The following is a 54,610-nucleotide window of genomic DNA, read 5'->3' on the forward strand; positions in this document are numbered from 1 at the left end:
TTTTGAGTGCTGGCCTGCTACAGCCCCCATGCTCCGCATCATCGGGCTCCTCCTGCTCATCCCGCTGCTGGACATCGTCCTGCTGGTGGCCATCGCGGGCTGGATCGGCCCGCTCTACACCGTGGCGCTGGTCGTCCTCACCGCGCTCATCGGGATGCTCCTGGTCCGCGCCGAGGGCCGCCACACCCTCCAGAAGATCCAGGGCAAACTCGCCCAGGGTGAGCCACCGACCGACGAACTCATCGACGGCGGCCTGCTGCTGATCTCGGGCGCGATGTTGCTGACGCCTGGGATCGTCACCGACCTCGTCGGCCTGGTGCTGGTGATCCCGTTCACGCGGTACCCCGTCCGCCTGGCGACCAAGAAGTGGGTCGTCACACCCTACGTCGACGCCAAGACCAGCGGCTTCGCCAGCGGCAACGTCTACGTCGGCGGCTTCCCCGGCGGCGAGGACCAGGGCCAGTCCGGCCCGGGCCGGCCGGGACAGGGTGGGCCCGGCCCGGAGTCCGAGGACACCTACGACGTGGACAGCGAATCCTACGACGTGGACGACGACTCGAAATAGCGGGTGTGAACGCCCGTCACCCTCTCGGTGAAAAGAAACGCTTAACATAGGCAGGGCGGAACACCCTGATGCGCTCACCTGGGCCAATAGCTCAGTCAGGTTGAGCGCTCGGCTGATAACCGGGAGGTCTCCGGTTCAAATCCGGATTGGCCCACGTTTCACGCGGGCCGCAATTCCACAGCCACCTCGTTTCCTGCGACCCCACATAGACCAGCGGCGTCACCGTTCGCGCACGTCACCGCGCATCGAGGAGTGGACCGTACAGATGTAGTACTCCATATCGGCGGCCAGCGCCTCGGTCAGGGTGAACGCGAACTCGTTCCCGTCGTCGACCCAGTCAACGTCCCGGTCGTCCTCGTACTGTCCTTCGACGTCCTGGGAGAGCAAGGCGGTGTCGTCGCTCGCCCGGAGCGCGAACGGGTGAAACGACCACCCATCGTTCTCGACGGTGTACCGGACTCCCGTCTCGAAGGTCATGGTGGGGTTTTCGGTTTCGGTTTCGGCTACCTCCCCGCTCTCGTCCTCGGTGACTTCCCAGGCGCTGAACCCCTCGTTGTCGATAGTCAACGCCACCGTCTCCGTCGGCGTCAGCGGTTCGTCCGCCGTCGCCGTCGCCGTCTCGGTTTCAGTCGGCGTGTCGGTTTCCGTCTCGGTCGGCGTGTCTCCGGGCGTCTCTGTCTCCGTCTCCGTGGCCGTCTCCGTCGGTGTCTCTCTCTCCGTTTCGGTCGCCGCCGTTCGATCCGTCGTCGAGGGAGCCGCCGTTGTACCCGGTGTGTCGCCTTCGGTCGGCGATCCGTCCTCGGTTCCCTGCTGGTCCGTCTCTGCACAGCCTGCGAGGGCACCCGCGATGGCGAGCCCAACCGTTTCGAGGAGTCGCCGTCGACTCTGGTCCATGTCCGTGACACGGGCCGGCGACACATAATTGCGTCCCGCGAGTAAACTACCCCACCCTACTCGCTCACGGCTTCTGCTCACGGGCCGCCGGCCCGTTCGCACGGCCCGCGGAGCGTCGCTCCACGCTGTCCTCTCCGGCCTACTCGCGTCGTCCTTCCGACTGTCGTCGGAAGTCCTCGCTCCTTGAGGCCGGAGGCTCCGCCTCGAAACTGCTGATCGGGTGGTTCGACCGTCGACTCGTTCTATCGGAGAGATAGCTTTTCCTACCTGCCCCCCATCCACCGAGTGCGATGATCGCCGTACACGCGAGTTTCCCCATCGACCCGGAGTACCGCGACGAAGCACTGGCACACATCGAAGACCTGGCCGAACAGTCCCGCGCCGAGGACGGCATGCTCGATTACCGGGCGACGACCGACGTGGAGGACGAGAACGTCGTCCGCTTCGTCGAGCGCTACGAGGACGAGGACGCCTTCGCGGCCCACTCCCAGACCGACCACTTCACCGAGTTCCTCACGGCACTGAGCGACTGGCTCGCCGGCGACCCCGAGATCCTCCGGTTCGAGGTCGACTCGATGAGCGAAGTCGAACTCTAAACACCCGGGCAGTTCGCCGTCTGATCGACGGACCTTCATATCCGTACGAATCTACTTGCCGGAGAGTACGGTAGGGAGTGGCACGATGCGTGATTCGGGTGGTTCGGAGTCGGGGGCCCCGGGCCGACGGGGAGCGGCGAGTACAGGGGAACTGAACCGGCGGCGGTTCGTCCAGGCGGCGGCGCTGTCCGGTTTCACGGCCGGCGTGACCAGCGGCGCGGCAGCCGGCGAGCCTACAGCGGACGCGGGCGGGCCGCTGTCGTTCGAGGTCGGTGGCGAAGCCGCCGAGGCCCAGTGGGGCCCCGACGCAGAAGGCTGGGTCGCGACCGTCCCGGGGGTCGTTGCGGGGGACACCGTGACTGTCCCCGAGAACGGGCCGGTCGACGGCCTCGGCAACCGGAGCGGCGCAGCGGTGGCCCTGACGGTGGGGTCGGTCGCGACGCTGGACTGGCCCGAGACGATGGGCACCGGCGGTGGCGATCCACCCGGGCTGTTCGGGATCGGGACGTTCCCGACCTGAGCCTCACAACCGACCCGCAACCATTCTAACCCCGGGCGTCCTCACACAGGCCATGACCGACATCGAGGTCACACGCGAAGACGACTACGCGACGGTGACGATCAGTAACCCCGACCGGAAAAACGCCATCAGCGCCGAGGCCTGCGCGGAGATGGCCGACGAACTCCGCTCGCTGGAACACGACGCCGGGGTTCGTGCGGTGGTCGTCCAGGGCGAGGGCGACGCCTTCTGCTCGGGGATCGACCTCTCCGGCGGGATGGACGGCAAGGGCGTCGTCGAGGAGCTCGAAACCGGGCTGAACGCCATCGCAGCCGCCCTCTTGCGGATGGAGAAACCGACCATCGCCGTCGTCCGCGGCGTCGCGGTCGGCGCGGGGGCCTCGCTGGCGACCGCCTGTGACTTCGTGTACGCCCGCGACGACGCCGTCTTCGGCTGGGGCTTTACCGACATCGGCCTCGCGCCCGACACCGGCGCGACCTACGTCCTGCCGCGACTCGTCGGCGTCCGCCGGGCGCTGGACCTGCTCATCACCGCACGCCGCGTCGACGCCGAGGCGGCCGTCGACATGGGCATCGCCACCGAGACCTTCGACGCCGACGAGTTCGAGGACATGGTGGCCGAACGCATCGCCACGCTGGCCTCGCGCCCGACGCTCGCGGTCGGCGAGACCAAGCGCCTGGTCCAGCGCAACACGCACCGCTCGATGGAGGAGGCGCTCCGCGCGGAGGCCCGCGCGCAGGACCGGATCTTCGAGACCGAGGACTTCGCCGAGGGCGTCGGCGCGTTCTTCGAGGGCCGCGAACCCGAGTTCGAGGGGCGCTGAGGCGCTACTCGGCCGCTACTCCGGCTCACCCGTGCCGGTCGTGCGCCCCGCGGGCGGCCGCCACGAGTTCGTCCCGGTCGGCGTGGTGGTGCAGGTGCGCCGGGCAGTCACAGTCGGCGGCACCGAACCCCTCGACCACGACCGCTGCCGTCTCGGCGATCTCGCGGGCGACGGCACACTCGATCTCGGCCTCGGGCGACCGGGCCACCGTTTCGATTCGAGCGGCGGTGTCGCCCAGCAGGTAGTCGATATGCCAGTGACGCGTCTCGCGCTCGCCGACGGCCAGCTCGTGGTGGCGGTCGACCCGTTTGAAACCGCCGGGACCGAACGCGCTGCCGGTGTAGGCGTAGTATCCGGGGGGCAACTCCTGTCGGCCGAGCGAACCGACCGTAAGCGTCTCCGGTTCCGGAAGGTTGACCACGATAGTGTACGTTCCTCTGACCACGCCGGGACTTCACCTCGCGCCCAAATCGACCTTCCGACTGTGGCTCCCTTCGGTGACGGTGTCACTTGCTACCATAAATGGGTTTAAATACGGGAGGCACTAACCCAAGGTGAAGGCCACCCCCGGCTTTCGATGCAAACTATGCAGGGACAATCACAACAGCAGGCCTACGACCGGGGCATCACGATCTTCTCCCCGGACGGACGCCTCTATCAGGTCGAGTACGCCCGCGAGGCCGTCAAACGCGGCACCGCGAGTGTCGGTGTCCGAACCGAGGACGGCGTCGTCCTCGCGGCCGACACGCGGGTCCGCTCTCCGCTCCTCGAGCGTGAGAGCGTCGAGAAGTTGCACAAGATCGACGACCACATCGGTATCGCCAGCGCCGGCCACGTCGCCGACGCCCGGCAGCTGATCGACTTCGCGCGCCGTGACGCGCAGGTCAATCAGCTCCGGTACGGCGAGTCCATCGGCGTGGAGTCGCTGACGAAGGACATCACCGACCAGATTCAGCAGTACACCCAGACGGGCGGTGCGCGCCCGTTCGGCGTGGCGCTGATCGTCGGCGGGATCGAGAACGGCGAGCCGCGCCTGTTCGAGACCGACCCGTCGGGAACGCCCTACGAGTGGCAGGCACTCGCCGTGGGGAGCGATCGCGAGGACCTCATCAGCTTCTTCGAGGACGAGTACCGCGAGGACCTCGATCTCGACGGCGGGATCGACCTCGCGCTGCGCGGCCTCGACACGGTCGGCGACGAGGGTATCGACGCCGAAGGCGTCGCCCTCGGGACTATCGACGTCGAGACCGAGCAGTTCCGCCGCCACGAGACCGACGAGGTCGCATCGTACGTCGAGGAGATCGACACTGGAGGTGACGAAGAATGACCGACATGGACATGAACCCAGCGGGCGGGCCGCCGAGCCTGGAGGAGGGACTGCAGAACCCCTACGAGCCCGAGCTCGGCCAGCTGCCCAACACGACGGACAAGGACAACGAGAAAGTCAACGAGACCGGGACGACCACCATCGGCATCGCGACCGAGAACGGCGTCGTCGTGGCGACCGACCGCCGTGCGTCGCTGGGCGGCCGGTTCGTCTCGAACAAGAACGTACAGAAGGTCGAGCAGATCCACCCCACCGCGGCGCTGACGCTCGTCGGCTCCGTGGGCGGTGCCCAGTCGTTCATCCGCTCGCTGCGCGCCGAGGTCAACCTCTACGAGACCCGCCGCGGCGAGGACATCAGCATGTCCGCGCTGGCGACGCTCGCGGGGAACTTCGCCCGTGGCGGCCCCTTCTTCGCGATCAACCCGATCCTCGGGGGCGTCGACGACGAGGGCAGCCACGTGTTCAGCATCGACCCCGCCGGGGGCGTGATGGAAGACGATTACACCGTCACCGGCTCCGGGCTCACTGTCGCGTACGGGACCCTGGAGAGCCAGTACGAGGACGACCTCTCGATGGAGGAGGCGACGACGGTCGCCGCCGACGCGGTCAGCGCGGCCGCCGAGCGTGACACCGGCTCCGGCAACGGCCTCGTCATCGCCGAAGTAACCGAAGAGGGCGTCGAGATCGACACTCACGAGTACGACGACCTCCTGTAACAGCCTTCCTTTTTCAGTAACACTATAGTTCGTGGCGGGCGAATCGACAGCGTACTGACAGTGTCTGCCTTCGGCTTCGCGGGTGGGGTGTTCGATGGCTGAGGGCGGGACGCCCGCCCGCCAGCGACAGCTCGCCCTCCTCGCGCTGTGCGCGCTTGGTCTGCTCGTGGCGGCGTTCGCCGCACCACAGGTCGACGCGGGGCTAGGTCTCGGGCCGGGCGGCCCCGGAGAGAGTCCGGACGCCCCGTCGGGCGGGGGTGGCGGCTCCGGGGGCGGTGGCGATGGCATCGGCTTCGGCGATGCCATTCAGGAACTGCTGGAGTGGCTGAGCGACGACGAACCCGGCGACCGTGAGAGTGGCGACGCCACTGCCTGTGCCGTGCGGTTCGTCGGCGAGCCGACGCCCGGGGCCAGGCTCACGGTGGTCGTCTCCGACGACAGCGGCCGCGTCGAGGGCGCACGCGTCTCGCTCGGCGGCGAGGTGGTCGGGACGACCGACGAACGGGGCACGGTCACGGTCGAGGTGCCCTACGAGCGCGAACTCACGCTCGACGCCACGCTCCCGGCTGGCTCGTCGTGCTCGAACACCCGAGCGACCGCCGGGGTCGAGGCGGCCGCCGCGAGCGCCGCCGTCGTCCCGGTCGCGACGAGTACCGGGTCCGCGGGGTCGCTCCGGAAGTCCGTCGCGGCGCAGGATTGGCCGGGTGCGGACGACGACGGCGCGGACGCCGACGGCCCGCGTGTCACGCAGGCGGTCACCGTCGACGGCGAGGTGACGATTAGGGTCGTGGGCGAGCCGATCCCCGGCGAACGGGTGGCCATCGCGGCAGCTATCGACGGCGAACCGATGCGTGAAGCGACGGTCTCGGTCGACGGCCAGCGGGTCGGGCGGACCGACGACGAGGGGCGATACGGACTCGACGTTCCGACCGACGGCCGTGACTCGCTGACCGTTCGTGTCGAACGCGGCGAGTTCGCCGGCCGGAAAACGGTCGACGTGACCGACCTCCGGGCCGTCGTGCGACCGGCGACGATTCTTGCGATCCCCGGCGGCGACGCGGTGGTGGTCGCCCGCCTGGGCAACCGGACGGTTCAGAACGCCACGGTGACACTCGGCGGCGAGCGACTCGGGACGACCGACGCGCAGGGACGACTGGCGTTCTCGATGCCGACCGATCCGACCGCGGTGATCGCGCTCCAGTCGGGCGAGTTGACCGCGCGCCAGTCGCTGTTGCCGCTGTACGCGGTGACCGCGCTCGTCGTCGTGCTGGTCGTCCTCGGACTGGCGCTCGTCGTCGCGAAACTGCGCGGCAGGACCGACGGCGTCCGGCGGACCGCCACCTCGCTGACCGACCGATTGCGTCGTCTCGCGCGATGGCTCGTCGGGCTTGCGTTCCGAATCACCGCCGCGCTCGAAGGCCTGCTCGACTGGCTGGCCGCCCGACTGGGCGCGCTCCGTGCCGCGCTGGCGTCGCTGGCGGGCCTGGGAATCCTCGGGGCCGTTCGTGAGTCGGTCACGGGCGCACTCGCGTGGCTGCTGTCGCTGCCCGGCCGGCTCTGGGCTGCGCTCGTGGCGGCGCTAGTGTGGCTCCGCGGACTGCCCGGCCGACTCCGTGCGAGTGGGGCCGACGACACCACGCCGACTGCCGACGAGACGGTGACGGCGACCGCCGGCGACGAAGGTGGGGCCCCCTCGGGACTGCGCGAGCGCTGGCGGGCGTTCGCACGGTGGGTCGCGCCCGAGCGCTGGCCCCAGCGCACGCCCGGCGAGGTGGCACGCGAGGCCGCCGAGACGGGCTTTCCCCGCGAGCCGGTGCGTGACCTCACCCGGCTCTTCCGGGACGTGGAGTACGGCGGGCGACCGGAGACGCCCGAGCGCGAGGACCGCTCTCGGGCGGCGTTCGACGCCCTGCGGGACCACCGCGAGGCCGACGGCGACGACCGACCGGACGACGACAGGGAGGTGACCGACCGTGGGTAAGTGGCTCTCGCGGCTCCGGATCGGCTTCGGTGTGGTCGCGATCCTGACGAGTCTCGGGATCGCCGTCCGGGCGGCGGTCTCCGGTGCCGTACCCGAGTCGGGCTCGGCGTTGCGTGGGGTGGCCATCCTGCTCGTGCTGATCGCCGTCGGCTGGGCGCTGTGGCGCGTCGGTACGTCCGAGTCCGCCGAGTCCGCGACGGGACCGCTCGTTTCGCCGGCACCCGAGCGGACGCCCGCGGACACGGCGCTGTCCGGGCGGGCGCTCGCCGACGCGATGACCGAGGCCGGTGAACGGGCCCGTGCGGAGCGGTCGGTCGCGGCCGGCGTCGACACGATACGGCCGTTGCTATCGCGCTCGCTCGAAGACGCGCTGGTCGCGGGCGGTGCCGACCGGATGGACGCTCGCGAGTCGATCCGGGCTGGCACCTGGACCGACGACCCCGTCGCCGGGTCGGTCTGCTCCTCGACGGTCTCGATGCCCGAGCGGTCGGTCCGCGCGCGGCTCGCGGGCTGGCTCTACCCCGAACGCGAGCTCAGGCGGCGCGTCCGGCGAGCGGTCGCGGCTATCGACGAAGCGGCCACCGAGACGCTCCCGCGTGTCCCCGGACAGGACGCCCCCAAGCGCGTCCGGATCGTCCGGCCGCGGCTGGAGACGCTGCAGCGGGACGTGGACGGGCGTCTCCAGCCCGCCGCGGACAGCCCGGTACCGCCGGGGGAGGACGAGCGATGAACCCGACCGCGCGCTGGACGGCCGGGCTGGCCGCGGCGGCGGTCCTCGCGACGGTCGGCGCGGCGGCGGGCTACGCTACCCTCCTGCTCGCCGCCGTCGTCCCGCTCCTGTATCTCGCCTACGGCGTCCTCTCGACGGCCGACGCCGACGTGGCACTGCGAGCTCACCGCGAGATCGAGCCGGCGACCGCGCCGCCGGGACAGGAGGTCACCGTCACGCTGACCGTCGAGAACGCCGGCCCGGATCCGTTGCCGGACGTGCGCGTCGCCGACGCCGTCCCCGAGGCACTCGGCGTGATCGACGGCTCGCCCCGGGGCGGGACGGCGCTGGAACCCGGCGATACCCTGCGGGCCGAGTACAGCGTCGTGGCCAAACGCGGCGACCACGAGTTCGGCGAGCCACGGACTCGCGTCCGGAGTTTCGGTGCCGGCGCGGCCGCCGACCGGTCGGTCGCGGCCAGCGGCGAGCGGCGACTGCATTGCCGACTCGACGCCAGCGCGCCCCCAATCGAACAGGAGGGCGACCGCTTCGCCGGCGGGATGCCCACCGACTCGCCCGGCCAGGGCCTGGAGTTCCACTCGACGCGGCCCTACCGGCGCGACGACCCGGCCTCGCGGATCGACTGGCGACACTACGCCAAACGCGACGAGTTGACGACAGTCAACTACCGGGAGCGGCGCGCGTCGAGCGTCGTGCTGGTCGTGGATGCGCGCCCGATCAGTCGCGTCGTGGCCGGGCCGGCTCGCCCGACCGCGGTCGAGCTGGCCGCCTACGCGGCGACCCACGCGCTGGAGGACCTGCTCGGGGCCGGCCACGAGGTCGGCGTCGCCGTCGTCGGTGCCGACGGCCCGGACGCGGCTGGCCTCCACTGGCTCGCGCCCGGAACCGGCCGTGACCGCCGGTCGCGGGCACGCGACCTGTTGGCGGCGGCGACCGAGGCGACCGCCGACGTGCGCGCGGTCGACCCCGACGCGCAGGCCCGCCGGATCGCCACGCTCGCGCCCCCTCGCGCGCAACTCGTCCTCTTCTCGCCGTTGCTGGACGACTGGCCGGTCGAAACCGTCGAGGCGTGGGGCGTTCGGGACTACTCGCGGGTCGTCCTCTCGCCGGACGTGCTGACCCACAACACCGTCACCGGGCAGTTCGAGTCGGTCCGGCGACACACCCGGTTGGCGAACTGTCAGGCGGCGGGTGTGCGGGCCGTCGACTGGAGTCGAGCCACGCCGCTGTACGCCGTCCTCGAAGCGGCCTTCGCCGCCGACGCCCGGGGCGCGCTCACGGGGGGATCGTCGTGATCCTGCTGTTCGGGCCGCGGCTGGATCGACCGTCGGCCATCGGGGACGAGGGGCGGGCGCGGGCCGCCAGCCTCGGCGTCGCGGCGGTCGTCGCGGTCCTGGTCACTCTCGCCGCCGGACTCACGAGCGGTCTGCTCGACGCGGTGCAACTCGCGGTGCTCGGTGGCGGGCTGGTCGCCGTCGGGACGGCACTGCTCGACCGGGAGCGTCTCGACGGGCTGGCGGTCGGGCAGCTCTGTTTCATGCCGGGTGGCCTGCTCTGGCTCGGGGGCGTGGCCGCCGCGACGCTCGTCGGCGGGCCCGGCGGGTTCCTGCTCGCATTCGGGTGTGGTCTCGCCGCGATGGGGCTGGCCAGCGCCTGGGCGAACGTCACCCACGACACGACCGTTCGTGCGATGCGGCAGGGCTGGGCGGGTGTCCTCGTCCCGTTCGTCGCTGGTGTCGTCCTCTCAATCGTCGCGGCCGTCGCGCTCTTGCTCTGGGAGTTCGGCGTCGCGCCGGGCGTCCCGTCGCTGGCGACGCTCCTCTTCTTGTTCGCGTTCACCGCTGGCTCGGTCTGGCTGGCGGTGACTCGCCTCCCGCTCGCGCACCTGCTTGCAGTCTCTCGTGAGGAGATGGACCGACGGCGCGACCGCTGGCGCGAGACGACGAAGTGGGTCGTCGCCGCCTGTCTGTCCGGCTGGTTCCTGCTCGGCGTGCTGGAACTCGTCGGTGCGCTGACGGGCCTCTACCGGACACCGGGGCTGGCACTCGTCGTCGGCGTGCTGTCGACGGTCTGGGTGCGCCTGCCGGTGTTTCTCGTCGGCGTCGGCGCGTTGCTGGTCGCACTGCTGGCCGTGCTCGCCCGGCGCGCGACGACCGGGAACGCCGACTGGCTCGCCGGCCCGACCTTCGGGATGCTCGCGCTGTTTGCGATTCCGTTCCCGGTTCTGGGACTGTTGCTCTCCGGCCGGGGCGGCGCGGCCGGACTGGCCGGCGCGGCGTTTCTGGCCGCGTTGATCCTGGTCGCCGGCATGCTGTTCATGCTGTGTTACTCGATGGGGCCGCTCGCGGTCGAACTCGGTATCCTCCCCGACCGGGCCGGGTCGCTCTCGCTGGCCAGCGCGGGCCTGCTGGTCGCGGGCATCGGCGCGGCCGCCCTCCGGGTCCCCGGGGCCGTGGTGTTCGCCTGCGTCGCGGGGTCGATGGTCGTCTGGGACGTGGGCGAGTTCGGCCTCGGGCTGACGGTGGAACTGGGCCACCGACCGGACACGCGCCGGCTGGAACTGCTCCACGGCGTCGCCGCCGTCGGCCTCGCCGCCGGTGCCGTCGTCCTCGCGACGGGGCTGGCGATCCTGTTCGACCGCCTCGGCCCGCAGGGGCCGGTCCTCTCGGCGGTGGTGCTGGCCGTCGCGGGCGTCCTCGCACTGCTCGGCCCCATCCGCGGCTGAACCCCGGGCGTTCATGTCGGTGCGCTGTGACGTGCCGCGTATGACCGACGCACTGGGGCTTCAGGAGGCGGCCGAGCGCAGCGACGCCGTCATCGACCGCATCGGATCGGCGGCCGTCGTCGACCGCGAGGTGCTGGAGACGACCCTCACTGCCGTCCTCGCCAGGGGCCACGTCCTGCTGGAGGACGTGCCCGGCACTGGCAAGACCGTGACTGCCCGCCTGCTCGCGGAGGCGCTCGGGCTGGAGTTCGCCCGCATCCAGTTCACGCCCGACCTGTTGCCCTCCGACATCACCGGCTCGAACGTCTACAACGAACACGAGGGCCGCTTCGAGTTCGCGGCGGGACCGGTCTTCACCAACGTAGTGCTGGCCGACGAGATCAACCGCGCGCCGCCCAAGACCCAGGCCGCCCTGCTGGAGACCATGGAGGAGCGCCAGGTCAGCGTCGACGGCGAGACCCACCAGTTGCCCGACCCCTTCGTCGTCGTCGCCACCCAGAACCCCATCGAACAGGAGGGGACCTTCCGCCTGCCCGAGGCCCAGCGCGACCGCTTCAGCGTCAAGACCTCCATCGGGTACAACGACCTCGAAGGCGAGATGGAGTTGCTGGCCCGCCGGGCCGACCGGCGCACGCTGGCCCCGAACGTCGATCCGGCGGCCGACGCCGCGACCGTCCGCGCGATGCGCGAGACCGCCGAGGACGTCCGCGTCGACGAGGACGTGCGCCGGTACATCGTACAACTGGCCCGGGCCACCCGCGACGACGACCGCGCCGCCGTCGGTGTCTCACCCCGGGGCATCCAGCGCACGTTCGAGGCAGCCCGCGCCCGCGCCGTCCTCTCCGGGCGCGACTACGTGACGCCCGACGACGTGAAACGGATCGCCGAACCCGCGATGGCCCACCGGATCGTCCTCACGACCGACGCCGGCGTTGAGGGCGTCGACGCCCGCGAGATCGTCCGCGACGCGATGGCGGCAGTCGACGTGCCCGGCGTGGCTCCCGATGCGGACACGACGGACGGGTCCGCCGCTGCGACGGCCACCGACCGCCCTCGGACGAGCAACAGCGAACCCGGGGCCGGTGACGACACCATCGGCCGTCCGAACGAGGACGAGGCTGGCGACTTCGGCACGGACGAGGACCTCGACACTGACGGCGAGGGTGCGTTCGGCCCGGACGACGATTCGCGCTAATCGCGTGGCTCACAGTTCCACGGCCGCGGAAAACCCCTCTCGTTCCGAGGGTAGGCCGCAACCACCGGACGGTCAGACGCCCGGCGGCCCGCCCTCACCGATCCGGATCTCGTGGGCCTCCACGTCCTCGACGGCGGCGACCTGGCCGCCGACCTCGACGGGGCCATCGTCGGTCTCGACGACCAGCGTCGCGGTCTGGCGGCCGGCACCGAACGCGGCCTGATCGACAGAGCCCTCGACCTCCCGGTGGTCGCCGGTCAGCACGTCCCGGCCCTCGATGGCGGCGTAGAAGTCTCCCTCGGCGTGTCGGAGGTCGGAGATACACCGTCGAATCGTCGCGTACCGGCGCGGGAACGGCCGGTCGTCGACGCCCTCGGTGACCGTCTCGGCGGTCGTCCAGAGGACGGTGTTGAGAAAGCCAGAGACCAGAAAGCCCAGTTCCGAGCGGTTGAAGATGACGCCGTAGCGGTCCCGGCCCCCCTGCAGGGCGTCCTGGGTGGCGTAGATGGAGTAGTCACCGTCGGCGACGGCGACGACCGGGGTGGTGATACCCCGGCGCGCGCGGACCGTCGTCGCCACGTCGAGGTAGTCGAACTCGTCGGCGTCGGGGACGTCGGCGGCCGGGGACAGCAGGAGTTCGATGGCGACGCCGGCCTCGTGCTGGGCGCGCAGGTCGTCGGCGAACCGGTCCAGCAGTTCGGGATCGAGCGAGAGGACGAGTTCGTACTCGGCGGCGTCGATGATCTCTTCGAGATAGCGCAGAATCGTCGAGCGTGACTTGATCAGCGAGACGGCCTCGGTGTCGCGGGCGGGGGCGGTGTACCGCCGGGAGAGGCCGTCGACGAGGTCGTCGAGCGAGGCCTGGAAGTCCGCGAAGGCCTCCTCCGGGTCGATGGCGAGGACGCGCATCGGGCGGGATTCCTGGAGTTCGACGAGGCCCAGATCGGCCAGGTCGCGCACGGTGTCGTACACCCGTGGCTGTGGGATCTCCGTCCGGTCTGCAATCTCGGAGGCCGTCAACTGGCCGTGCTCAAGGATCGTGAGGTACGCCGCCGACTCGTACTCGCCGAAGTCGAACCGCTGAGCGACCCGCTCCAGCGTCGCGTGCAGATCCTCCTCGCTCATTGTCCCCTCACAGGCCGACGACTCAAATCAGTGTGTCCCTTCACTCGTCGTTGCCCACGCGGATGACCTGCACCAGCGAGTACACGGGGACACCCTCGATGTCCGAGACGCCCTGCTTGTCGACGAGGACGACGCAGGCCACCGGTTCGCCGCCCTGGTCGCGGATGGCCTGCACCGTCTCGGTCATCGTCGTGCCGCTGGTGATGGTGTCGTCGACGACGTAGCAGTCCCGGTCGCGGATCTGGGCGAAGTTCCGGGAGAACGTGCCGCCGAGCTCGTCCATGTCGTCGTCGTCCCACTGGTGTTTCCGGGGTGCGTAGGTCCCCAGGTCCGTATCGAGTTCGCGGGCGACCGTCGTCGCCAGCGGCGCGCCCGCCTTCTCGATCCCGATGGTGAGGTCGACTGCCTCGCCCTGTTTCGAGAGGAGGTCGGCCATCGCCGAGCCGACGTGGCCCAGTCGGTTCGAGTCGCGACCGATGGCGTTCCAGTCGACGTGGATGTCCTCGGGGCCGCCGCCGGTCGGTTCCTGCGTGCCCTTGGTCTGTGGGCCGTCGCTGCGCTCGACCAGCCAGCTCGCGGTCTCGCGGGAGACGTTCAGCTCGTCGGCGATTTCGCCCTTCGAGAGGCCCCGCTCGGCCAGCTCCGCCGCGCTGGTCATGAGGTCGTCGATGTTCTTCATACCAACGTGGTTGACCGCCGCCGGTAATGTCCTTTTCCCGTCTCCGACCTGCCGCCCGCTGCCCCGAGTCTTTTGTCCGTCGCCGGCCCAGAGTGGACATGGAGCGTTACGATCAGCTGTATCGGCTGTTCGACGAGTTCGACACCGGGCAGTTGCGGGCCTACCAGGACTTCGTCGACCTGTTCCCGCCCGTGGACTCGCGGGTGGCCCTGGAACACTGGCAGAACGCCAGCGAGGAACTCGCCGACGGCAAAGACGAGATCCGCGAGGCCTTCCCCGCGACCGGCGAGACCCTCGCCGACATCGCCGCGACCGCGACCCGCGAACAGGCCTTCACGGCGCTTGACCTGCTCACCAAGTACGACCGCGCGGTCAACGCCCTCGTGCTGGACGTGGACGAGACCCTCCGGTCGGCCGGGCGGACCGACAACGAGATCCCCCGGGACACCCTGCACCTCCTGACCGAGTTCCACGAGACCGGCATGCCAATCGTCGTCTGTACCGGCCAGACCCTGGAGAACGTCAAGGGCTTCCTGATCCAGGGGCTGGGCAACGAACTCGTCCACTCCGGGGACGTGAGCGTCGTCTACGAGGCCGGCACCGGCGTGTTCACGCCCGGCCACGGCGGCGACACCAAGCAACTGCTCTACGAGGACCTCGACCCGGAGATTCAGGCGGTCTTCGACGCCGTTCGCTCGCGGGTCCTCTCGGCCGCCCCCGAGGACCTCCGGCGAGGCTGTCACCTCCAGGGCAACGAGTTCAACGTCACGCTGAAACCCAACTTCGAGACGGGGAGTCCCCGCGCTCGCGAGGTGATCGACGACGCGCTGATCTACATGCTCGATCTGCTCGGTGACGCAGTCCTGGAGGAGGTTGCCGAGGACGCCGAGAACGCCGGTGCCTGGGCACGGGCCTACTACGCCGCCCAGGACCCCGAGATCCGCACGGTGCTGGAACAGGCGGGGGCGACGGTCGACACCGACCCCGAGGCCGTGCCGGAGGCCGTCGCTGCCGTGTTCGACCGAATCGACGTGGCCTACTACGAGGCCGACGCCGCCGAGATCGGCAGTCTCGAACTCAACAAGGTCGCCGGCGTCGAGGCCGCCGTCGACGTGCTGGGGATCGACGACCCCTTCTGCGTCGTCATGGGCGACTCGAAGAGCGATCTTCGAGTGATGGAGTGGGTCGCCGAGAACGAGTACGGCCTCGCGGCCGCGCCCGAACACGCCTCCCGGGACGTGCTGGAGCACGTGATGAACACCGACGAACTCGTCTTCGATCCCGGCGACGCGACCGACGTGCTGGCGACGATCTACGCGCTGAACCGGCTGGCGCGGCTGGAGTCCTGACTGCCGTAATACTTTAACGGTAATACTGGTTAGGTACTACCATGACGCGGGTCACCGAGAAGGGACAGGTCACGATTCCGAAGTCGATCCGGGAAGAACTCGGAATCAGACCGGGCGACGAAATCACTTTCGTCGAAACCGAGGAGGGCTACGTCGTGCGGAAGGACGTCGACGAGTCCCGCTTCGAGAAGTGGCGGGGTGTGGCAGACACGGACGACACCGTCACCGACCGCATGGACGAACTTCGAGAGACGCGATGACGACCGTCGTAGATACGAGTGCTCTGCTTGCACTCCTCTATCCCGACGATGCGCACAACCAGCGAGCGAAACGCGCTCTCGTGGCGGCCGACGAAGCCGGGAAAATCACGATCAATCCGATCGTGTACGCCGAACTCGCCGCCGACGACACGTTCGAGGACCGAGATGGGCTCGAGTACTTCCTCGACGATACCGGTATCGCGGTCGAACCCATTACCCGCGACACCGCGGCACGCGCTGGCGAGTGTTTTCAGACGTACGTGTCCCGTCGAGGTGAGAAACTACAGTGTTCGACCTGCGGACGCGAGACAACCTTCGAGTGTCCCGACTGCGAGTCGTCGATCACCGCACGCCAGCACGTCGCAGCGGACTTCCTGATCGGCGCACACGCCGAAACCGCCGGTACCCTGCTCACTTTCGACGGCGGTTTCTTCCGGGATTACTTCGACGTCGAGATGCTGCAGATAGAAGAGTAGGCGAATCAGGCCGAGCCGCTCACTTTCTCGTGTTCGGAGGTCAGGTGAAACTCCAGACTATCGCCGGGCTGGAGGGCCGTGTCAGCGGTGACCGATTCGTGCCCCGTGTCGGGGTTTCGGACGGCGATCACGTCGGAGCGCAGGCGATTCCCGTCGAGCATGCCGCTGGCGACCTGGGAGCCGTACTCGGCCGCGAGCCGGTCGATCACGTCCCGTACCGTATCGCCCTCGCGCACACCGATGTGTGCCTCCTGGGCCCCAACCCGTGCCGCGAGCGAACGGCTGATGTCGATGTCGCACATGGATACTCACCCATACTGGCTCCAGCGTCAAAAAGTTAACTCACACTCGAAAAAGAGAATTGGCGTGGTGGCGTCGGGTGCGGGAAAGGGCTTACCCGCCCGGGCGTGGAGGTCGACACGATGGCAGATTCGACCGCCGGGAGCGACGATCCGCTCTCCCTGCACGGTGTGGTGCCGCCGACCGTCACGGCCTTCGACGACGAGGAGTCGGTCGATCTCGACGCGACCGCGGCCCACGCCCGCTTCGTCGTCGAAGCGGGCTGTCACGGCGTCTTCCCGCTCGGAACCAACGGCGAGTTCGCGCTCCTGACGCCCGCGGAACGCCGCCGGGTCGTCGAGACCGTCGTGGACGTGATCGAGTCCGTCCCCGTGGTCCCCGGCGTCGGCGCGCCGAGCACGCGACAAACGGTCGCCAACGCCGAACACGCGGCCGACGCCGGTGCCGACGGCGTCATCGTCGTCACGCCGTACTACTACCCACTGGACCACGAGGCGGCCGTGGATCACTACCGCCGGGTCGCGGCGGCCGTGGACGTACCGGTGTACGTCTACCACATCCCCTCCCGGACCGGGAACGAACTCTCGCTGGCCGCGCTCGACGAAATCGCCGCCATCGACGGGGTCGCGGGGCTGAAGGATTCGAGCAAGGACGTGCCCTGGCTCGCACAGGCCATCGACCGCCACCCCGAGTTGAGTTTCCTGGCGGGGTCTGACTCGCTGCTGTTCCCCGGGCTGGAAGTCGGCTGTGCCGGGCTGGTCAGCGCCGTCGCCAACGCCTTCCCCGAACTCGTCGTCGACCTCTACGCGGCCTACGCCGACGGCGACGAGGCCCGCGCTCGCGAGTTGCAGAGCCGAGTCTACGAGGTCCGGGACGCGATGCAACGCGGCCCGTACATGGCCGGAGTCAAGACCGCGCTCTCACTGCGCGACCTCGACTTCGACGTGGGGCCGCTTCGCCGCCCACTCCGGCGGATGGACGACGACGACCGCGTTGCCCTGCGGGCGGACCTCGACGACCTCGGACTGCTGGGAGAGCCCAAACGTTGATGCTGTTGCCGGGGCGAGTCGGTGACATGTTGCGGTCACTCAGCCGCCTCGTCGGCCTGCCCGCGGTCGCCGTCCTGCTGGTGGCCGGAATCGCGATCATGATCTTGGCTGCGATCCAGAACAGCCAGACAGCACAGGTCTTCGCCGGTTTCGTCGCCGTGCTGGTGGTCGCCGCCAGCCTCGTCATGCTGTTCGCCGTCTACCTCAAGCGACTCAACGCCGACATCGACTCCGACCGCCACGAACTCCGCCGGGAACTCGACGAGATGGTCGAGGACGACGACGCCGAGTGACCGCACTCGCGCCCCCGTGTTTTAGGGCTCGCGCGTGAAATGGGCGCCATGGGCATCGACTACGAACGGCTTCGCGACCCCAACGCCGAGTACACGATGCGGGACCTCTCGGCGGAGTCCATGGGCGTCCGGGCGAAACGCGGCGGCGGCCGCGACGTGGCGATTACGGACGTGCAGACGACGATGGTCGACGGCAACTTCCCGTGGACGCTCGTCCGCGTGTATACCGACGCGGGAATCGTCGGCACCGGCGAAGCCTACTGGGGCGCGGGTGTCCCCGAGTTGATCGCGCGGATGAAACCGTTCCTCGTCGGCGAGAACCCCCTCGACGTCGACCGCCTCTACGAACACCTCGTCCAGAAGACCTCCGGTGAGGGATCGGTCGAAGGTGTCACCGTCACCGCCATCGCCGGGATCGAGGTCGCGCTCCACGACCTCGCGGGGAAGATCCTTGACCTGCCCGCCTACCAGCTCCTGGGCGGGAAGTACCGCGACTCGGTGCGTGTCTACTGTGACTGTCACACCGAAGCAGAGGCAGACCCCGAGGCCTGCGCCGACGAGGCCGAACGCGTCGTCGACGAGTTGGGCTACGACGCGCTGAAGTTCGATCTGGACGTGCCCAGTGGCCTCGAAAAGGACCGCGCCAACCGTCACCTCCGGCCCGGCGAGATCCGGCACAAGGCCGAGATCGTCGAGCGGGTCACCGAGCGCGTCCGGGACCGGGCGGACGTGGCCTTCGACTGTCACTGGACGTTCTCGGGCAACTCCGCCGAACGGCTGGCCGCCGCCATCGAGGAGTACGACGTGTGGTGGCTCGAAGACCCCGTCCCGCCGGAGAATCTCGACGTGCAAGAGCGCGTGACGCGCTCGACGACGACCCCGATCACCGTCGGCGAGAACCGGTATCGCGTGACCGAACTCCGTCGGCTGATCGAACGCGGGGCCGTCGACATCGTGGCCCCGGACATGCCCAAGGTCGGCGGGATGCGCGAGACCCGGAAGATCGCCGACGTGGCGAACCAGCACTACGTCCCCGTGGCGATGCACAACGTCTCCTCGCCGGTGGCGACGGTCGCCGCTGCCCACGTGGGCACGTCGATCCCGAACGCGCTGGCAGTCGAGTTCCACTCCTACGAACTGGGCTGGTGGGACGAACTGGTCGAGGAATCGGTCATCGAAGACGGCCGGATCGAGGTCCCCGAAGAGCCGGGGCTCGGGATCACGCTCGACATGGACGCCGTGGCCGAGCACGTGGTCGACGGTGAAGAACTGTTCGATGCGGCGTAGTCAGAGTTCGACCCGCTCGCCGCCCTCGCCGGCCTCGTAGATGGCCTCGATGGCCCGCATGTCGGTCAACCCGTGTGCGCCGTCGGCTTCGGGATCGCGACCGGTGAGCACGCAGTCCGCGAAGTAGTCGAACTCCTCGCGCATCTCGTCGACCTGCTCGAAGTCCACGTCGACGGTCGTTCTACCCCGCGTGATGGTCACCTGCCGGGGTTCGCTGGGGAAGAAGGCCGGGTCGATCCGGACGCGGCCCTCGGTACCGATCACTTCGATGTGACTCGACTGTGTGGCGTGCTGGCTGGCCGTGCAGGTCGCGAACACCCCCGCTGGAAATTCGAGGCTGAACGCGGCCCGCTCGTCCGGTACGTCGGCGAACGCTTCCCCGGAGGAGTCCATCGACGCCTGCACCGCAACGGGATCGGATTCCAGCAGGAAGCGGGCGGTGTTGAGCGGGTAGAGACCGATGTCGGTGACGGAGGCTCCGGGACCGGCCAGGTCGGGGTCCAGCCGCCACTGGTCGGGGTTCGGGTGCATCTCCATGAGGCGCTGGGACATGTGGCCGTGGACGGCGACGGGATCGCCGAGCAGTCCCGCCCGGAGGAGGTCCCTGACCCGCCGCACGGCGGGTTCGGTGTGCATCCGGTAGGCGACCATCAGTGTGATCTCGGCGCGGTCGGCGGCCGCGACCATCCGTTCGGCCCGCTCGACGCCTGCTTCCATCGGCTTCTCACAGAGGACGGCCTTCCCGAACTCCGCGGCGGACTCGACGTATTCGAGGTGGGTGGCGTTGGGCGTGGCGACGTAGACGGCGTCGTAGGCGTCGGTCGCCGCGCCGTCGTGGAACGCGTCGGCCGAGAGCCCGCGTTCGATCCCGTCGAACTCGGCCGCGACCTCGCGGGCCTTCTCGCGGGTCCGGCTGACGGCGACGGTCGTCTCACACAGTTGTGAGTCCGCGATGGCGGGGATCGCCTCCTCGCGGGTCCACCAGCCCAGTCCGACCACGGCGACGCGGAGCGGGCCGGCGTCGTCGGCCGCGACCTGCCAGTCCCGCGCCGTGAACTCGTCGAGGACGGTGGCGAGATCCATATCTCCGATTTGCCCCCGCACGCGAAAAGGCGTGTGGGTCGACCGGTCGACAGGTCGCCGCGACGGGTCCACGCCCCATGCTGTTATCAGCACTGATACCCTCGTGCGTACAGTTAAACCGGAGTGCGACGAGGTCCCTCTATGTCAAACGGCATCCCTGTTCTCGCGGGGTTGCTCGTTATCTCCGGTGCGCTCTCGACGGCGGTCGCGGCGCTGCTCTGGAACGAGCGTCCCAAGTCGGGAACGACCCCGCTGCTGTTCGTCGAGGTCAGTCTGGCGCTATGGGCGTTCGGCCAGGTGCTGGTCGTCGTCGGTGGACCGGTGAGCGAGGCCGCCGGGGCCGCCCTCTCGCTGTTCGCCATGTCGTTCATCGGGCCGGCGCTGTTCCTCTTTGCCTGCCAGTACACGGGTCACACGGGTGCTGTGTCCACGCGACTCGTCGCGGGACTGGCCATCGTCCCGCTCGCCGTCTTCGCCGTCGGCGTCCTGAGCGTCGCCGGGGCCGCCGGACTCGGGCCCGTCCGTCTCGGGTACGCCAGCCAGCCGACGCTCGCGGCCGGGTACGGCCCGGTGTTCTGGGGCGTCGTCGCTTACACCTACACGCTGTTGTTCGTCGGCGACTACTACCTGTTCGGGAAGTTCGTCGGCTCGCGGAACGTCTACCGGAAGCGGACGTTCTTCTTTCTGGCCTACAGCCTCCTGCTGACAGCCTGTCACGCGCTGAGTAGTGTCGGACTGAGCCCGACGCCGCACTACACGCTAGCGCCGCTGGCGAATCTCGTGTTCGGCTCGCTCTCCCTGCTGGTGTTCGTGGGCTACCGATCCTACGGGTTCCTCCCGCTCAAGCCGATTCTCGAACTGTTCGGCTCCCAGTCCAAGAGCCTCGCGCCGGTCGCCCGGACCGCCATGATCGAGGAGATGGGCGGGGGGATGCTCGTGACGGACCACCGCAACCGCGTCGTCGACATCAACCCGATGGGGCGGAAGATCCTCGGTGATCCCGATGCCCGCGTCGTCGGCCGTCCACTCAAGGAAGTCCTCCCACCGGATATCTTCGTCGACGAGGACGACACGCGACTGCTCGATTCGGGCGTCGCCGGGAACTTCTCCGGCGTCTGGGTCCGGACGCCGACCGGCGAGCAACGCTGTTTCGACGTGCTGATCACCGAACTCGACGGCGAGGGCGCGACCGGGCGCGTCTCGCTGATCCACGACGTGACCGAGCGCGAACGCCGCAAACAGACTCTCGAAGAGCGAACTGCCGAACTCAGACGCCAGAACGAGCAACTCGAGGATTTCGCCGGAATCGTCTCCCACGACCTCCGGAACCCGCTGAACGTCGCCGACGGGGCCATCGAACTGGCCCGGCGAAACGAACAGTTCGAGTACCTCGACCGCGCGGAGAACGCCCACGAGCGGATGGAGACGATCATCGAAGACGTGCTGACGCTGGCCCGGCAGGGTCAGACCGTCGACGAGACCGAGCGCGTCTCGCTCTGTGGCATCGCCGAAGCGGCCTGGGCAAACGTCGAGACCGGTGCGGCGACCCTGACCTGCCGCGACGACGCCGAGTTCGAGGCCGACCGGAACCGCCTCCTGCAACTGTTCGAGAACCTGTTCCGAAACAGTGTGGAACACGGCTCCACGCACCCCGACTCGCGAGGGGACGCGACCGACGCCGACGACGGGGTGACGGTGACAGTCGGCATGATCGACGACGAACCGGACGCGGACGACCGGTCCGCGGCCGGCCCCCGCGGATTCTACGTGGCCGACGACGGCCCCGGAATCCCCGAAGACCAGCGCGATGCCGTCCTGGAGCAGGGATACACCACCAGCGAAAACGGAACTGGACTCGGCCTGTCTATCGTCAGTACGATCGTCGACGCTCACGGCTGGGAAATCGACGTGGCCGAAAGTGTCGACGGCGGGGCGGAGTTCCGGATCACCGGGCTCGTCGGCGGGGAACCCGCACTGGAGGACGAACCGGTTCCCTGACTCACTCGACGTGCCGGACGACGGTGTGGCGACACTGCTCGTGGGGGACGAGGTCGTCGGCCCGCTCGGGCGTGCCCGAGGGATGCTCGGCGGCGGCCTCGCGGATGATCGACCGCAACTCGCCGAGACTGACCGGTCCGCGCTCGTCGATGGCGGCCCGAACGTCCGCACAGACCGGCGAGTCGTCCTGTCCGACCGAGTCGATCCAGCGGAACCGGACCTCTTCGCCGGCCTGCTCGGTGAACGTCCGGACCCGGGCCAGGTTCCGGATCGACGCCACCTCCGTGTCGACGATGGTCCGGGCGCGGTCGTCGTCCATGTCGAGTTCCCGGGCCACCCGGTCGGCGATCATCGACCGGGCGTACCCCTCCTCGCGAGCCAATTCCGCGGCCAGGATCTCGGCGATCTGGCGGGCGTCCTCGCCCGAGAGCCCGTAGTGTTCCAGCATCGACCCGGCCCGGCGCTCCACGTCGACGGTGAGTTCGAGCTGTCCGTCGTCACCGTCGTCGGCAGTGCTGGCCGCGCTCCCCTCGTCGCCGAGCAACCCGGTGACCCAGCTACGCAAACCCATGTTCTCCGCTATTCTGCGTCTCCGATATAAAGTTCCGGCGCGTTTCACGTCGGAAGCTGTGCGGGGCCAGTCGAGCGCCCGACCGAACAGCCGCCAATCGTGATCAACCCTCGACCAGCGCGGCTTCCAGAACCTCCAGCGGGTGGCGGATCTCGTAGCCCGACCCGTGTTCCATCTGCATCGCACAGGTCGGACACTCCGTCATGCCCGTCTGCCCCTCGGCCTCCTCCATCTCCTCGAACATCTCCTCGCCGATGGCCATCGATTTCTCGTACTTCTCGGCCTTCCAGCCGTAGGTCCCCGAGATGCCCGAACAGGAGTCGCCCACGTCCTCGACCCCGACGCCGTCCAGGTCCCGGAACAACTCGACGGCCTGCCGGTCCAGCCCCTGGTTCCGGGCGTGACACGGTGCGTGGTAGGCCAGGTCCTCGCCGTCCCCGTCGATCTCGGCGTCGCCGAGTGCCCCACGGAGGTCCTCGTGAATCCGCAGGTACTCCAGAGCCTCGTAGGTGTGGGCGGCCACGTCGGCAGTGCCCTCGATGGTAAAGAGCTCGGGGTACTCCTGGCGGAGCGCCATCGAACAGGAGGTGCAGGAACAGATCACGTCGTAGCCCTCGTCGATCAACTCCGAGAAGGACGAGATATTGGTCTCTGCGTCCCGGCGGGCGTCGTCGAGCATCCCGTTGGCGAACATGGGCGTCCCCGAACAGCCCTGCTCGGGGACGACGATCTCGTAGCCGAAGTGTTCGAAAGTCCGGACCATCGCCTTGGCCACTTCCGGGGTGTTGTAGTTGGCGTAACAGCCGTGGAAGTACGCGACGCGTTTGTCTTCACTCTGGACCTGCGCGCCACCTCGCTCCGCCCACCACTCCCTGAACGTCTGCGTGGCGAAGGCAGGGAACTCGCGTTCGGCAGTGAGGCCGAACAGTTTCTCGCCGAGTTTGCGGAGTGGCCCGTTGTTCGCGAGGGTGTTTGTCAGGCGCGGGAATTTGCTCCCGAGCCACGCCCCTTTGCGGTAGTTGGCGAGGATGCGGTTGCGCCAGTACTCGACGGAGAGCTTGCTCATCCCCTCCTCGACGTACTCGGCGCGGGCCTCGTTGTGCATCTGGCTGAGGGGCACGTCCGAGGGGCAGGCGTCGTCACAGCGCATACAGTTCGAGCAGTCCATGATCGACGGGTCGATGTCGGCGTCGTCCTTGCGCTTGAGCCGCCACTGCTCGGGCCCCTGGAACTTCGGGCCGGGGAACTCGTCGTCGACCTCGGCGACGGGACAGTTCGTGTCGCAGGTCGAGCACTTGTAGCAGTCGTCGGCCCCGGACCGCAGGTCCAGCTCCGACTCGGGGAACACGTCGACAGGCTCGAACTCGTCGTCGGGAATCTCGTCGTTCGGTACACCTGGGTCGTGGGGAGAGTCTGCGTCGCTCACGTGGTCTCACCTGCCAGCCTGCCCGCCAGAGTTCCGGTCGCCAGCGAGACGCCGCTGCCGGATTTCTCGGCCGCGAAGTCGTAGTTGCCCAGTACCGCGCCCGCCGCCCGGAGGTTGTCGAACTCGACCGCGCCCCGAGCACCACGGGGCCGCAACTCACGGTCGGGGTCGACGCCAAACCGGGCGAAGCGGTGGTCGCCGAAGGCGTCGTCGTCGAACCAGTCGTAGCGGTCCGGCGGGTGGGCGACGTGGCAGTCGAAGATGGGCTCCTCGACGCCCGCGCGGTCGGAGTCGATGCCCTTCCCGACCAGTCCGCCGGTCGCCAGCACGAACTGCTCGGCCGCGTAGGGGACCGTCGCACCGTTGCGGTCGACGGTCACGGCCGCGACCCAGTCGCCGTCCGCACCCGCCTCGTAGCCGACCACGGGGTTCCCGGTCTCGATGCGGACGCCTTCGCGGTCCAGCGCGTCGTAGAGCCGCTCTTCCAGTCGAAGGCCGGGGAGGCTCGGCGGCCCCATCGGAACCTCGAAGACGTCGACGCCGAGGTGGGACTCGAGGTCGGCCCGCACTGCCTCCGGGTGGTCGTCGCCCAGCACGGCCGGGAATCCCACCCGCGTCTCGCCATCGAGGTGGGTGGCGACGCGCTGGGCCAGTGCCCGGCGGATGCTCCCGTCCTGACTCTCCTCGCCGCCCTCGTCCCGGTCGAGCAGGTGCGCGAAGCGGGTCACCTTCGGGTCCGCACTCAACTCGACGGGAAACTCGACGGTGGCGCCGCGGGCCCGGAAGGGCGCGCCGGCCGCGTTCAGCCGGTCGGCCGACAGCGGCGCGTCGAATTCCACCAGCCGTTCGAACCCGACCAGCAGGGCGTCGCGCTCGTCGCTGGCCAGCCCCGCGGCCGCGCTGGCGGGATAGCGCGCCGTCGGCTTGACGCGCCCCCCCTGCGTCGGGACCAGCGCGTTGCGTTCCGTGTGGTTGCCCTCGTAGGTATCGTCGGCGAAGTCGTCGAACAACGCCAGTCCGGACCGAACTGCGTCCTCGCCGACGCGCTCGTAGGGGTGGCCCTCTGGGAGGTCGGAAAGCGCCGCGAAGGGGTCGACCAGCGGGCCCTCGCCGTCAGGCGTGTAGCCCAGCACGTCGATCAGGCCGCTAGCGTGCCGGAGCGTAGGCTGTTTGTACGAGACCAGGCGCACGTCCGCGCCGGCCCGGGCGGCCGAGACGGCGGCGGTGATGCCGGCCAGTCCGCCGCCGATCACCAGCACCTCCTGCTCAATCGCCATCGGAGGCACCTCCGTCGAAGGCGGCGAAGTCGACAGCGTGATCGGCGTCCCCGGTCCCCGTCGGATCGAGCGCCCCACCGTCTCGATTCATCGTCGTTGCGTGGAGCGCGTAGCTGAGCATCGCCTGGGAGAGCTGTTCGCCCCACAGCGCGTGGCGCTGGCCCTTCCAGCGCTCCTGATACAGTTCGTCGAGTGCCGCGGTCGCCTGTTCGGCGTCGTACTCGGGGTGCAGTTCCCCCGCCATCGCGTGGGCGCAGAAGCCGCCCTGGCAGTTGCCCATCGACGCACGCGTCCGGATGCGAACTGCGTTGAGGTCCGTCCCCGACCCCTCGATGGCGTCCTGTAGTTCCGCACGGGTGACGCCCTCACACGAACAGATCACGGGGTTCGGGCCCTCGGTGTCGAGCACGTCGGACGCGCGGTCGCCGAGTCGCTGTTTGCTCCGGCGCGCGACCGGCGAGGTCAGCCCGAACTCGCCCATCGCGTCGTCGAGGACACGTTCGTCGCGGCTCCCCGGCAGGGGGACTTCGGCGGTCCGACAGGTGGCCGAGACCCCCAGTCGGTCACAGACGTGATCGCTGATGTCCTCGGCCATCATCCGGTAGGTGGTGAACTTCCCGCCGACGATGGTGGTGAGCCCCGGCAGGCCGTCCCGGTCGGCGTGGTCGAGCAGGAAGAAATCCCGCGTGATGTCCTCCGAGTCGGCCGTGCCGGAGTCCGGCGGTTCGTACAGCGGACGCACGCCCCAGTAGGATCGGATCGTCCGGGCCTCCTGCAGGACCGGGAGGAGCTTCGAGAGCTCCTCGATCATGAGGTCGACCTCCCACTGTTCCTCGGGGTAGTCCTCGGGGTCCGCGACCTCCTCGTCGGTAGTCCCGAGGATGCAGGTGGTCTCGTGCGGGACGACGATGTCGGCGTTGCCCTTCGGCTTGCACCGATTGATTACGGTGTCGACCTGCCGGACGTTCATGACGGTCATCACGCCCTTCGAGGGCCGGACCGCCACGTCGACGCCGGCCATCTTGCCGATCCGGCCGGCCCACGCGCCCGTCGCGTTGATCACGTGGTCGGCCTCGATCCGCTCGGTCGTGCCCGCCGTCTCGTGGGTCCGTTTGCCGGGACCGCTCCCGTGTCGGACCGCCGCCCCGACGACCTCGCCGGCCTCGACGAGCAGGTCGGTCACCTCGGTGTGGGTCTCGATCCGCGCGCCGTGGTTCTGTGCGCTCGCGGCGTTGGCAACGCAGAGCCGGAAGGGATCGACCGCCCCGTCGGGCACCGCGATCGCCCTGTCCACGTCCTCGGCGAGGTAGGGCTCGCGCTCGCGTGCCTCCCGGCCCGAGAGGACCTCGGTCGGAATGTCACACTCCGCACAGCCCCGGAGTTTCCGCTCGAAGTACGCCTCGCTGTCCTCGGGGCGTTTGACGAACAGGCCGCCGGTCTCCTCGACGCAGTGGCTCGCGATGTCTTCGAGGACGTGGGTCTCCTGGATGCACTCCCGGGCGCTGGCCTGGTCGGCCACGGCGTAGCGCCCGCCGCTGTGGAGCAGGCCGTGCATTCGCCCGGTCGTCCCGTGGGTCAGGTTGCCCTGCTCGACGAGCGTCACGTCGACACCGCGCATTGCAAGGTCACGGGCGATACCACAGCCTGTCGACCCACCGCCGATCACCAGAACGCTCGGTGTGTCCGCCATCGCACTGTCGGTCACTTGGGCCGCTCGCACATATTTTTACCGCAGGCTTCCCACCGCCGATAAATCACAGAGAACACCTCTCAAAAACTGAAATCCGGGCGAAACGATTATCGTCTGTTCCGGTGTCCGGCCCGAACACGCATCGATGTACGACCGGACCCGTTGCACGGAGGATCGCCGAGTCCCGTCGCCGCCGGCGAGCGACCGGCGCAGTTCGGCCGACCGGGGGCGGTGACAGTGGCAGGCTCGAACCGATCCACCCCGGAGGAACACTCCCCGGAGCGGATCCGGGAGTTCGTGGCCGTGATCGAGGACAACGCCGGGGGCGATCTCGGGCGACGAATGAACGAGGACGTCGACGACGAGGCGCTGGCCGCCCTCGCACGGGCATACAACGACATGCTCGACGACTGGGCCGACCGGTTCGAGTCGGTCGACGAGTTCGGCGGCTGGCTCGCCCAGCCCGATCAGCAGGTCCGCTGGCACGAGGCGACCGGCTACTTCCCGGTCCACGAACGGGCGGTCTCGCAACTGGACCGCGAGGGGTAGTTCGACGAGAACCCCCACTACGCGACCGCGTTCGACCAGCTCCGGGAGACCCGCCAGTCCGTCGCCACCAGCGGCGCACGCATCGGCCCGTTCGACACCGTCCGCACCATGATCGCCGAGGCCTACGAGGAGATGAGCGAGGGCCGGCCGGTCGACGAGGCGCTCGAACGGCTCACCGACAAGGCCGAACGCCAGCTCCGCGCCTACGAGTCAGACCGGAGCTAACCCGTGGCTCCGGCGACCGGGCAGGTCCGATACCGCACGACTGCAGGTCGGCGATCCGCGACCGGGATCTCTGCGTAAGGTTTATTTTGGTACACCCTGCCTCTTACCGGCATGACCGCAGTGGCAGTAAAGAAAACAGTCTCCGGTGCCAGCGAGTGACACCATGACACGGGACAACTACGTGGGTGCGATCGACCAGGGGACCACAGGGACCCGATTCATGGTCTTCGACCACGGGGGGCAGGTCGTCGCCAACGCCTACGAGAAACACGAACAGATCTACCCGGAACCCGGCTGGGTCGAACACGACGCCGTCGAGATCTGGGAGAACGCCAAGACGGTCATCGAGCGGGCGCTGGACGAGGCGGGCATCGAGGCCACCCGACTGGCGGCGCTGGGCATCACCAACCAGCGCGAGACGACGGTCGTCTGGGACGCCGAGACGGGCGACCCGATCCACAACGCCATCGTCTGGCAGGATCGGCGGACCACGGACCGCGTCGAGCAACTCGAACGCGAGGGGAAAGTCGACTGGATTCGCGAGAAGACGGGATTGGAGGCCGACGCCTACTTCTCGGCGACGAAAGCCGAGTGGTTGCTGGACAACGCCGACCCGATCAAGATGGAGCGGACCCGTACCGAGGACGCCCGGGACCGCGCCGAGGCTGGCGAACTCCTGCTGGGCACTATCGACGCCTGGCTGATCTACAACCTCACGGGGACCCACGTCACCGACGTGACCAACGCCTCGCGGACGATGCTGTTCGACATCCACGAGATGGCGTGGTGTGAGGACCTGCTCGCGGAGTTCTCGGTCCCCCGGGCGATGCTGCCCGAGGTGCGCCCCTCCTCGGACGAGGGGTACTACGGGTACACCGACCCCGACGGCTTCCTCGATGCGTCGATCCCGGTCGCGGGCGCGCTGGGCGACCAGCAGGCCGCCCTGTTCGGCCAGACCTGCTTCGACGCCGGCGACGCCAAGAACACCTACGGTACCGGTTCCTTCTTCCTGATGAACACCGGCGACCAGGCCGTCGAGAGCGACCACGGTCTGCTCACGACCGTCGGGTTCCAGCGCTCGGGCGACCCCGTCCAGTACGCGCTGGAGGGGTCGATCTTCGTCACCGGCGCGGCCATCGAGTGGCTCGAAGACGTGGCCCTCATCGACGACCCCGCCGAGACGGCCGAACTCGCCCGCTCGGTCGACGGGACCGACGGCGTCTACGTCGTCCCCGCGTTCACCGGCCTCGGTGCACCCCACTGGGACGGCCGCGCCCGCGGGACCATCGTCGGGATGACTCGCGGGACGCGCCGCGAACACATCGTCCGCGCGACCCTGGAGGCCATCGCCTACCAGACCCGCGACGTGGCCGAGGCCATGGAGGCCGATGCGGGCGTCGAGATGGGGACGCTGAAAGTCGACGGCGGTGCGGTCAAGAACAACTTCCTCTGTCAACTGCAATCGGACATCATCGGGACCGAGATCGCCCGGCCGGAGGTCGACGAGACGACCGCGCTGGGGGCCGCCTACGCCGCCGGCCTCGCGGTCGGCTACTGGGACTCGCTGGCCGAACTCCGGGACAACTGGCACGTCGACGCCGAGTTCGCTCCCGAGATGAACCCGTCCGATGCCGACGCACGCTTCGAGCGCTGGCACGACGCCGTCGAGCGCTCGAAAGACTGGGCCCGCGAGAGTGGTGACTGAGCCCCCACATGGACCTCGCAGAACGCATCCGGCGACGGCGGGAGAGTAGCGGTGACACACCGCTGATCCGCGACTACGACGCCATCAGTCCCGTCTCGCACGTCCCCGATCCGACCGGCCGGGGGCCGATCCTCGAACGCCTGCTGGACGCCCTCGATCCGGTCTTCGACGGCGACCTGCCGCCCGAGGCCTACGTCTGGGGGCCCGCCGGTGCCGGCAAGTCGGCGGTCGTGACCGCGCTGTTCGATCACCTCTCGACGCAGGTCACCGGCTCGTCGACCGTAATTCACACGGCGACCCGCGCCAGCACCGGCGGCGACCTCGCGTTCGTCGCCGTCGACGCACGAACCGCCGACAGCCCCTTCGGCCTCTATCGGACAATCCTCGACGCCCTCGTGGACGAGCAGGTCCCGGCCCGCGGCGTCGGAACCGACCGGCTCCGGGACCGCCTCGCCCGCGAACTCGCCGGCGGCCGCGCGGTCGTCGTCGCCGTCGATCACGTCGGCGAACCCGCGACGCCGGACCTGGCGACCGTCGCCGATCACCTCTCGCCGCTGTCCCGCCTCTCGTGGATGGCCGTGGGCCGACCCGAACCGGCCGCCGTCGAGGCGTCGCTCCCGGCCGAGTGCATCGAGATTCCGGCCTACCGCCGGCACGCGCTGGCGGACCTGCTGACGAGTCGGGCCTCCGCGGGGCTGGCCGACCGGGCCGTCGAACACGAGGGCGTCCGCGAGATCGCCGACTGGGCCGACGGTGACGCCCACGACGCCCTCGCGGCGCTGTTCGGGGCCGCCGACCGCGCCGCCGCGGCCGACCGCTCGCGCATCCACGGCGAGGACACCACCGCCGCCATCGACGACGTGCCCCGCCCGTCCTGTGCGCTCGGCCGGGTCGTCGCGCTCCCCGAGAACCGCCAGCGTGTCTGCCGCGTCCTCGTGGATCTGGCCGACGACGAGCGGGCCTCCGTCGACGCCGCCACCGACGCCATCACCGCCCGGGTCGACCTCTCCCCGGGGACCATCAAGCGATTCCTCTACGAACTCGCCGAAACCGGGATCGTCGAACGGGTTCGCAGTGACGCCGCCGGCGATCACGGCCGGCCGCCCAGCCGCGTCGAACCCCGCTTCCCGACCGCCGTCTTCCGCCGACTCTACGACCGCCGGGCCGGGAACTGACGGCTCATCTCCGAATTCGCCCCCGGTCACCAGTGCCACCTGCGCCGACACTGGCGCAGGGGCTCATCTCCGAATTCGCCCCCGGTCACCAGTGCCGGCGGTCATCGCACTCGCGACTGCCCCTTTCACCACGATGTCGTCGCCGTACTCTGTCAGCCTGATTTCGGGCACGTTCGAGACCACCAGCTCGGGCAGGCGCTCGCGGACGGGATCGAGGACCAGTTCGGGGTTGTTCAGCGCGACCGCGCCCCCGACGGAGATCGTGATCGGCGCGTAAGCGTGGACGATGGTGGCGATGCCGTGGCTGTTCCAGTGGGCCAGCCGCTCTATCACTCGATCGGCCAGCGGGTCCGCACCGGCCGCGTCGAAGACGGCTGCCGCGTCGAACCCGTCGCCCTCTAGCGGGAGGTCGGTCGCCACGTCCTCCCGCTCGTGGAGTATCCGGGCGTACTCGGGGATGTTCTCGCCGGAACAGAAGGCCTCCCAGTGGCCGGTGCCGCCACAGCCACAGGTCACTGGCCCCTCCGGATCGAGCGCGACGTGGCCGACCTCGCCGGCGTTGCCGTCCCACCCCGAGAGCAGGGTGCCGTCGACACAGACGCCCGCGCCGATCCCCGAGGAGATGGTCAGGTACACCATGTCGTCGGGCGCGTGGTCGGCGTAGAACCGTTCGGCCAGCACCCCGGCGTTGGCGTCGTTGTGGAGGTAGACGGCGTCGCTGTCGACGAGATTCTGGACCGGCCCGACGAGCGGAATCCGGTCCGCGCCGGCGACATTCACGGGGTTCTCGACCGCGCCGGCGGCGGTGTCGAGCGGGCCGATAGAGCCGATCCCGACGGCGGTGATCCGGGTCGTGGTCGTCCCGGCCGCCTCGCAGGCCGCCCGGACGGCGTCGAGGACGGCCTCGGTGACGGCGATCCCCCCCTCGTTCTGGGGCGTCGAGCGCCGGTCACGGCCGAGGATCCGCCCCTCCACGTCCGTGACGACGGCCCGGAGGTTCGTCGCCCCGAGGTCCACTCCCGCGTACATTCTCACCCGAACGGTGGCCCGGCGCGCACTTAAGACCGTTCGCTCGCTCCCGCCGAGGAGTCACCCCGCAACCGACCGGCACACGGTGGGTCACCGATCCGTGATCCGGTCGGCGTAGACCACGCCGCGCTCGCCGTCCAGCGTCACGTCGGTGCCGGCCTCGACCCCGGCGAGGTCCGCGTCCGCGATGGTCGGGATCCCGAGTTCGCGGGCGACGATGGCCGCGTACCCCGTCACGCCCTCGTGGCCGGTGACGATGCCGCCGACCGCCGAGAGGTCGCCCTCGAACTCGCCGTCGAACTCGGCCGGGACGGCGAGGATGGCACCCTCGGGCATCCCGGCGAGGTCGCCATCTCCGACGTGGAAGACGGGGCCCGACACCACGCCGTCGACGACCGAGCGGCCCGACACGAGGGTCTCGGCGGCGACGTGGATCTTGAGGGTGTTGGCGGTGTCCAGCCCGTCGAGTTCGGTCATCATGCCCGCCAGTACCACCACGGTCTCGCCGGGGTCGACGACGCCCGCGTCGATGGCCGACTGCACGGCCGTCTGGATCACGGCGCCGGCCCCGTTCTCGGTGTAGCTGGCGTACTCGGGCCGGATGCCCCAGGACAGCGAGAGCTGTCTGCGGACTCGCTCGCTGGGCGTCGCGGCGACGATGGGCATGTCCGGGCGGTACTTGGCGGCCTTCCGGGCGGTGTAGCCCGACTCGGAGGCCGCGACGATGGCGCTGGCACCCACGTCCCGGGCGAGAAAGCGCGCCGACCGGGCGAGCGCGTCGGTCCGACTCTCGCCCGCCGCCGGAACCCGCTGTTCGCGTGACTCGGCGTACTCCGCGCTGCCCTCCACGTCCCGGACGATGCGATCCATCGTCTCGACCACGGTAACGGGGTGGTCGCCGATGGCGGTCTCGCCCGACAGCATGACGGCGTCGGTGCCATCGAGGACGGCGTTGGCCACGTCGGAGGCCTCCGCGCGGGTCGGCCGGCGCTCGTGGATCATCGAGTCCAGCATCTCCGTCGCGGTGATGACCGGGACGCCCGCGCGGTGGCACTGCCGGATCACTCGTTTCTGGATCAGCGGGACCTCCTCCATTGGACACTCGACGCCGAGGTCGCCGCGGGCGACCATCACGCCCGCGGCCTCGTCGGCGATGGCCTCGATGTTCTCGACCGCGTCAGCGCGCTCGATCTTGGCGACCACGGGGATGTCGCCCCCTTCGTCGTCGATGGCCTCGGCGACCTCGTACACGTCTGCGCCGCTGCGAACGAAACTGGCCGCGACGAACTCCACGTTCCGGTCGACGGCCACGGCGATGTCCTGGCGGTCCTGCTCGGTGACGACTGGCAGGCCCAGATCGACGCCGGGGACGTTGACGCCCTTGTTCCCGGCGAGGTCGCCGCCGTCCTCGACACGGGCGGTCACGGCTTCCTCGCCGCTGTCCTCGACGACGGTCTCGATGCGGCCGTCGTCGAGCAACACGCGGTCGCCGGGCTGGGCGGCCGCGACGGACGCCGAGAGCCCGATCTCTTCGGGTGTGGCGGTCTCGCCGACGGAAAAACGGACCGTCGAGCCGGTCTCGACGTGGATCGGGTCCTCGGTGGGGGCCGTCCGGATCTCCGGGCCGGCGAGGTCGTACATCACGGCGACGGGGGCGGATAGCTCGCCGCCGACCTCGCGGATGCGGTCGATGGCCTCGCGGCGGTCCGCGGGGGTGCCGTGGCTGGCGTTCAACCGTGCCACGTCCATCCCGGCCTCGATCAACTCGCGCAGTCGCTCGCGGCTGTCCGAGGCCGGGCCGATGGTACAGACGATCTTTGCGTTGCGCATGGATTCGGTGTGGTCGCTGCCCACGGTTCTCCCCGGTGGTTCTCACCGCGGGCGGTTAGCTTCTGTGGGCCGTGCCGACCACTCCTGTGACCGAGTGGTCCCCGTTCCGGCCGGCTACCTCGCGTGGTCACCGCTCGATCCGCCCGCTCTCGTCCGCGAGCGCGCGTTCGACGGCCTCGGGCGTGACGACGGCCATGTCGCCCGGGACCGTGCGTTTCAGTGCCGCCGTCGCCGTGCCGTAGGCCAGTGCGTCCGGGACGGTTCCGCCCTGGAGACGGCTGGCGAGGAACCCGCCGACGAAGGCGTCGCCGGTCCCGACGGGGTGGGCGTCGCTCGCGGGGATCGCCGGCTGTTCGTGAGTCTGGCCGTCGTGGACCGCGACCGCGCCCTCGTCGCCGCGGGTCACCACGACCGTCTCGAAGTCGTAGTCCGCGTCGAGCCGTTCGGCCGTCTCGACCGGTGACCCCGCCAGTCCGAGGACGGTCTCGGCGTCCCTGTCGGCGACGACGAACAGGTCGACGCGGTCCAGCAGGTCGGTGACCGTCTCCCGGGCCGCCTCGGGCGACCAGAGCTTCGACCGGTAGTTCAGGTCGAACGCGGTCGTCGTGTCGGCCTCGCGAGCCAGTTCGAGCAGGTCGGTGGTCGTCGTCGCCAGCGTGTCCGAGAGCGCGGGCGTGATGCCGGTCGTGTGGAAGGCGTCGGCGCGCTCGATCAGGTCGGTCGGGAGTTCCGCGGCCGTCGCGGTCCGGACGGCCGCGCCCTCGCGGTCGTAGGTCACCGTCCGCCCGCGCGGCGGGTCGGCGCTCTCCAGGTAGTAGGTCCCCTGCCGGCCCTCCTCGGTCAGGACGACGGCGGGGTCGACGCCGTGCTGGCGGAGCGCGGCCAGCACGCGGCGACCGGGCGGCGAGTCCGGGAGTTTCGAGAGCCAGGTCGACTCGACGCCGAGGCGCTGGGCCGCGACGGCGACGTTGCTCTCGGCTCCGGCGGCGTGAACCGCGAAGGTGCCGGCCGTCTCGACCGGCTGGTCGCCGGGCGGGGACAGGCGCAACATCGTCTCTCCGAAGGTGGCGAGTTCCGGCATGGACACACTGTCGCCGGCCGCGAGCAAAAAGGTGCGAGACGAGGGGGTCCAGCGGCTGGTCGGGCCGCGGTCGTCGACCCACAGGCACTCAGCGCCGGTCGGTGACCGACACCGCGCCGTCGGACTGGAGCCAGGCGCGGTGGTTGTGCCGGTCGTAGATGATGACGCCCTCGGCGGCGTCCAGCTCTACGAGCTGGCCGGCGGCTACTGGCGCGTCTCGTTCGGCGTCCGCGTCGTCGACAGGTGCTCGTGCCATCGTGATTCCCCCTTCGGATAGATGTAGGACGCCTACTATGTTAAGTGTTACCACACCACACGGTAAGTCGGTGAGCGCCAGGTAACCGTCGGGTTTCAGCTACCGATACTCGCCGGGAGCGGCGGTCGAGGCCGGAGCCGGACCGGGTAGCGAGCGCGCCACTCGCGTGCGGGCGTCCGTTGATGGTTTCTTGGCACTGAAACTCGGTGATACTTACTACGTCATGCGTTTATTTCTCGCGCCCAAATCTTTATAATTCAGTAAATTGATTGGTATGGACACCCGGGTACAATGACAACTGAGACTACTGCGGAGAGGGTCACCGTCGATCTCCACGTTCGGTCACTCACACCCCGTGCCGGGCACGGCCGCCAGGAAGCGGTGATCGAACGCCTCGAACGACTCGCGGACACCGGGCAAATCCACGAGTTCTCCGTTCACGTCTGGGGACGGCAGGTCAGCCTCTCGACGGCTGCCGCACGCACCGACGCGGGCCAGAACGTGCTGGACCGCGTCGAACGGTTCCGCGACTGGGCCGCGGACACGGACCGTTCGATCAGTTCCTTCTTCGAGACGCGGCGGGTCTCCTCGCAGATGACCGAGGAGAGTTACGTCGCCCTCGTGTTGCCGATGTTCACGTTCGCCGAGTACCACGACGGCGAGTTGGCGTTCGTCGCCCCCTGCAGCGACGGCGACGGCGTCTGCACCGTGACCGACCGCCTCGACACCCTGGAGCACAGCACGACCGTCACCGAGACGCTCGAAGCCGACGGCAACGGGCAACTGATCGCAGAGGAAGCCGAGGAGTGATCAGGCCGGGGACCCCTCGTCCGGCGCGGGCACGAGGTGGTCACGGCCCCACTCACGCATCGCCTCGATCACCGGCGCGAGTTCCTCGCCGCGCTCGGTCAGCGCGTACTCGACACGGAACGGCTTCTCGCTGACCACCGAGCGTGTGACGATCCCGCGTTCTTCCAGGTCCTCCAGACTGTCCGACAGCACCTTGCTCGACACTCCGTCGACCGCGTCTTTCAGCGCGTTGAATCCCAGCGGTCCCTCCTCGAGCAACCGGTCGACGATGACCGGATGCCACTTCTTCCCGATCAACGAGGCCGTCGCGGTCACCGCACACCACTCCTCGCCAGCGCACCAGATCTCGATGGGGTCGTCGTCGCTCATACTCGAACCCTGTACGTCCACCGTCATATAGTTACGTCCCAATACCTGGTTGTCGTGGGTAACCGTTCGAGTAGCCTGCCGGGTTCGACCGGTGATTCTCGCCCCCCAGTTCTCAGAATCTGATACGTTGCACCCCGATTTAACACACTGCCGGGCCAGGGAGGTGATATGTACGAGATACTGATGCCTATCGACACCGACGCGGACCGCGCACTCAGACAGGCCCGGGCGGTCGAGGACCTGCCGGGCGGCCCGGAGGATGTCCACGTCACCGTCCTTCACTCCTTTACCGACAACCCCTCGGGCGCGTCCATCACGCAGTTGCAGGCGGCCCGACGGGTCGAGTCCCACCTCGAAGACGTCGGCTATTCCGTGACACTCGACGAACAATCCGGGAGTCCGGCCGACGCCATCCTCGACGTGGCCGCCGAGGACGACGTTGACCTCATCTGCATCGGCGGCCGCAAGCGGTCCCCCACCGGCAAAGTCCTGTTCGGGAGCGTCACCCAGAGCGTCCTGCTGGATGCCGATCGGTCCGTGCTGGTCTGTCGGCGGAACGACGACGCCTGACGGGAACCGGACACCTATTTAAATAACCGATCATTTCCGGGTAAAATTTAATCCAGGAAGAGACTATATTATCGCTTGCCGGTGGGTGGGTGGTTCATCGCTTCCGATTCTCACCGGCGGGAGACGCGCCCACGTCTCCCTCAACAGCCGTCCCGCAAGCACCACGTGCCAGCTTTGCCGCGATGCCGTTCCTCAGGCGGCATCACGGCTTCTTCTGATCGTCTCACCCACCCGGTTGGCGGCCGATGTCGCGAAAGGCCAGCTCGAAGTCCTCGAAGTCCGACAGTGACTCGGCCATCTCGCTTTCGAGCCGGTCGGCCCGTTCCCGCAACGCCGCCACGTCCTCGTTCTCATCGAGTTCCTGGGGCGTCTTCTCGGCTTCCAGCAGGGCCAGTTTCGAGGTGACCTCGTAGTACTCGGTCAGCCGGTCGTCGTAGGCGTCGGCCGCGAGCTGTTGTTCGACCGCGCCGAGGAGATCGGCGCTCTCGACCGGTTTACAGAGGTAGTCGTCGAACGGCATCTCGATGATATCGAAGTCGGGATCGACGGCGGTGATCATGATAACCCGGTAGTCGTCCTCACGGTCACGGAGTTCCGCGAGGACCTCGTCACCCGAGACGTCGGGCATCCGGCGGTCGAGCAACACTACGTCGACGCCGTCGGCCTTCTCGAGTGCTTCCTGTCCGCCGTAAGCGACCCGGACGTCGTACTCACGCTCGATTTTGAGCGCGTACACGTCGGCGACTTCCGTCTCGTCGTCGACGACGAGGACCGTCGCCGCCGCCGAATCGTTCCCCATACTACGTCCCTTTCGCAGCGGCGAGTTATAATTTTGCCCGCTTCCTGACACCGACGCCGCCGAACCAAACCATTCACACCGGTCCGGCCCCTGAACTCGGATATGAGTGGCCACGAGACCGACGCGGCGACGGGCCTGTCCGAGAAAGCCAAGTTCGCACTGGTTCTGAGCGGCGGCGTCGTCCTCCCCGGACTCGCCAACTACGCACTCGGGGCGGCCGGCTACAGCACGCTCGGCAGTCTGGTGTGGGTCCTGGGATACGTCGGCGCTGTCCTGCTTCTCTGGTACGTCTGGGTCCGTCCGCTAGACCTGACCGGTCCCGCGTGACCGTGGGCGAGTAACGGAAGTTTTTAGGCCGCTACAGGGTCAGTCCTAGCCAAGAATGCTCGCGCTACCACTGCAGGTGATCGACAACTTCCTGCTCCAGTACAACGTCGGGCAGGCGCTGCTGGCGATTTTTATCCTGTCCGCCCTGGCTGCCCTGCCGCTGAAGTCCCAGCGTGTCTACGCCATGCAGTTCCTGGGGTTTGGACTTCTATTCCTGTTGACGCCCCAGAGCATGCTCGCGAAACCCCACTGGAAGTTCCTGGGTATCGCCCTGCTCGTGCTGGCCCCGATGGTCTACATCACGGCCAAACGATAATCAGTCGAGTTTCCCGAGTCCCGCGAAGAAGTCCAGCGGCGGCCCCGCAACTCTGACAGGCTTTTCCGCCCGTTCGAGCGTGACCGTCGCCGGCGGCGTCACTGCCTCGCTCGTCCGCCCGTCCCCGACGACTACTGCTCGCTCACTGTTCTCGACGGTCACTTCGATCTCACTGTCGATGTCGACCACCAGCGGCGGCATCTCGGACTCGCCAGCCATCTCGGTCACGATCAGCCCGGACACGTCGGGATGGACGAGCGGACCGTCCTCGCTGAGGTTGTACGCGGTGCTGCCGGTCGGGGTCGCGATCAACACGCCGTCGGCGTGACCCTCGGTGTAGGTCGCGCCGTCGACCGTGACGTCGAGGTCGACGCCCTGTCCGTGCCCGCGCTGTGACCCGAGAACGGCGACCTCGTTGATCGCCGGTGGGATCGTCCAGCCGTCGCCGCGGGCTTGCAGTCGGTGCATCGACCGGGTGTCGGCCCCACCGTCCTCGCGAATCTCCCGGACGACCTCGTCGACCGTCTCGACGGCCACGTCGGGCGAGACCGCGTTCAAGAACCCGACTTCGCCGAGGTTGACGCCCATGATCGGCGTCGTCCCCGCGCCGCGGGCGGCAAAGAGGAAGGTGCCGTCACCGCCGATGCTGACTACCAGGTCACGGCCGGCCATCGCGTCGACCGAGACGCCCTCGGCGTCGGGACCGAGGTGCGCGGCGGTGGTCTCGTCGACGACTGTCGGCACGCCCTCGTCGTCGAGGTGTGTCCGGATCTCGCTGGCCAGCGCGGCGGCGCGGGGATTGTCCCGCTGGGCGACGATGCCGACGTTCATCCGTCTCGGGTTTGGCAACGGGTCACTATAAACCGGGCGGACCCGACCCGGGCGGGCGTATCGGGACGTGAGGCCCGGGCAACATTAATCACGAAGCATACCCAGGGTCGGGTATGGCCATCCGGCCGTCAGTGAGTCACTCATGAGTGAGGACGACGACTGGTTCGAGAGCGCCGTCGGTGAGGGAGACGGCGACGACGCCGAGACCGCTGACGACGGACACGACGAGGATGCCGCAGCCGACGAGGAGTCGCCGTTCGGCGACGCATTCGGTGACGACGGCGACGAGTCGTCCGGTGACGACGCTGGCGGTGACGCTCCGTTCGATGACGAGAGCGACAGTCCCTTCGAGGGCGACGATGCCGGCGGCTTCGGCGACGGCAGCGCCGACGAAAGCGAGAGTCCGTTCGACGGTGAGAGCAATGACGGCGCGGCCTTCGGTGGCGGTGAGACCGACACCGCGAGCGACGAGAGCCCGTTCGGCGGTGGCGGCGGCGATAGCGACGCGGACAGTCCCTTTGGCGGTGGTGGGAGCAGTGACGACGGCGGCCCCTTCGGCGGTGGTGGCGGCGGTGGCGGCGGTGGCGGCGACGACGGCGAACTGTTCGACGACGACTTCGCCTCCGCGTTCGGATCGGCCGGCGGCGGTGGCGGCGGTGGCGGCGGCGGCAGCGAGTTCGACGACGAGGACTTCGAGTCCGACATCCCCCGCCTCGACGTGGGGATTCAGGGTCTGGACGACATGATTCAGGGTGGTATCCCGCGCCGCCACCTCATCGTCACCATCGGCTCGGCCGGGACCGGGAAGACCACCTTCGGGCTCCAGTTTCTCCACCACGGCCTCGAAAGAGACGACACCGAGAAGGCCGTCTTCATCACGCTCGAACAGAGCCACGACGCGATCATGGCGACCGCCGACGAGCGCGACTGGAACTTCGCCGAGCACGAGGCGGAGGACAACCTCGCCATCATCGACCTGGACCCCGTCGAGATGGCCAACAGCCTCCAGAACATCCAGGCCGAACTCCCCCAACTCATCAAGGACTTCGGTGCCGACCGCCTCGTGCTGGACTCCGTCTCCCTGCTGGAGATGATGTACGACAACCAGGCCAAGCGCCGGACGCAGGTGTTCGACTTCACCCGCTCGCTGAAGAAAGCCGGCGTCACCACGATGCTCACCTCCGAGGCCAGCGAGTCCCACGAGTACGCCTCCCGCCACGGCATCATCGAGTACCTGACCGACGCCGTCTTCCACCTGCGGTACGTCCGCCAGGAGACCCGCGAGACTCGTATGGCCGTCGAGATCCAGAAGATCCGGAACGCCAACCACTCCCGGGAGACCAAGCCCTACGAGATCACCGGCGAGGGGATCTCGGTGTACCAGCAGGCCAACATCTTCTAGCATCTTTTTGCACCTCCCGTACGAGCGGACGGCGATTCTCGCCGCCCGCTCGAAGGGTCGGGCAAAAAGCTGCGACAAAAATCGGCCCTCCCTCCCGTGCGCGCCGTGGGCGCGCGTGGTCACTCGGGCCGGTTCCGCCCGCTCGCGACGCTACGGTCGCTCGCGTGCGACTGCTGTGCTCGTGCGCTAGCAGCACCGCTACTGCTCGATCTTCACCGAGAACCACTCCGGTCGAATTCGAACGACGGAATTCGACCCGGCTTCGAGGTGGTACTCGCCGATACGAACCGGAAGACTGTCTCGTCTACCGCCGTCGGTCTCGGCGATCAGTTCGCACCCGCCTTTCTCGTCGATGCCGGGGTCGAGCATCGTCGATTCGCGGGTCGCCAGTGTCGCGCTGTCCTCGAAGATCGTCGCTCCGTCGGCGGTGACGGTCGCGGTGACCGTTCTGGTCGGTTCGCTGTAGTTCGCGATCGAAATTCCGATGTCCTCGGCAGACTCGAACGTTCCGGTCGAACCAGAGTCAACGGTCGGTGCCGCTGCCGTGATCGGATCGGCGTCCGTTGTCGACGTGGGTTTCGTCGATGGGTCGGGTGTGGCGTCGCTCCTATCACCGAGACACCCACCAAACCCGATACAGCCGGTCCTGGCCGCGGCGAGGAGGGCACGCCGTCGCATGGTCGGGCGTCGCTTGGTCCTGGTAAGTGTTTCTGTCGCGCGTCACCGCGCGACCGTCACCGGAATCGTCGCGTTCCGGACGACGTTCTCGGCGACGCTGCCGAGCAGGATGCGAGTGACTCCCGAGCGGCCGTGGCTCCCCATCACGATCCGGTCGATCTCGTGTTCGCCGGCGTACTCGACGATAGCGCGGGCGGGCTTGCCGACGACCGTATCGGTCGTGATGGCCGCGTCGAGGTCGCGGCCCTCCGCCTCCAGGGCTTCGAGCAACTCCTCGGCCTCTTCCTTGGCGTGTTCGTACCACTCCTCGGACGCGGCCGGGAACGACGCGCCGGCGCTGTACCCCGCCTCCGTCGGGTTGATGACGTGCAACAGCACGAACTCCGCGTCCGGATGCTCCCGCATGGCGAAGTCACAGGCCTCCCGGGACTGCTCGGAGCCGTCGACGGGAACCAGGATGCGCTTTTCCATGGTTGAAGGTAACATGGCACGCGACAAAGGTGTACGGCTGTCTACCGCCGCGCTCAGTCCCGCCCGTGCTTGGTCACACAGACTGGCAGACCGATCAACTCGACGGGTTCGGAGTTGTCCGGCGAGTAGACGACCATCTGGCCTTTCTCCATGTACGGGACTTTCGCCTCCAGGTTCGACGGGATGTTCACCGCCGAGATGGCGTCCTCGTCGCCGAGGTTCAGGACCACAGTCGTATTGAGCTGCTTGAACACGGGTTCGGCGATGTCCTGTGGGTCCTGCGTGATCAGAAAGAGGCCGAGCCGTTCCTTCCGACCCTGTTTTGCGGCCTCGGTGAACTTCGAGATGACCTTGCCCGCCTGGACGCTGTCGGCGTCGGTCAGGAAGTTGTGGGCCTCGTCCATGCCCACCACGAGGGGCGTCTCCTTGATTCGGTCGTAGCGCGGGTCGTTCGAGAGCTTCTGGTCGACCAGCAGGCTGGAGACTGCCAGGACGATCGTCTCCGTGGTGCGGGTGTCGTTGATGTGGTAGGTGGGAACGACGGTGAGTCCCCCGGGCCGGACGAGTTCGTGAATCTGCTCGGTGATCGGTCGAGCGTCCTGATCGAACACGTCGCCGAAGCCCCGGACGCGGCGGCGGATGGCGTCGAACGTCGCCTCGTGGACGCGTCCGCTCTCGTCGAGTTCCTCCTTGAGTGCCGGGTCGTCGAGGAAGGAGACGAACTGCTGGTAGGTCCCCTCGGCACCGTAGTTGTCGAAAAACCGGTTCAGGAGGTAGCGCAGGCCGCCGTACTGGTTGTCGTTGAGACCGCTCCCCGCAACCAGCCAGGGGTTGCCCCGCACCATCGAGAAGGGGATGGTGAACGCCACCTGCTCGGCGCGGTGGTGGTCGGCGGCGTAGGTCGCACCGTCGACCTTCGGGACGAAGGCGATGGTGTCGTCGTGGCCGCCGTAGGCGACGCCCTCCCGCTCCAACCGTCGGCGGTCGTCGTCGTCCAGGCCTGGGTTGTCGTCGTGCATCTGGGCGTACTCGTCCTGGGGGTCGAACTGGACGACGGCGGCCTGGACCTCGCGGTCCTCGCCGGACTCGACGGGATAGGTCCGGTCCTCGCTGAGGTACTGCCGCAAAATGTTCTTCGAGCCGTGGGTCTTCCCCGACCCCGTGCCGCCGGCGACGAGCGTGTGCCGGAAGACGAGGGGATCGCCGGCGTCGTAGTCGTCTTTCAGCCGGTAGTCGATGGTCGGCGGTTCGGCGGCGGTCCGGACCCGCTCGCCACCGACGGCCAGATGACCGAGGAACACGCCGTCCTCGGGCATCTTCAACCCGGTCTTGATCTCCGACTTGTCCGTCGCGGGCCGAACCACCGTCTCGGGTTTGGGCACGCGGTCGGTCATCCGCCGTTTCAACTCGCCGTCCTGTTCGAAGAGAACCGCCACGGGTTCGAGCGTGGCCATGAACTTGAAATCCTGCTCGTCGATGCCGCGCTGGCGCATCGCGCGGCGGGCGTGGATCTCGGTGGCGTCGTCGGTCCGGAACTCCTGTGCGTATTCGAGGGCGGTGATCCGGCAAAAGAGGCGCTCGCCGTCTGGATATGGGACGAGCAGGTACTTGCCGATCCGGACGGTCGAGCGGTTCTCGACGGTGACGTAGGCCCGGAGTTCGGTGTCGTCGGGGTCCTCGCTGATCGTCAGCCCCTCCGAGGCCGAGAGGACGCCGATGCCGCGGTCGGTCCCCGCGGGCGACACGTCGACCGTCTCGAACTCCGGTGTCTCGTCGTCGGGTGTTCCCGCGTCCTCGGTCGCGGCCGATTTGCTCGCCGTCTCGGCCTCGTCGGGCGTCTCGTCGGTGGCCGACTCGTCCTCGGTGCCGCCGCCGGACGCCTCGTCCCCGCTCCCGTCGAAATCGGTGAAATCGCCCAGATCAGACATACCAGCCACATCGGCCCGGCGGGTCAAACACGTTTCCCCCGCGACCGGGTCGCACCGATCACCGGCGACGCGGGCTTTTTGCCCGCCGGTCGCGTACTTACGGCTATGTTGCTCATTCGAGGCTCCGCCGGGGGGACGGACCTGACCGGCACGCTGTACGAGCGCGGCGAGTCCCCGCCGTCGTTCAAGGGTGCGCCCGACGAGGACGCCCCGTACGTCTGGATCTGCGATTCGTTCTACGAGGTCGAGAGCGGCGGCCAGCGGACCAGTATCGCCGGTCGCGAACTGAACGTCGCCTTCGAGTCCCCGATGCCCCACGGCTTCGAGACCCGCGAACGGGCCATCGAGGCCGCCGAGGAACACGTCCGCACCCAGTTCGCCCGCGTCGGCGTCGACGCCGAGGAAGTCGAGATCGAGGTCACGAAGACCGAAGCCGAGGCCCACTAGAACTCAGCGCCCTCCCAGCGCACGTCGTCGTACTCGCGCTGGCGGTCGCTCGAAAAGGTCTCCTCCAGCTGGCGCTGGAGCGCCTGTTTCTCCTGCCTGCTGATCCGGGCCAGTTCGTCGGCCTTCTCGACGGCCAGTGGCGGCCCGGTGCGTGCGGCCACGTCGGAGACGATCTGCATGGTCAACTCCTCGCGCAGGGCCTCGTCCTCCGTGAACGCGTAGGGCGCTTCCACGCGGTAGACCAGTTCCTCGCGGGGGTCGTAGATCACGAAGAAGGTGACCTCGTAGGCCTCGGGGTCGAGTGCCTTCTCCAGGTCCAGATCGAGGTCGCTCTCGACGGAGAGGGGGCAGTCCGCGCCGGCCCGGGAGACGAACCAGTTGGTGAACGTGAGTACGTCCGTGTCGGTCTCGCCGTCGTCGTCGGTGCGCCGGAGGATCTGCTCGAACAGGGCGGCGTCGTTGACCCACGGCGCGGCGGTCTTCCGACGCACGGTCCTGGTGATCGCCTTCGAGGCCGTGCTCTTGACGAAGCCCACGAGGGGCACGTCCCGCCCGACGAACCGCTCCACGAGGTCGACGTAGTGCTGGACCACGTCCCGCGGGCGCTCGTCCTCGACGAGCAGTTCCGCGAGCGTGGGGTCCTGGTCGGTCCACTTCAGCAGGCCGGTGGGGTAGATCGGGCCGTCGAGGATCAGGAGGTCTTCCACCACGTCGGCGTTGAGTTTGGCGTGGGTGCTCTCGGCGAGATAGAGCGCCAGCGCGTGGACGACGGTCTGCTCGAAGCGGTCGACGCGGGGGGCCTGCAAAATGCGCCCGCGGCCGTACCCCTGATCGAACAGGCTCCAGTCGTCCTCGGTCACGTCGACGGTGCCGTCGTTGGAGTGGACGGTGCTGACGATGGTGCGGCCCCGATGCAGGTCCAGATCGGAGGGGACGGCGGCCATCGCGGCCTGGGCCACGTCGATGACGAGGCCGTTCTTGAACGTCGTGGGGTTGATCGTCCCCGAGTCGAGGCCGTGCTGGGTCGGGAACGGGGACTCCATCAGCGCCGCGTCCTCGACGTCGACGAGTCGACAGCGCTGGTCGCCGAGCGGTTCGAGGATGGCCGTGCCCTCGTCGTAGAGGGGGTCGAGGAAGTCGGCCCAGACGGTGCCCGCGAGGTCCCGGTGGTCGCTGGCGTCGACACCGCTCTCGATGCGGCCGGCGAGCTGGGCGATCCCGTCGAAATGCACCGGGTCGAGCGTCATTACCCGGTCGAACGGATGGGGACGGCAAAAGTGTCCGGGGCCGACGGGCGGTGTCGGGGCGGTCGGCCTACTCGTCGCGGCCGGTCTTGTCGTCCAGCACTTCCTTGATCGCGGTGACGTAGGAGTTGAAGTCGCGGATGGTCGCGCCGTCGGTAGTGAGGAACACGCCGTCGCGGTCGCTGGTCACCCGGAGGAGAAAGCCGTTCTCGAAGACGCGGATGGTGTAGCGGTACTCGCCGAGTTCGGTGCCCCGGTAGGCGTCGGTCGTGTTCTTGAACCCGCGCCACTCGTGGCCGATGAAGCTGTCCAGGTCGGCGTCGCGTTCGAGGTCATCGCGGAGATACAGTTGCTCGAAGTTCGAGCGCGTGAAGTAGGTCAGAGAGCGGAGGCTGTCACCCGCCGCCGTGCGTGCGGTCGTCACCAACTTCTCGGCGAAGGCCTCGTCCACGATGGTCGTCTCCATGCGTTAGGCCTGGCTGTCCTGTTATATAACGTCGGTGGTCTCCGATACTCCTGCCGGGGGCTGGGACGCGCTCGCCCCGTCCGCCGGAACCCTGAGACCGGGGCAGGTCCGACGCCTCTTTACCGCACCGTGGCGACCCCTCGCGTATGCAGGTGGGTCTGGTCATCCTCGACGGTTGGGGTCTCAACCCCGACGAATCGGCCCGCGACGCCGTGCGGGCCGCCGACACCCCGACCGTCGACCGCTTCCGCGAGCAGGGCGCGTCGACCACGCTGGAGACACACGGCCGTCGGGTCGGCCTCCCGGAGGGACAGATGGGCAACAGCGAAGTCGGCCACCTCACTATCGGTGCCGGCCGCGTCGTCAAACAGGAGACGACCCGGATCACCGACGACATCCGCGAGGACGACCTCGGCGACAACGAGGCGCTGAACTCCGCCTTCGACTACGTCCGAGAACACGACGGTCGCGTCCACTTCCTGGGACTGGTCAGCGACGGCGGCGTCCACTCCGCCCAGTCACACCTCCACGCGCTGATCGACATCGCCGCCGAGCGCGACGCCGAGGCCGTCACCCACGCCTTCACTGACGGCCGGGACACCGCGCCCACGGGCGGCGAGGAGTACCTCGCCTCGCTCGAAGCCCACGCCGATGACCGGGGCACCGGCCACGTCGCCACCGTCTCCGGCCGCTACTACGCCATGGACCGCGACCAGAACTGGGAACGGACGAAGAAAGCCTACGACGCTATCGTGAACCGTGCGGCCGAGTACACCGCCGACACCGCCGTCGACGCCGTCACCCAGTCTTACGACCGGGACACCACCGACGAGTTCGCCGAGCCGACGCTGATCGAGGGACGACCCGCTCTCTCTGATGGCGACGCAGTGATTTTCTTCAACTTCCGCTCGGACCGGGCCCGCCAGCTCACCCGAATGCTGGCCGACATCGACCCGGGCTGGGCGTTCGAGACCGACCCGCCCGAGACGCGGCTGGTCACGATGACCGAGTACGACAAGACCTTCGACCTGCCGGTCGCGTACCCGCCCCACCAGCCCGAAGACGTGCTGGGCGAGGTCCTCGCGGACACCGACCACACCCAGTTGCGCATCGCCGAGACAGAGAAGTACGCCCACGTCACGTACTTCCTCAACGGCGGTCGCGAGGTGGAGTTCCCCGGCGAGATCCGCGAGATCGTCGAGAGCCCGGACGTGCCAACCTACGACCTGCGACCCGAGATGAGCGCGCCCGAGGTGACCGACACTGCAGTCTCGCTGATACGGTCCGAGGACCCCGACGCCCTTGTCCTCAACTACGCGAACCCGGACATGGTGGGCCACACCGGCGACTTCGACGCCGCCGTCGCCGCCGTCGAGGCCGTCGACGAACAGGTCGGGCGGCTGGTCGACGCGATCCACGCGGCGGGCGGGGCCGCCCTCGTCACCGCCGACCACGGCAACGCCGACGACATGGGCACCGTCGAGAACCCCCACACCGCCCACACGCTCAATCCCGTTCCGTTCGTCTATCTCGACGCCGAGGGCACCGACGGCGGCCGGACGGCCAGAACGGACGGCACGCTCGCGGACGTGGCCCCGACCATGCTGTCGCTGCTGGGGATCGAGAAACCCGACGCGATGACCGGCGAGTCACTGCTTCAGTGATCACTCGGCCGGATCGGGCATCTCGTCGGGGACGGCCGCGGCGAAGAGCCGGTAGCCCGAGACGGCACCCAGCAGGCCGAGCGCGACGGCCAGCGCGACCGACCCCGAGAGAAACATCCCGACGAAAACGAGCGGTGCGCTCCCCGCGAGGGCGACGCCGGCCGGAATCGGATCGACGCCGGCGGTTCGGCGGGCACTCGTCCCGCGGGCCACCTGCTCCGGGACCAGCAGGAGCGGGACCAGCAGGAAGATGCCGGCGGCGGTCGCCAGCCCCGCCAGCAGGCCCGGAAGCGGATCGGGGAACACGACGTACCCCACGACGCCGAGGCTCCCGCCGGCCGTGACGGCGAGACCGAGCCGTACCACTGCCACGCCGAGCCCCCGGGAACCCGTTTTGTCGGCCATGTGCCCCCTGAGCGGGCCGGGCCACTTAACTGACCGGGAGCGGATCGGTCAGGCCGCCTGTCGACGGATGGTTCCGGATGTCCCGACCAGCAGTGTCCCCGCGGCCAGCGCGAGGACGCCGACAGGGAACAAGAGGACGGGCGCGCTCTCGATCAGCCCAAGCAGTTCGATGCCGACGACGACCGCACCCAGCATCAGCGTCGCCGGGCCCGCGAGCAATCTCGGATCCATGCGAATCACCTGCCGGCACTACGACGGCTTGACTGGTGAACCCGCCTGCGTGACGTGTTCCAGTTCCGTCCCATCCGAGTATCAAATCCTGTCAGACGGTAGTAAGCTGTATAGGCCGGGAGTCCCTATACGTCGAGAAATGAGCCCGTTCGGCTCTTTCGACCTCGACGACGACGACCGGATGTCGATCTATCGCTACGTCGAACGTCACGGGACCGTCGACACCAGCGAGGCCGCCGAACACGTCGGTATCGACCCCGAAACCTTCCGGCATCACGTCTCGATCCTGAAACGGGACGGGTACGTCCGCGAGACCGACGACGGGAACCTCCGGGTCCGGCTCGACTGCGGCGAGAGCGAAGAACACGAGACGGCGGGGCTGCACTACGAGATCAGACCGGCGTGCAAGGCCGACGCGACGGGATTGCTCGGCGTCGTCCGCGAGGTCGCCGACCAGCAGGAGCACCTAGTCGCCGAGAGCGTCGCGGAGCAACTCGAGTACGAGGACGCGCTGTTCCGGAACAACGCCGGCAAGACCCGCGTGTTCTTCGTCGCCACCGTCGAGGACGAGGTCGTCGGCTGGTGCCAGGTCGAAATTCCCAGCCTGGCGAAACTCTCCCACACCGCCGAGATGACCGTCGGCGTCCTCGTCGAGTATCGGCGGTACAGCATCGGGAGCCACCTCCTCCAGCGCGGGATGGAGTGGGCCCGCGCCAACGGCTGTCGGCGCGTGTACAACTCCCTGCCCGAGACGAACGATCTGGCCGTCTCCTTCCTCCAGGAGAACGGCTGGCGCATCGAGGCCGTCCGGAACGGCCACTTCGAGATCGACGGCGAACCCGTCGACGAGATCATGCTCGCCGCGGATCTGGGTGGGCCCGAGCCCGTCCACAGCGGGTGACTTACCCAGTCCGGAACGAGTAATCCAGCGTGTCCGCCGAGTGGGTCAGCGACCCCAGCGAGATCACGTCCACACCCGTCGCCGCGTAGTCGGGTACGTCCGCGACTGTGATGCCGCCCGAGGCCTCCGCCAGCGTGTCGTCGTCGCGCTCGCGGAGTTTCGCGACGGCCTCGGCGGTCTCGTCGGGGCGCATGTTGTCCAGCAGGACGATGTCCGCGCCGGCGTCGGCCGCCCGCGGCGCGTCCTCTGGCCGCTCCACCTCGACTTCGATCTTCGTGGCGAAGGAGGCGCGCTCGCGGAAATGCTCGACGGCTCCTTCCAGCCCCATCTCCGCGACGTGGTTCTCCTTGACCATCACCATGTGCGAGAGGTCCAGCCGGTGGGTATCGCCGCCGCCGGCGACGACCGCGCGCTTCTCCACTCCGCGCAGGCCCGGCGTCGTCTTGCGGGTCGCGGCGATAGCAACCCCGTCGTCGACTTCCCGGGCGGCCTCGACCGCACGGCGGGTCTTCGTCGCGACGCCGGAGGCGTGACCCGCGAGGTTGACCGCGACGCGCTCGCCACGTAGCACCTCACGTGCGGGGCCCGCCACGCGCAGGACGGTCCCGCCGCTCTCGACGCGGTCGCCGGCCTCCGCGGCGCGCTCGGCGGTCACGTCCAGATACTCGAAGACGGCACAGGCGACGTCCAGACCGGCGACGATTCCGGGTTCCCTGGCGACGAGTCGCCCCGTCGTCTCCCCCGGGACCTCGTTGGTCACGTCGTGGTGGCCCAGATCCTCCTGGAGCCAGTCCTCGACTGTCGAGTCGGGTATCATCAGTCGTCGGCCCGCGGTTCTGGTGCCTGGTCCCCGTCCGCGCTCGCTTCCTCGACGAGGTGGTGACAGCCGACAGACTCCTCGTTCTCGGCGGCCTGGCGAGCGATCAGGAGGCTCGTCACGCTGGCCGCCCGGAGTTCGTACAGCGACCGCGAGGTCCGGGTCCGGGTGTAGGCGTCGACCTCACCCTTCAGCCGGCGCAGGACCGCCATCGCACGCCCGAGGTCGTCGGGGTCGCGCTCCAGGCCGACGTACTCGTCCATCACGCGCCGGAGCCGGTGGAACTTCTCCTCGGCGAACCGCTCGGGGAGTTCCGGGTCGCGTTCGAGCAGTTCGGGCGCTTCGATCACTTCGACCTCGCGCCCGGCCGCGTCGTCGCCGGCGCGCAGACCCCAGACGAGTCCCTCCAGCAGGGACGTGGAAGCCAGCCGGTTCGCACCGTGGACGCCCGTGCGGGCACACTCGCCGACGGCGTAGAGGCGGTCCAGCGTGGTCCGGCCGCGGTCGTCCACGTCGATCCCGCCACAGAGGAAGTGTTCGGCGGGCGCGACCGGGATCCCGTCCGTCCAGTCGACGCCGTGATCCTCGCACTTCTCGACGAGGTCGGGGAACTCGCCGGCGAAGTCCAGCGGCGACACGTCGAGGGTCACCTCGCCCGTCGCGTCGCGTTCCGTCTTGACCGCCCGGGCCACCACGTCCCGTGGCGCGAGTTCGGCGTCCTCGTGGTAGTCGGGCATGAACCGCTCGCCGTCCCCGTTCCGGAGGACCGCGCCCTCGCCGCGGACGGCCTCGGAGACGAGGAAGGGGCCTTCCTCCGCGGCTTCGCCGCTACGGTCCGAGGCGCTCCGCGCCTCGCTCGCGACACACACAGTGGGATGGAACTGGACGTACTCCATGTCCGTCACGTCGGCACCCGCGAGCGCGGCCATGGCGATGCCGTCGCCGGTCGATCCGGTGGGATTGGTCGTCCGCGGGTAGAGGTCGCCGATGCCGCCGGTGGCGAGGACGACCGCGCCCGCGTACGTGGGCTCGAAGTCCCCGTCCGACTCCAGGACCGCACCGTGGACCCGTCCTTCGTGGCGGATCAGTTCGAGCGCGGCGGTGCCGTCACGGATCGTGACGTCGTCGTGGTCTGCGAGGTAGTTCAGGAAGGGGATGTGGATATGCTTGCCCGTCGACGCGTCGACGTGCAGGATGCGGTTCGAGGAGTGGGCGGCCTCGCGGCCGAAGTCGAAGTCGTCCTCGGTCCCGCCGTTCGTGTCGAACTCGACGTCGAGCGTCTCCAGGAGCACGTCCTCGACCGCTTCGTTCGCGTTCTCGACCAGCACGTCCACGGCGTCGGGGTCGGCCGTGTCGCTGGAGGCCGCCAGGATGTCGGCCTTGAACTGCTCGGGGTCGTCGCGGGCGATGGCGATGCCGCCCTGTGCCCACCACGAGGAGGCACCCTCGGGGCGGGTGGCCTTCGTGGCGACGGTTACGTCCGCACCCCCGCGGGCCGCGGCCAGCGCGCTCGCGAGGCCCGCGATGCCGGAGCCGACGACGAGTACGTCTGTCTCGTTGTGGTCAGTCATGAATCAGATCTCCAGCATCCGGTCCAGCGCGACCTGTGCGAGTTCCTTCTCCTCGGGCGCGACCTCGATGACGTTGCGCTCGCGGCCCTCGAGCAGTTCCTCCAGCACCCACGTCAGGTAGTTCGGGTCGATCTGGCGCATGGCGTTGCAGTCCATGCAGGCGTCACCACAGAGGGGCAGGACCTCCACCTCGGGATGCCAGCGGTCGAGGTGCTTGGCGAGGTGGATTTCGGTGCCGATGGCCCAGGTGTCGCCGGGGTCGGCGTCCTCGACGGTCTCACAGATCGTGGAGGTGGAACCGACCACGTCGGCGGCCTCGACGACCTCGCGGCGGCACTCGGGGTGGACGACCACGTTGGCGTCCGGGCGCTCCTCCCGGAGGTCCTCGATGTGGCTCGCACGGAACCGCTCGTGGACCTGGCAGTAGCCGTCCCAGAGGATGATGTCGTTCGCGGCCGCGGCGCTGGCGTCTTTGCCCTCCGGGTCCCACGGGTCCCACTCGACGATCTCCTCGGCCATGTCGAGCCGGTGGGCCGTGTTCTCTCCCAGGTGCTTGTCGGGGAGGAACAGGACCTTGTCACCCTTCTCGAAGGCGTACTCGAAGGCCTTGTGGGCGTTCGAGGAGGTACAGACCAGGCCGCCCTGCTCGGCGCAGAAGGCCTTCAGGTCGGCGTAGCTGTTCATGTACGTGATCGGGATGATGTCGTCGTCGGTCTCGGCGGTGATCTCCGCCCAGGCGGCGTCGACCTGCAGGGCCTCGGCCATCCCGGCCATCGGACAGGACGCCTCCATGCTCGGGAGGATCACCGACTGATCGTCGTCGGTGATGATGTCCGCGGACTCGGCCATGAACGTCACGCCGCCGAAGATCACGTAGTCGGCGTCGGCGTTGGCCGCCTCCTTGCTCAGCTGGTAGGAGTCGCCCACGAAGTCGGCGTGCTCGACGATCTCGCGGCGCTGGTAGTTGTGTCCCAGGATGACGACGTCGTCACCCAACTCGGCCAGGGCGGCCTCGATGCGCTCGGTGCGCTCGTCCTCGTCGAGGTCCCGGTAGGCCGGCGGGAGCTGTTCCAGGTTGTCGTACTTGAAGAGACTCAGGTCCGTCTCGAACTGCGCTGTTTCCATTTCCGGCACGTAGACCACCCGATTGGTGTTGTATATCGTACGGTATCCAGTATTGAAAAGATTTTGCCTTCAATGTGCGATACCGGTGGAATTTCATGCAGATATTGCCGGAGGTCGGGTGCTGTTCGTCTGGAACAGCACTTCAGCGGCTCACGATTGGATCTCGGTATCAAAAATTCGACGTTCGACCGAACAGTAGGATTAAAGTACAACTTGACACGACGACAAACAAATATGGACCGCCGCAAGTTCCTCGCTGCGACGGGAAGTGCCCTCGGCGCGACGAGTCTGGCCGGCTGTGGCCTGCTCGGATCGAGCGAACTGCCGCCACCGCGGAAGTCGGACGTGTTCGAACCGATCGAGGTGGCCCCGAACGCGCTGGTCGTTCCGCTGGAGAGCGATCCCGAGGCCGAGGCCGCCGCCACGGACGGCAACAACGCTGTCGCCGCGGATGCGGTCGGATCGCTCGCACCCGTCGGCGTCGCTCGCGCGGCCAAAGGCCGTGGTGCCGCCGGCCGCGGGAGCAGAGGTTCCTACGCGGGCGCGCCCCATGGCGCGCACGGACGCGCGATCTGGCACGGGGAGGACGACGACGACGACTGGCGGGACAACCACCAGAGTCAGCTCGAGATGTATCAGGTCGCCATCCCCGCGGTGGCCTTCGCCCGCGTCGGTGGGCCCACCGACGACGAGGACAACCTCCCGGGTGCCGGACCGCCGGGCAACTGGGACGCGCGGATGGAGAGCGTCGACGCGGGCGAGCAGGTCCGCTGGGAACGCGACCTCCGCGAGGGCTGGTACCGCGTCGGTGCCAACCTCCAGGCCGAGAACGCCGACCGCGACCTGGGCTGGTCGGCCGTCGATCTGAACGTCGTCGAGAGCGGCGGCCAGTACGAGATCGACGAAAAGTGGAAAGTCGAGCCCCGATTGAACACGTCGGACTGAGCCGTCGTGACGACGCCCTCCAGACGCAGCACGGTTTTCGGACTCACGTTCGTCGTCGCCTTCTGTAGCATCGTCTACGAACTTATCTACTCGGAACTGCTGACGGTGATCTTCGGGGGCACGGTCGTCCGCTACTCCATCACCATCGGCCTCTTCCTGTTCTCGCTGGGCATCGGTGCCTTCGCCTACCGCTACGTCGACGACGACCCGGCGAACTTCTTCCGCCTGGAGGTGTATCTCGCGCTGGCGGGCCCGCTCGGACTCGTCTTCATCGTCGCCGTCAACTCCGTCCCCGTCCCGGGCTCCCAGACTGTCGAACTCGTCGCCGAGACGGTCGCGCTGTGGCTGTCACACCTCCCCATCGTCGTCGTCGGGATCCTCTCGGGCCTGGAGATTCCCTTCCTCACGGACCTCGCCGACGCCGAGGTAGACGCCGACCTCGGCGCGCTCGCCGTCGTCGGTTCGCTCGGTCGTGGCTCCCGGCGACTCGCGAGGGGTCTGTTGGGTCTGCTCTTTCGGATCTCCGACCCCGGAGGACCCATCGACGGAGAAGCAGGTGAGGACGGGAGTTTCTCTGCGATCCTCGGGATGGACTATCTCGGGAGCCTCGTCGGGACGGTCACCTACGCGCTGGTGCTGTACCCCTCGCTGGGCCTGATCGCCGCGGTGTTCGTCCTCGGCCTCCTGAACGCGGCGGCCGCCCTCGCCGTCTACCTGCTGTACCGGGACCGGCCGGCCGGCGATTCGTCGGCCGGGCCAGGGGTCACCTTCGGTACCGGCGTCCGGGCGTTGCTGGTCGTCTGTGTCGTCGCCTCGACGGCCTACGCCGGCGCGCTGGCGGCCGATGACCGCGTCGAGTCGGAACTTCGGACGCTGTACCTCGAAGAAGGCATCGAAGACGAGTACCCCGGCCGGAACATGGCCGTCTCGATCACCGATCACCGGACGACCCGGTACCAGGATATCGTCCTTTACGAGCGCGAGTGGACCGGGTCCGGCGCGACCGACCCGTTCCCCGACGGCCCCGAGACCTGTCTCCGACTGGACGCGGCGATCCAGCTCTGTGAGAGCTGGGTCGAGTCGTACCACCACGGCCTCGTGGACGTGCCCGCCGCCTTCGAGCCACTGGCCGAGCGCAACCTCTCCGACGACCGCGTCCTCCTGCTGGGCGGCGGCGACTGGATCGCCGTCAACTACCTTCGCGACCACGGTGCGACCGTCGACATGGTCGATCCCGACCGGGAGTTCCAGCGGTACACGAAGGATCACCCGTTCTTCCAGCGGTACCACGACGACGCCTACCGCTACGGGAATCTCACGGTCCACCGCCAGGACGGGTACGCGTACCTCCGGGAGACCGACCGCCGATACGATCTGATCCTGCTCGATCTGCCCGGCGCGCGCAGCGACGACCTGCTGCATCTGTACTCGACGGAGTTCTACCGCCAGGTCCGGCAGCACCTCACCGACGACGGGCTGGCGGTCACGTGGGCGTACTCCCGCTACGG

Annotated in this window: 58 protein-coding genes and 1 tRNA gene (1 of these 59 cut by a window edge); 32 read left to right on the forward strand and 27 right to left on the reverse strand. The window is 68.6% G+C overall.

From position 1 onward, the window contains the following. The first annotated feature begins 28 nt into the window (after window positions 1–28). Window positions 29–565 carry an FxsA family protein gene (locus MU521_RS06325; protein ID WP_092688738.1) on the forward strand — a complete coding sequence of 179 codons (537 nt, stop codon included), beginning with the start codon at window positions 29–31 and terminating at the stop codon, window positions 563–565. An 80-nt stretch (window positions 566–645) separates the two neighbouring features. Beyond that, window positions 646–719: transfer RNA gene (locus tag MU521_RS06330), tRNA-Ile, on the forward strand. 65 nt (window positions 720–784) lie between these two features. On the opposite strand, the gene MU521_RS06335 is transcribed toward MU521_RS06330, so the two are convergent. After that, on the reverse strand, window positions 785–1,459 hold the full coding sequence (locus MU521_RS06335) for a hypothetical protein (protein ID WP_092688741.1): 675 nt from the start codon (window positions 1,457–1,459) through the stop codon (window positions 785–787). Between the two features lie 290 nt (window positions 1,460–1,749). Between MU521_RS06335 and MU521_RS06340 the strand changes: the two genes are divergently transcribed. The 3 genes from MU521_RS06340 to MU521_RS06350 all read left to right on the forward strand — a co-directional run bounded on the left by MU521_RS06340 (window position 1,750) and on the right by MU521_RS06350 (window position 3,398). Next, the gene (locus MU521_RS06340; RefSeq protein ID WP_092688744.1) at window positions 1,750–2,055 is read left to right on the forward strand and encodes a putative quinol monooxygenase; all 306 of its coding nucleotides are present in this window, start codon (window positions 1,750–1,752) and stop codon (window positions 2,053–2,055) included. Between the two features lie 85 nt (window positions 2,056–2,140). Continuing rightward, on the forward strand, window positions 2,141–2,575 hold the full coding sequence (locus tag MU521_RS06345; protein WP_092688747.1) for a hypothetical protein: 435 nt from the start codon (window positions 2,141–2,143) through the stop codon (window positions 2,573–2,575). Between the two features lie 52 nt (window positions 2,576–2,627). Beyond that, window positions 2,628–3,398, forward strand: a complete 771-nt coding sequence (locus MU521_RS06350; protein ID WP_092688750.1) for an enoyl-CoA hydratase/isomerase family protein — start codon at window positions 2,628–2,630, stop codon at window positions 3,396–3,398. Window positions 3,399–3,423: 25 nt separating this feature from the next. Here MU521_RS06350 and MU521_RS06355 read toward each other — a convergent pair whose 3' ends face one another. Continuing rightward, entirely contained in the window at window positions 3,424–3,843 is a 420-nt protein-coding gene (locus MU521_RS06355) for a GIY-YIG nuclease family protein (RefSeq protein WP_092688753.1), read from the reverse strand. A 141-nt stretch (window positions 3,844–3,984) separates the two neighbouring features. Between MU521_RS06355 and psmA the strand changes: the two genes are divergently transcribed. The 7 genes from psmA (at window position 3,985) to MU521_RS06390 (ending at window position 12,072) form a co-directional block, all read left to right on the forward strand. Further along, window positions 3,985–4,725, forward strand: a complete 741-nt coding sequence (psmA, locus tag MU521_RS06360) for an archaeal proteasome endopeptidase complex subunit alpha (RefSeq protein ID WP_092688756.1) — start codon at window positions 3,985–3,987, stop codon at window positions 4,723–4,725. Further along, entirely contained in the window at window positions 4,722–5,441 is a 720-nt protein-coding gene (gene psmB / locus MU521_RS06365; RefSeq protein WP_092688760.1) for an archaeal proteasome endopeptidase complex subunit beta, read from the forward strand. Before psmA ends, psmB begins: the two co-directional genes overlap by 4 nt. 94 nt (window positions 5,442–5,535) lie before the next feature. After that, a complete protein-coding gene (locus tag MU521_RS06370; RefSeq protein ID WP_092688763.1) occupies window positions 5,536–7,422 on the forward strand; it encodes a DUF4129 domain-containing protein in 1,887 nt (628 codons plus the stop codon). Continuing rightward, a complete protein-coding gene (locus MU521_RS06375) occupies window positions 7,415–8,152 on the forward strand; it encodes a DUF7269 family protein (RefSeq protein ID WP_092688766.1) in 738 nt (245 codons plus the stop codon). The genes MU521_RS06370 and MU521_RS06375 overlap by 8 nt, the downstream gene beginning before the upstream one ends. Further along, entirely contained in the window at window positions 8,149–9,447 is a 1,299-nt protein-coding gene (locus tag MU521_RS06380) for a DUF58 domain-containing protein (protein ID WP_092688769.1), read from the forward strand. Before MU521_RS06375 ends, MU521_RS06380 begins: the two co-directional genes overlap by 4 nt. Beyond that, on the forward strand, window positions 9,444–10,877 hold the full coding sequence (locus MU521_RS06385; RefSeq protein WP_092688772.1) for a DUF7519 family protein: 1,434 nt from the start codon (window positions 9,444–9,446) through the stop codon (window positions 10,875–10,877). Before MU521_RS06380 ends, MU521_RS06385 begins: the two co-directional genes overlap by 4 nt. Window positions 10,878–10,917: 40 nt before the next feature. Further along, window positions 10,918–12,072, forward strand: a complete 1,155-nt coding sequence (locus tag MU521_RS06390; protein WP_092688775.1) for an AAA family ATPase — start codon at window positions 10,918–10,920, stop codon at window positions 12,070–12,072. Window positions 12,073–12,144: 72 nt separating this feature from the next. Here the strand turns inward: MU521_RS06390 and trmB are convergent, their stop codons facing one another. Further along, the gene (trmB, locus tag MU521_RS06395) at window positions 12,145–13,197 is read right to left on the reverse strand and encodes an HTH-type sugar sensing transcriptional regulator TrmB (RefSeq protein WP_092688778.1); all 1,053 of its coding nucleotides are present in this window, start codon (window positions 13,195–13,197) and stop codon (window positions 12,145–12,147) included. A 40-nt stretch (window positions 13,198–13,237) separates the two neighbouring features. Further along, entirely contained in the window at window positions 13,238–13,876 is a 639-nt protein-coding gene (gene gfcR / locus MU521_RS06400; RefSeq protein ID WP_092688781.1) for a transcriptional regulator GfcR, read from the reverse strand. Window positions 13,877–13,974: 98 nt separating this feature from the next. Here gfcR and MU521_RS06405 point away from each other — a divergent pair, with 98 nt between their 5' ends. The 3 genes from MU521_RS06405 to MU521_RS06415 are packed head-to-tail and all read left to right on the forward strand — an operon-like array spanning window position 13,975 to window position 15,961. Further along, complete coding sequence (locus MU521_RS06405) at window positions 13,975–15,225, forward strand: HAD family hydrolase (protein WP_092688784.1); 1,251 nt, start codon at window positions 13,975–13,977, stop codon at window positions 15,223–15,225. Between the two features lie 41 nt (window positions 15,226–15,266). Beyond that, a complete protein-coding gene (locus MU521_RS06410; RefSeq protein ID WP_092688787.1) occupies window positions 15,267–15,485 on the forward strand; it encodes an AbrB/MazE/SpoVT family DNA-binding domain-containing protein in 219 nt (72 codons plus the stop codon). Beyond that, window positions 15,482–15,961, forward strand: coding sequence for a type II toxin-antitoxin system VapC family toxin (locus MU521_RS06415; protein WP_092688790.1), 480 nt, complete (start codon window positions 15,482–15,484; stop codon window positions 15,959–15,961). The genes MU521_RS06410 and MU521_RS06415 overlap by 4 nt, the downstream gene beginning before the upstream one ends. A 5-nt stretch (window positions 15,962–15,966) precedes the next feature. On the opposite strand, the gene MU521_RS06420 is transcribed toward MU521_RS06415, so the two are convergent. Further along, a complete protein-coding gene (locus tag MU521_RS06420; protein ID WP_092688793.1) occupies window positions 15,967–16,263 on the reverse strand; it encodes a MoaD/ThiS family protein in 297 nt (98 codons plus the stop codon). A gap of 120 nt (window positions 16,264–16,383) precedes the next feature. On the opposite strand from MU521_RS06420, the gene MU521_RS06425 reads away from it, so the two are divergent. The 3 genes from MU521_RS06425 to MU521_RS06435 are packed head-to-tail and all read left to right on the forward strand — an operon-like array spanning window position 16,384 to window position 18,890. Beyond that, window positions 16,384–17,310 (forward strand): dihydrodipicolinate synthase family protein, encoded by a 927-nt coding sequence (locus MU521_RS06425; protein WP_092689322.1) that lies wholly within the window; start codon window positions 16,384–16,386, stop codon window positions 17,308–17,310. A 26-nt stretch (window positions 17,311–17,336) separates the two neighbouring features. Then, entirely contained in the window at window positions 17,337–17,603 is a 267-nt protein-coding gene (locus MU521_RS06430; RefSeq protein WP_092688796.1) for a hypothetical protein, read from the forward strand. 48 nt (window positions 17,604–17,651) lie between these two features. Next, the gene (locus tag MU521_RS06435) at window positions 17,652–18,890 is read left to right on the forward strand and encodes a mandelate racemase/muconate lactonizing enzyme family protein (protein WP_092688799.1); all 1,239 of its coding nucleotides are present in this window, start codon (window positions 17,652–17,654) and stop codon (window positions 18,888–18,890) included. Here MU521_RS06435 and gfo6 read toward each other — a convergent pair whose 3' ends face one another. Further along, complete coding sequence (gfo6, locus tag MU521_RS06440; RefSeq protein ID WP_092688802.1) at window positions 18,891–19,973, reverse strand: D-xylose 1-dehydrogenase Gfo6; 1,083 nt, start codon at window positions 19,971–19,973, stop codon at window positions 18,891–18,893. It abuts the gene before it with no gap. A gap of 141 nt (window positions 19,974–20,114) precedes the next feature. Here gfo6 and MU521_RS06445 point away from each other — a divergent pair, with 141 nt between their 5' ends. Further along, window positions 20,115–21,971 (forward strand): histidine kinase N-terminal 7TM domain-containing protein, encoded by a 1,857-nt coding sequence (locus tag MU521_RS06445; protein WP_092688805.1) that lies wholly within the window; start codon window positions 20,115–20,117, stop codon window positions 21,969–21,971. Between the two features lies 1 nt (window position 21,972). Here MU521_RS06445 and MU521_RS06450 read toward each other — a convergent pair whose 3' ends face one another. The 4 genes from MU521_RS06450 to glpA form a co-directional block, all read right to left on the reverse strand. After that, on the reverse strand, window positions 21,973–22,542 hold the full coding sequence (locus MU521_RS06450) for a structural protein (RefSeq protein WP_092688808.1): 570 nt from the start codon (window positions 22,540–22,542) through the stop codon (window positions 21,973–21,975). A gap of 103 nt (window positions 22,543–22,645) precedes the next feature. Then, complete coding sequence (locus tag MU521_RS06455) at window positions 22,646–23,968, reverse strand: anaerobic glycerol-3-phosphate dehydrogenase subunit C (protein WP_092688811.1); 1,323 nt, start codon at window positions 23,966–23,968, stop codon at window positions 22,646–22,648. Further along, window positions 23,965–25,245 carry a glycerol-3-phosphate dehydrogenase subunit GlpB gene (glpB, locus tag MU521_RS06460; protein WP_092688814.1) on the reverse strand — a complete coding sequence of 427 codons (1,281 nt, stop codon included), beginning with the start codon at window positions 25,243–25,245 and terminating at the stop codon, window positions 23,965–23,967. Before glpB ends, MU521_RS06455 begins: the two co-directional genes overlap by 4 nt. Further along, window positions 25,235–26,935, reverse strand: a complete 1,701-nt coding sequence (glpA, locus tag MU521_RS06465; RefSeq protein ID WP_092689325.1) for an anaerobic glycerol-3-phosphate dehydrogenase subunit GlpA — start codon at window positions 26,933–26,935, stop codon at window positions 25,235–25,237. Before glpA ends, glpB begins: the two co-directional genes overlap by 11 nt. 237 nt (window positions 26,936–27,172) lie before the next feature. Here glpA and MU521_RS06470 point away from each other — a divergent pair, with 237 nt between their 5' ends. The 3 genes from MU521_RS06470 to MU521_RS06480 all read left to right on the forward strand — a co-directional run bounded on the left by MU521_RS06470 (window position 27,173) and on the right by MU521_RS06480 (window position 30,589). Continuing rightward, a complete protein-coding gene (locus MU521_RS06470) occupies window positions 27,173–27,484 on the forward strand; it encodes a HAMP domain-containing protein (RefSeq protein ID WP_139171059.1) in 312 nt (103 codons plus the stop codon). 388 nt (window positions 27,485–27,872) lie between these two features. Continuing rightward, a complete protein-coding gene (glpK, locus tag MU521_RS06475; RefSeq protein ID WP_092688820.1) occupies window positions 27,873–29,414 on the forward strand; it encodes a glycerol kinase GlpK in 1,542 nt (513 codons plus the stop codon). Window positions 29,415–29,422: 8 nt separating this feature from the next. Next, window positions 29,423–30,589, forward strand: a complete 1,167-nt coding sequence (locus tag MU521_RS06480) for a Cdc6/Cdc18 family protein (RefSeq protein WP_092688823.1) — start codon at window positions 29,423–29,425, stop codon at window positions 30,587–30,589. A 63-nt stretch (window positions 30,590–30,652) separates the two neighbouring features. Here MU521_RS06480 and MU521_RS06485 read toward each other — a convergent pair whose 3' ends face one another. From MU521_RS06485 to MU521_RS06500, 4 genes are all read right to left on the reverse strand, one after another. Then, the gene (locus tag MU521_RS06485) at window positions 30,653–31,624 is read right to left on the reverse strand and encodes an ROK family protein (protein ID WP_092688826.1); all 972 of its coding nucleotides are present in this window, start codon (window positions 31,622–31,624) and stop codon (window positions 30,653–30,655) included. An 84-nt stretch (window positions 31,625–31,708) separates the two neighbouring features. Then, window positions 31,709–33,448, reverse strand: a complete 1,740-nt coding sequence (gene pyk, locus MU521_RS06490) for a pyruvate kinase (RefSeq protein ID WP_092689328.1) — start codon at window positions 33,446–33,448, stop codon at window positions 31,709–31,711. A 127-nt stretch (window positions 33,449–33,575) separates the two neighbouring features. After that, a complete protein-coding gene (gene kdgK1, locus MU521_RS06495; protein WP_092688828.1) occupies window positions 33,576–34,529 on the reverse strand; it encodes a bifunctional 2-dehydro-3-deoxygluconokinase/2-dehydro-3-deoxygalactonokinase in 954 nt (317 codons plus the stop codon). A gap of 88 nt (window positions 34,530–34,617) precedes the next feature. Then, complete coding sequence (locus tag MU521_RS06500; RefSeq protein WP_175452783.1) at window positions 34,618–34,785, reverse strand: DUF7331 family protein; 168 nt, start codon at window positions 34,783–34,785, stop codon at window positions 34,618–34,620. A gap of 291 nt (window positions 34,786–35,076) precedes the next feature. Between MU521_RS06500 and MU521_RS06505 the strand changes: the two genes are divergently transcribed. Next, entirely contained in the window at window positions 35,077–35,595 is a 519-nt protein-coding gene (locus MU521_RS06505) for an HTH domain-containing protein (protein WP_092688830.1), read from the forward strand. Here the strand turns inward: MU521_RS06505 and MU521_RS06510 are convergent, their stop codons facing one another. Further along, the gene (locus MU521_RS06510) at window positions 35,596–35,964 is read right to left on the reverse strand and encodes a winged helix-turn-helix transcriptional regulator (protein ID WP_092688833.1); all 369 of its coding nucleotides are present in this window, start codon (window positions 35,962–35,964) and stop codon (window positions 35,596–35,598) included. A gap of 168 nt (window positions 35,965–36,132) precedes the next feature. Between MU521_RS06510 and MU521_RS06515 the strand changes: the two genes are divergently transcribed. Then, window positions 36,133–36,534 (forward strand): universal stress protein, encoded by a 402-nt coding sequence (locus MU521_RS06515; RefSeq protein WP_092688836.1) that lies wholly within the window; start codon window positions 36,133–36,135, stop codon window positions 36,532–36,534. 223 nt (window positions 36,535–36,757) lie between these two features. Here MU521_RS06515 and MU521_RS06520 read toward each other — a convergent pair whose 3' ends face one another. Further along, a complete protein-coding gene (locus tag MU521_RS06520; protein WP_092688839.1) occupies window positions 36,758–37,333 on the reverse strand; it encodes a response regulator in 576 nt (191 codons plus the stop codon). A gap of 102 nt (window positions 37,334–37,435) precedes the next feature. Here MU521_RS06520 and MU521_RS06525 point away from each other — a divergent pair, with 102 nt between their 5' ends. Together MU521_RS06525 and MU521_RS06530 are read left to right on the forward strand one after the other, a co-directional pair. Then, window positions 37,436–37,660 (forward strand): DUF7996 family protein, encoded by a 225-nt coding sequence (locus tag MU521_RS06525; protein ID WP_092688842.1) that lies wholly within the window; start codon window positions 37,436–37,438, stop codon window positions 37,658–37,660. A 55-nt stretch (window positions 37,661–37,715) separates the two neighbouring features. Then, the gene (locus tag MU521_RS06530) at window positions 37,716–37,976 is read left to right on the forward strand and encodes a DUF8006 family protein (protein WP_092688845.1); all 261 of its coding nucleotides are present in this window, start codon (window positions 37,716–37,718) and stop codon (window positions 37,974–37,976) included. Here the strand turns inward: MU521_RS06530 and MU521_RS06535 are convergent, their stop codons facing one another. Beyond that, on the reverse strand, window positions 37,977–38,807 hold the full coding sequence (locus MU521_RS06535) for an NAD(+)/NADH kinase (protein WP_092688848.1): 831 nt from the start codon (window positions 38,805–38,807) through the stop codon (window positions 37,977–37,979). A gap of 142 nt (window positions 38,808–38,949) precedes the next feature. Here MU521_RS06535 and MU521_RS06540 point away from each other — a divergent pair, with 142 nt between their 5' ends. Continuing rightward, a complete protein-coding gene (locus tag MU521_RS06540) occupies window positions 38,950–40,209 on the forward strand; it encodes a KaiC domain-containing protein (protein WP_092688851.1) in 1,260 nt (419 codons plus the stop codon). A gap of 198 nt (window positions 40,210–40,407) precedes the next feature. On the opposite strand, the gene MU521_RS06545 is transcribed toward MU521_RS06540, so the two are convergent. The 3 genes from MU521_RS06545 to MU521_RS06555 are packed head-to-tail and all read right to left on the reverse strand — an operon-like array spanning window position 40,408 to window position 43,286. Beyond that, window positions 40,408–40,887 (reverse strand): hypothetical protein, encoded by a 480-nt coding sequence (locus MU521_RS06545; RefSeq protein WP_092688854.1) that lies wholly within the window; start codon window positions 40,885–40,887, stop codon window positions 40,408–40,410. A gap of 42 nt (window positions 40,888–40,929) precedes the next feature. Further along, window positions 40,930–41,358 carry a universal stress protein gene (locus MU521_RS06550; protein ID WP_092688857.1) on the reverse strand — a complete coding sequence of 143 codons (429 nt, stop codon included), beginning with the start codon at window positions 41,356–41,358 and terminating at the stop codon, window positions 40,930–40,932. 53 nt (window positions 41,359–41,411) lie between these two features. Further along, window positions 41,412–43,286 carry an ATP-binding protein gene (locus tag MU521_RS06555; RefSeq protein ID WP_092688860.1) on the reverse strand — a complete coding sequence of 625 codons (1,875 nt, stop codon included), beginning with the start codon at window positions 43,284–43,286 and terminating at the stop codon, window positions 41,412–41,414. Between the two features lie 105 nt (window positions 43,287–43,391). Between MU521_RS06555 and MU521_RS06560 the strand changes: the two genes are divergently transcribed. After that, window positions 43,392–43,733, forward strand: coding sequence for a DUF7113 family protein (locus MU521_RS06560; protein ID WP_092688863.1), 342 nt, complete (start codon window positions 43,392–43,394; stop codon window positions 43,731–43,733). Here the strand turns inward: MU521_RS06560 and MU521_RS06565 are convergent. Both MU521_RS06565 and MU521_RS06570 read right to left on the reverse strand, forming a co-directional pair. Continuing rightward, window positions 43,730–44,980 (reverse strand): DNA double-strand break repair nuclease NurA, encoded by a 1,251-nt coding sequence (locus MU521_RS06565; protein ID WP_092688866.1) that lies wholly within the window; start codon window positions 44,978–44,980, stop codon window positions 43,730–43,732. The genes MU521_RS06560 and MU521_RS06565 overlap by 4 nt on opposite strands. 67 nt (window positions 44,981–45,047) lie before the next feature. Beyond that, window positions 45,048–45,443: a DUF7522 family protein gene (locus MU521_RS06570; RefSeq protein WP_092688869.1), complete on the reverse strand. Its 396-nt coding sequence runs from the start codon at window positions 45,441–45,443 to the stop codon at window positions 45,048–45,050. Between the two features lie 146 nt (window positions 45,444–45,589). On the opposite strand from MU521_RS06570, the gene gpmI reads away from it, so the two are divergent. Continuing rightward, window positions 45,590–47,107: a 2,3-bisphosphoglycerate-independent phosphoglycerate mutase gene (gene gpmI / locus MU521_RS06575; protein ID WP_092688872.1), complete on the forward strand. Its 1,518-nt coding sequence runs from the start codon at window positions 45,590–45,592 to the stop codon at window positions 47,105–47,107. Here the strand turns inward: gpmI and MU521_RS06580 are convergent, their stop codons facing one another. Then, window positions 47,108–47,512 carry a hypothetical protein gene (locus MU521_RS06580; RefSeq protein WP_092688875.1) on the reverse strand — a complete coding sequence of 135 codons (405 nt, stop codon included), beginning with the start codon at window positions 47,510–47,512 and terminating at the stop codon, window positions 47,108–47,110. A gap of 48 nt (window positions 47,513–47,560) precedes the next feature. Further along, the gene (locus tag MU521_RS06585) at window positions 47,561–47,743 is read right to left on the reverse strand and encodes a hypothetical protein (protein ID WP_092688878.1); all 183 of its coding nucleotides are present in this window, start codon (window positions 47,741–47,743) and stop codon (window positions 47,561–47,563) included. Between the two features lie 139 nt (window positions 47,744–47,882). Here MU521_RS06585 and MU521_RS06590 point away from each other — a divergent pair, with 139 nt between their 5' ends. Next, window positions 47,883–48,644, forward strand: coding sequence for a GNAT family N-acetyltransferase (locus MU521_RS06590; protein WP_092688882.1), 762 nt, complete (start codon window positions 47,883–47,885; stop codon window positions 48,642–48,644). A gap of 1 nt (window position 48,645) precedes the next feature. Here MU521_RS06590 and nadC read toward each other — a convergent pair whose 3' ends face one another. From nadC to nadA, 3 genes are read right to left on the reverse strand one after another with little or no spacing between them, the layout of a single operon-like run. Continuing rightward, the gene (gene nadC, locus MU521_RS06595) at window positions 48,646–49,461 is read right to left on the reverse strand and encodes a carboxylating nicotinate-nucleotide diphosphorylase (RefSeq protein ID WP_092688885.1); all 816 of its coding nucleotides are present in this window, start codon (window positions 49,459–49,461) and stop codon (window positions 48,646–48,648) included. Next, window positions 49,461–51,032, reverse strand: coding sequence for an L-aspartate oxidase (locus MU521_RS06600; RefSeq protein WP_092688888.1), 1,572 nt, complete (start codon window positions 51,030–51,032; stop codon window positions 49,461–49,463). Before MU521_RS06600 ends, nadC begins: the two co-directional genes overlap by 1 nt. Before the next feature lie 3 nt (window positions 51,033–51,035). Further along, on the reverse strand, window positions 51,036–52,157 hold the full coding sequence (gene nadA, locus MU521_RS06605) for a quinolinate synthase NadA (protein WP_175452784.1): 1,122 nt from the start codon (window positions 52,155–52,157) through the stop codon (window positions 51,036–51,038). A gap of 234 nt (window positions 52,158–52,391) precedes the next feature. On the opposite strand from nadA, the gene MU521_RS06610 reads away from it, so the two are divergent. Both MU521_RS06610 and MU521_RS21605 read left to right on the forward strand, forming a co-directional pair. Next, a complete protein-coding gene (locus MU521_RS06610; protein ID WP_092688891.1) occupies window positions 52,392–53,102 on the forward strand; it encodes a hypothetical protein in 711 nt (236 codons plus the stop codon). 6 nt (window positions 53,103–53,108) lie between these two features. Next, a protein-coding gene (locus MU521_RS21605; protein ID WP_092688894.1) for a spermidine synthase crosses the window boundary here: on the forward strand, window positions 53,109–54,610 show its 5' portion. 304 nt of this gene lie beyond the right edge of the window; only the first 1,502 of its 1,806 coding nucleotides appear in the window; the start codon lies at window positions 53,109–53,111; its stop codon lies beyond the right edge, outside the window.

The sequence above is a fragment of the Halorientalis regularis genome, assembly GCF_023698535.1.
GTDB lineage: Archaea > Halobacteriota > Halobacteria > Halobacteriales > Haloarculaceae > Halorientalis > Halorientalis regularis.

Bases quoted from the DNA above. Each gene is read 5' to 3' on its own strand.
- MU521_RS06325 (WP_092688738.1), top strand. From the start codon at position 29: ATGCTCCGCATCATCGGGCTCCTCCTGCTCATCCCGCTGCTGGACATC.
- MU521_RS06335 (WP_092688741.1), bottom strand. From the start codon at position 1,459: ATGGACCAGAGTCGACGGCGACTCCTCGAAACGGTTGGGCTCGCCATC.
- MU521_RS06340 (WP_092688744.1), top strand. From the start codon at position 1,750: ATGATCGCCGTACACGCGAGTTTCCCCATCGACCCGGAGTACCGCGAC.
- MU521_RS06345 (WP_092688747.1), top strand. From the start codon at position 2,141: ATGCGTGATTCGGGTGGTTCGGAGTCGGGGGCCCCGGGCCGACGGGGA.
- MU521_RS06350 (WP_092688750.1), top strand. From the start codon at position 2,628: ATGACCGACATCGAGGTCACACGCGAAGACGACTACGCGACGGTGACG.
- psmA (WP_092688756.1), top strand. From the start codon at position 3,985: ATGCAGGGACAATCACAACAGCAGGCCTACGACCGGGGCATCACGATC.
- psmB (WP_092688760.1), top strand. From the start codon at position 4,722: ATGACCGACATGGACATGAACCCAGCGGGCGGGCCGCCGAGCCTGGAG.
- MU521_RS06370 (WP_092688763.1), top strand. From the start codon at position 5,536: ATGGCTGAGGGCGGGACGCCCGCCCGCCAGCGACAGCTCGCCCTCCTC.
- MU521_RS06380 (WP_092688769.1), top strand. From the start codon at position 8,149: ATGAACCCGACCGCGCGCTGGACGGCCGGGCTGGCCGCGGCGGCGGTC.
- MU521_RS06390 (WP_092688775.1), top strand. From the start codon at position 10,918: ATGACCGACGCACTGGGGCTTCAGGAGGCGGCCGAGCGCAGCGACGCC.
- trmB (WP_092688778.1), bottom strand. From the start codon at position 13,197: ATGAGCGAGGAGGATCTGCACGCGACGCTGGAGCGGGTCGCTCAGCGG.
- gfcR (WP_092688781.1), bottom strand. From the start codon at position 13,876: ATGAAGAACATCGACGACCTCATGACCAGCGCGGCGGAGCTGGCCGAG.
- MU521_RS06405 (WP_092688784.1), top strand. From the start codon at position 13,975: ATGGAGCGTTACGATCAGCTGTATCGGCTGTTCGACGAGTTCGACACC.
- MU521_RS06410 (WP_092688787.1), top strand. From the start codon at position 15,267: ATGACGCGGGTCACCGAGAAGGGACAGGTCACGATTCCGAAGTCGATC.
- MU521_RS06415 (WP_092688790.1), top strand. From the start codon at position 15,482: ATGACGACCGTCGTAGATACGAGTGCTCTGCTTGCACTCCTCTATCCC.
- MU521_RS06420 (WP_092688793.1), bottom strand. From the start codon at position 16,263: ATGTGCGACATCGACATCAGCCGTTCGCTCGCGGCACGGGTTGGGGCC.
- MU521_RS06425 (WP_092689322.1), top strand. From the start codon at position 16,384: ATGGCAGATTCGACCGCCGGGAGCGACGATCCGCTCTCCCTGCACGGT.
- MU521_RS06430 (WP_092688796.1), top strand. From the start codon at position 17,337: ATGTTGCGGTCACTCAGCCGCCTCGTCGGCCTGCCCGCGGTCGCCGTC.
- MU521_RS06435 (WP_092688799.1), top strand. From the start codon at position 17,652: ATGGGCATCGACTACGAACGGCTTCGCGACCCCAACGCCGAGTACACG.
- gfo6 (WP_092688802.1), bottom strand. From the start codon at position 19,973: ATGGATCTCGCCACCGTCCTCGACGAGTTCACGGCGCGGGACTGGCAG.
- MU521_RS06445 (WP_092688805.1), top strand. From the start codon at position 20,115: ATGTCAAACGGCATCCCTGTTCTCGCGGGGTTGCTCGTTATCTCCGGT.
- MU521_RS06450 (WP_092688808.1), bottom strand. From the start codon at position 22,542: ATGGGTTTGCGTAGCTGGGTCACCGGGTTGCTCGGCGACGAGGGGAGC.
- glpB (WP_092688814.1), bottom strand. From the start codon at position 25,245: ATGGCGATTGAGCAGGAGGTGCTGGTGATCGGCGGCGGACTGGCCGGC.
- glpA (WP_092689325.1), bottom strand. From the start codon at position 26,935: ATGGCGGACACACCGAGCGTTCTGGTGATCGGCGGTGGGTCGACAGGC.
- glpK (WP_092688820.1), top strand. From the start codon at position 27,873: ATGACACGGGACAACTACGTGGGTGCGATCGACCAGGGGACCACAGGG.
- MU521_RS06480 (WP_092688823.1), top strand. From the start codon at position 29,423: ATGGACCTCGCAGAACGCATCCGGCGACGGCGGGAGAGTAGCGGTGAC.
- pyk (WP_092689328.1), bottom strand. From the start codon at position 33,448: ATGCGCAACGCAAAGATCGTCTGTACCATCGGCCCGGCCTCGGACAGC.
- kdgK1 (WP_092688828.1), bottom strand. From the start codon at position 34,529: ATGCCGGAACTCGCCACCTTCGGAGAGACGATGTTGCGCCTGTCCCCG.
- MU521_RS06500 (WP_175452783.1), bottom strand. From the start codon at position 34,785: ATGGCACGAGCACCTGTCGACGACGCGGACGCCGAACGAGACGCGCCA.
- MU521_RS06505 (WP_092688830.1), top strand. From the start codon at position 35,077: ATGACAACTGAGACTACTGCGGAGAGGGTCACCGTCGATCTCCACGTT.
- MU521_RS06510 (WP_092688833.1), bottom strand. From the start codon at position 35,964: ATGAGCGACGACGACCCCATCGAGATCTGGTGCGCTGGCGAGGAGTGG.
- MU521_RS06515 (WP_092688836.1), top strand. From the start codon at position 36,133: ATGTACGAGATACTGATGCCTATCGACACCGACGCGGACCGCGCACTC.
- MU521_RS06520 (WP_092688839.1), bottom strand. From the start codon at position 37,333: ATGGGGAACGATTCGGCGGCGGCGACGGTCCTCGTCGTCGACGACGAG.
- MU521_RS06525 (WP_092688842.1), top strand. From the start codon at position 37,436: ATGAGTGGCCACGAGACCGACGCGGCGACGGGCCTGTCCGAGAAAGCC.
- MU521_RS06530 (WP_092688845.1), top strand. From the start codon at position 37,716: ATGCTCGCGCTACCACTGCAGGTGATCGACAACTTCCTGCTCCAGTAC.
- MU521_RS06535 (WP_092688848.1), bottom strand. From the start codon at position 38,807: ATGAACGTCGGCATCGTCGCCCAGCGGGACAATCCCCGCGCCGCCGCG.
- MU521_RS06540 (WP_092688851.1), top strand. From the start codon at position 38,950: ATGAGTGAGGACGACGACTGGTTCGAGAGCGCCGTCGGTGAGGGAGAC.
- MU521_RS06545 (WP_092688854.1), bottom strand. From the start codon at position 40,887: ATGCGACGGCGTGCCCTCCTCGCCGCGGCCAGGACCGGCTGTATCGGG.
- MU521_RS06550 (WP_092688857.1), bottom strand. From the start codon at position 41,358: ATGGAAAAGCGCATCCTGGTTCCCGTCGACGGCTCCGAGCAGTCCCGG.
- MU521_RS06555 (WP_092688860.1), bottom strand. From the start codon at position 43,286: ATGTCTGATCTGGGCGATTTCACCGATTTCGACGGGAGCGGGGACGAG.
- MU521_RS06560 (WP_092688863.1), top strand. From the start codon at position 43,392: ATGTTGCTCATTCGAGGCTCCGCCGGGGGGACGGACCTGACCGGCACG.
- MU521_RS06565 (WP_092688866.1), bottom strand. From the start codon at position 44,980: ATGACGCTCGACCCGGTGCATTTCGACGGGATCGCCCAGCTCGCCGGC.
- MU521_RS06570 (WP_092688869.1), bottom strand. From the start codon at position 45,443: ATGGAGACGACCATCGTGGACGAGGCCTTCGCCGAGAAGTTGGTGACG.
- gpmI (WP_092688872.1), top strand. From the start codon at position 45,590: ATGCAGGTGGGTCTGGTCATCCTCGACGGTTGGGGTCTCAACCCCGAC.
- MU521_RS06580 (WP_092688875.1), bottom strand. From the start codon at position 47,512: ATGGCCGACAAAACGGGTTCCCGGGGGCTCGGCGTGGCAGTGGTACGG.
- MU521_RS06585 (WP_092688878.1), bottom strand. From the start codon at position 47,743: ATGGATCCGAGATTGCTCGCGGGCCCGGCGACGCTGATGCTGGGTGCG.
- MU521_RS06590 (WP_092688882.1), top strand. From the start codon at position 47,883: ATGAGCCCGTTCGGCTCTTTCGACCTCGACGACGACGACCGGATGTCG.
- nadC (WP_092688885.1), bottom strand. From the start codon at position 49,461: ATGATACCCGACTCGACAGTCGAGGACTGGCTCCAGGAGGATCTGGGC.
- MU521_RS06600 (WP_092688888.1), bottom strand. From the start codon at position 51,032: ATGACTGACCACAACGAGACAGACGTACTCGTCGTCGGCTCCGGCATC.
- nadA (WP_175452784.1), bottom strand. From the start codon at position 52,157: ATGGAAACAGCGCAGTTCGAGACGGACCTGAGTCTCTTCAAGTACGAC.
- MU521_RS06610 (WP_092688891.1), top strand. From the start codon at position 52,392: ATGGACCGCCGCAAGTTCCTCGCTGCGACGGGAAGTGCCCTCGGCGCG.